Raw genomic sequence first — 57,671 nt, 5'->3', positions numbered from 1 at the left:
TCCAATTACAGCAATTTTCTGAATTTGGGTTTGATCCAGTGGCAATAAGCCATTATTCTTTAAGAGGACCATGGACTTTTGAGCACATACCAATGCATAAGCTTTATGTGTATCACAACTGACTTGATCGTACTCGATGTTGTCAAATTCACAGAACGCATCTAGCATCCCCAATTTAATTCTCGTCTTCATTAACCTAACCGCAGATTGAGCGACCACTTCTCTTGATACTAGCCCTTCTTCAAGTGCCTCCAAAAGGTGCTGATACGTATTGCCACAGTTTAAGTCACATCCTTTGTTTAAAGCAAGTGCTGCCGACTCCGCAGGTGTCTTTGTGATTTTATGATGGGTATGAAAATCTCTTATCGCCCAACAATCCGACACAAAATGACCTTCAAATCCCCATGCTTTAAGTTTTCCCATTAAATAATCGCTTGCGCATGCGGGTTCAAGGTTTACTCTATTGTATGCGCCCATTACACTTTCAACTTTCGCTTCTCTTACAAGTGCTTCAAATGCAGGTAAATAAGTTTCGTTTAAATCTTTATCACTGATTTTCGCATTAAATTGATGTCTAATGCCTTCTGGACCACTGTGGCCCGCATAATGTTTTGCACATGCTGCCACTTTTAGAACGGGTTGATCTCCTTGTAATGCTTTTGCAAAGCTAACGCCTAACCTTGAAGTTAGGTATGGACATTCTCCATAAGTTTCTTGGCCTCTGCCCCAGCGCGGATCTCTGAAAATATTAATATTGGGGGACCACATGGTCAACCCTTTATAAATGCCTCGATCCCCATGCTGACGACTTACATTGTACTTAGCACGCGCTTCTACTGCACAAATATCGCCAACAGTTTTAATGCTATTTTCATCAAAGATTGCGGCAAGTCCAATCGCTTGCGGAAACATCGTCGCCGTTCCTGCTCGCGCTATACCATGAAGCGATTCATTCCACCAATTATAGGCAGGCAAGCCTAACCGTTCAATCTCAAAAGCATCATATCTAAGTTGACTCACCTGCTCTTCAAGGGTCATTTTAGAGACAATATCCTCTGCGCGTTCCTGCACCGTCAACTCAGTATTTTTATACTTCTCCATCTTGATTTGTTCTCCTCTTCGATTATTACAGGACTTGTTCGATGAATCTCATATTTTAGCGTGACTCTATCTTTTGACAAGTGCCACCTACAACAAGTTCAAGTCCAACAGTCGTTTTTGTTTTCGTTATTATTTTGGATTCAATCATTTTAATGCATTTAAGAGCTGCCCCTCTTCCGAGACCTTCCATGTCCTGTTTAATTGTCGTCAATCTCGGATGTATCATTTCTCCAAGTTCGATGCCATCAAATCCAGCCACAGAAATATCTTCTGGCACTCTTATATGCGCTTCTCTTAACGTTTTAATGCCCCATAGTGCACCATAATCATCTTGGTAGATGATGGCTGTTGGCAAATCACCAGAATCAATTAGTATTTTAGTGACCTCTATTGTCGTTTCGCGATCATAATATTTGGAATCTATAATGCGCTCACGTAAATTGGCTTGCTGGATTGCGTTTTTATAGCCATTGATACGCTCATACGTCACCGCTGTTAAATGACCATTCATATAAACAATATCCTTATGACCAAGTTGAATTAAAAAATTAGTTAACATATTTAAACCTCTATAGTTTTCAGATACAATACTGCACACATCAGGTGAAGTATAATCAATTACAACTACGGGAATTTCACTTTTCATAAGCTCTTGAACTTCTTCAGAGTCAAAATTAATACAAGCAATAATCACACCATCTGTCTTTTTCATTCGGCAATGCTCCAAGTAAGTTCTCTTCTGTTTACCCCATATTTTTGAGATAAAAGTCAAATCATAACCACTTTCCTCAGCTTGTTCTTTAACGGCCTCTAAGATTTGGGCAAAGAAATAATGTGTTAAGCCACCATGGCTCTCATCTTGAAATAAAACACCTATTGTCCATGTTTTTTTGGTGCTGAGCGCACGCGCTTGAGTGTTCGGGATAAACCCCATTTCACTTGCCGTTTTCAAAATCCTTTCTTTTGTCTTAGAATTGATGTCGGCATAATTATTAAAAGCCTTTGAAACAGTCCCACTGGAGCAACCACAAGCTTTTGCAATATCATAAATCGTAACCATAGCGAATTCTCCTAATCGTTTTTTTTGAATTTTACCATAATTACACTGAAAAAGAAACAGATCTCTAAATATCACGAAACCGCTTTCGTAATCGCTTAAAAAAAATCATTAAGTTCGCTACCGATCTTAATGGGCTTGTTTATCCCTAATTCGCGAAACCGCTTTCGTTCTTATTATTATACATTTCTGATCTACTGACGTCAATAGTTTGTTTACAATTAATTCATATCTACTGAATGCACTCCTAACGAATTGCACAAGGGTTACGAAGGTAGCATAGAGGGTTTCAACGCTACCATGAAACCCTCCCTGTTTTGACCAATATCCAAAACACCAACATGAAAACGATTAAAAACAAGCCATTGTATTTGTAAAAAAGCACTCTATAAGGCCTTGATGGGTACTGCTTAATATAGAATTTAAACGATATGAGATTTGCCATGGAAGCCACCATTGTCCCCATACCGCCCACACTCACACCCAGCAATATGGCCTCAAAATCCTTCGTAAAACCACTCATCAAAATTGCAGCAGGTACATTGCTTATGACTTGTGACAATGCGCATGAAATCCATAAAATCGACCATTTTGAAGTTATCCCGCTCTGAATAATCTGACTCAATTGCTCAAAATGTGCTAAGTGATCTATCGCAATAAAAAAACATATAAATGTCCCGAGTAAAAAATAATCCACCTTTTTAAAGAGTTCTATCTCAAGTATAATAAAGCTCGCAAAAATAATAACGGTCAAATAAAAAAGGGGAATCCACCTTAAAATCGAAAATATCATTAAGACAAATAAAAAGCCCATCCAAATTGTTTTGTTTTTTGAAGTGATGCTTGGTTCATTTAATTTTAAGCTGAAAGGCGTTTTAGGCGCTCTTAGATTCAAAAGAAAGAGTAACAAGAGTCCAAAGCCTACAAAAAGTGCTGTGATTTTAAAAAAAACCAGCGTGGCAATTGAAAATTTAGAATATAAAAATAGATTTTGAGGATTTCCAAACGGCGTAAGACTACTCCCTACATTTGCCGATATGGTTTCGAGTACGATCCACCTTATGGGATTCACTTTTAATTGCCTACCGATGTTCATCGTAATGGGGACGACTGTAATCAAAGCCACATCATTTGTTATAAACATCGCTAATCCTGCGGTTAAGAATATCAATAAAAAACCAAGTTTTCTATCAGAAGACGCATTCTTGAGCAAAAATAGTGCAATTGCATCTAAAATGCCATATTTTTCAAAAGCTAAAGTCAATAACATCAAATTCATCAAAATAAAAACCACATGCCACTCAATAACTTCCAAATTAATAGGGTCAAAAACAGAAGTTATTAATGCCACCACCAAAACAATCAGAAAGACGATTTCCTCTCTCATTTTATCTTTTATAACCCTTACCATATGCTGTAACTCCTACTGTCTATTTTTCTCAAAAAAAAGCTATGATGTGAACACCATAGCGAGCTGTGTAATACTACATTCTTAAGTCGAGTTCAGAAGCATACGCATCCATCCACTGGACTGAATTGCCGTCCATTGGCTTCTGAATTTGAATGAGAAAGCACGGTTTACCTTTGTCTGTAATTGTGATCATGTCTAGATCACCATTTCTTTCAAGCAATAGTTTCTTAAATGCATCTGAATTCCCGCTAGCAAGGACAACGCATTCCACTAAAGCTTCGAAACTGACAGTTCTTAAACCATTCATAGCTTTGCCTCCCTTATTTAATTTTGTACCCGTTTATATTATATCCTTTTTAATTCTATTTAACCAGTTGCACCTTGTCAAACTTTCCACAAAAAAACAACCACTACATATTTCTATGTTTGTGGTTGCTTAAATGTGATCTTACACATGAATTGAACGAACTACAGTACCCTTTATACGATTATAGCCTTAATTGAATGGGCGTTTCTTGAACTGAATGGCACTGATTCTTTAGACCACAGCCACTACATCCGCCACATTTACTATTTTTCAAATCTTTTCGAGTCCGTTTTAAGGACCAAGTGAATAGCATTGCTACTAAAACACCTACTACTAGAGTCGACATATTATGCCTCCTGACCAATCTCACTCAATTGCGACAATTCACTTCTTTTCACATCAGCACGCTTTACGCCCACATAAACGCCACCAATAACCACTGCAAGAACAACCATTGCAGGTATAAAACCTTTCGCAAACTCACCGTATACAAGCAGCGTTCCAAATTGTGTAATCAGTAACGCTAAGGTGTAGCCTACCCCTAATTGGAATCCAATAGCTCTTCCCAACCACTTTTTTGACCCCAATTCAGAATTCATTGCCCCTATTGCAGCAAAACAAGGCGGTGTGAACAGGTTGAATACAAGAAAGGCATACGCTGTAACGGGTGTGAAGAATTGCGTTAATACGCCCCCTGGGATGTGCAACGCTTCTTCACTTGCAACTGCTAAAATCACCGCAAAAGTAGCCACAACATTTTCTTTTGCAATAAACCCCGTAATAATAGCTGCTGCTAATTGCCATCCAGCAAAGCCAAGTGGAATAAGAAGCGGTGCTATGACTGAACCAACACCTGCTAAAATACTAGCGCTTTGAGAATCTACAGCTTGCAGATTCCAACCATACGCTTGCATAAACCATACGAGCGTATTCATGACCAAAATGATCGTGGACGCTTTATAAATAAATGCTTTTGCCTTATCTAGCATTTGAATAAGTGCGTATTTAATACTCGGAATCTTATATTCTGGCAATTCCATTATGAACTGAGTTGTATTTTCCCAAACGAAAAGTTTTTTAAGTAAAAGGCCACCAATAATAATCATAATAATTGCAATTATATACATGCTTGGTCCAACCCAACTGGATTCAGGAAAAAATGCCACTGAAAAGAGTGCAATAATCGGGAGCTTTGCGCCACACGGTACAAAAGGTGTTAAAATCGTCGTAATTCGCTTTTGATTGATATCCTCTATGGTTCTTGTAGCCATGACCCCCGGAATCGCACAACCAGAGCCTACGATCATTGGTATAATCGACTTACCTGAAAGTCCAATTTTCTTGAGATAGCGATCCATAACCACTGCAACTCTGGCCATATAGCCACTATCTTCAAGGAGTGATAAACAGAAAAACAACACCATAATGAGGGGTAAGAATCCAATGACAGCACCCACGCCACCGATGATTCCATCTACTATAAGCGCTTGCATAAGTGGATGCACACTAATACTTTCAAGAAATTGATTTACCCCTGTAGGTATTGTCTCTCCAAAGAGAACCTCATTGAAATAGCCTGATAAGAAACCGCCTAGCCCTTCAATTGAAAAGGCATAAACTGCCCACATCACTAAGAAAAAAATCGGCAAACCCAAATATTTATGTGCGACAATGCGATCCACTTTATCTGAAAACGTCACTTGGCTTGATGCGACTTTTTTAGAGATAAATTGTTTCACCAGATCATTGATATATTTTTGACGCACTTGATCATCATTAAATGTTTTGATGTTCTTGGATTCGGTTTTTAAGGCTGAATTCACGCTGATTTCAGATGCGGTTTCAATTAATTTTTTCAACCCCTTTTCTGAAGTTGCTGTGGTTTCAATAATCTTGCAATTAAGTGATTTTTGAAGCCCCACGACGTCGATATAATCTCCTTTTTTAGCAATTAAATCCATTTTATTAAGAGCAATGATGACAGGAATGCCGATTTCAATCAATTGAGTCGTGAAAAATAAGCTTCTGCTTAAATTAGTGGCATCAACAATGTTAATGATCACATCTGGAGATGCACTTAAAACAAAATCTCTCGTAATCGCTTCTTCTCCTGTAAATGGTGCTATTGAATAGGCACCAGGCAAATCTACGACTTTAACCGCTTGTCCTTTAATCTGATATTGTGACTTTAAATCCGATTCTTTTTTTTCAACAGTAACACCTGTCCAGTTTCCGACATACTCGTTTTTACCTGTGATGGCATTGAACAACGTGGTTTTCCCTGAATTTGGATTACCCGCTAATGCAATTTTCATAGTTTCCCTCCTATTTGGTTGAATAAGTCTTCTCTTTATTAATTTGAGTTTTTGCGATATTGATAATCATTATCGCTTGATTGGTAAAAAAAAAGTGCTTATTATACTTGAATGACAATTGATCTTGCTAAAGATTCATCTATGGCATATCTGCCGTCTTTAATATTAACGATATAATTGCCTCCTAAGATTGAGATCAGTGTGATCGACTCGCCTTCAAAGCACCCCAAACTAAACAAGAATTTTTGATTTTTCTCTTTGCCTTCTATCTTCACAATATTTACAGTTTGCCCAACTTTGGCTTTTGTTAGAAACATCACGTCACCTCTTTCTTCAATAACTTAACATCAGTACTTTCGAAGGACACCGAAAGTTCTCTACTTGATAAAGATTATCATATTCATTTAAGAGAGTCAATACTTCTTTCTGATTTCATTATACTTTATTGATAATAATTATCAGTAACATGGGTTACAAAAAAATAGAGGCTATACGAACACGAATTAAAAAGTTACTCGCATAGCCTAAATTAAAAAAAATTCACTTCTCAATATTTTTAAAGTATTCGCCTATAGCCCCGAAACCTCGTTTTAAACGCGTATCGTACATTGGGATTTCCCATGATTCAAGAGGTAAAATAACATCAACAGATCGCATTTGATCTTTCATAATCCTCAAACCTATACTTTCGATTTGAGCGGTTTCGATTTGATCCTTTTGGTTGGGGATGAAAATCCTCGAATCCCAAAGTATTGACCTTGATGATGGATCTGAGAATCCCAATAACCCATATGGAATTCTGATTGTAACCTGCTGCCCCTCTATCCATATATTATTCTGAGGCACTTCTAAATCACCTATGTTTAATTGACTTAAATCCACAGTTAAGGCTGGTGTAAAAGTACCGTCTTTATCTGTATTTTCGGGATTGACCAGCTGAGTCAGGTTTTCAAATATATCAAAGCTCTCCACTGAAGATTTATAATGTCCATTAATCCAATTATAGCTTGGAACTACTCGTAATTTTGGAGATTCATCCACTTCTAAAATATATTCAAAACTGTTTTCACTATGGTTATCCTCATCAGATTCAACATTGAGATCAAAGGCAACTTTTAGACCTTGCCTTAAATCAAGTTTGCTCTTAAACTGAAGTTTCAGATAAATATAGGAGGCATTTTGACTCGACGCCACAGAATCAAGATCTAAATAGGGACTATTGCTTTTAAATATCTCTTTGTATTCGGGTATTTTGGCTTCAATTGCAAGCAAGCCATAATTCTGTTCAGGATCAAGCACATTGTGCCAAAGAACTTGTCTCTCATATGGAATCATATAGAATTCTGTAGTCCAAGTCTTCTTTGCCCATTCATCCATCCATTCAAAAATAATAGCACCAGAATAGTTTTCAGCTTTAATCGCTTGAGTCATGCGTATAATGAAACTTGCCTGCTCATCTTCTGATAAGCCACCATGATCTAACCCATCTGGATTATAATGTGCCGTTATTTGACTTGTTGATATACCATATTCTGCAACAATAGCAGGATAACGATGATTTTGATTCATAAACGCTTTAAGGTATCCGCCATATCTAAAGACACCCTCACCATCACGATAGGCTGCATATGCTTGTTCATTATTCATAAAATTGGGGTAGTTGGGGTAAATGTGATACGCCCCCACAAAACCATTGACACGTTCTCTATGAACTCCAATTCGATCAATATCCACTGATACCTTATCATTAAACTGTAAATTCTTGTAACCCGCTTCATTCCACTCACTATCATGATTGAGTGCATCTAATGTTGGCCAATTCACAATTCCTATAATTGGGTTGCCCTGGTAAAAATCTGATTCAATACTTAAAGCGTAATCACAGGATGCCGCTAACCATGATTCCGTAGGAGATGCATTTCGTTCGGCGTAAAAAAATTGTCCCTGAAATTCATAACCTTCATTCAGCTTGTTCGTTTCTATTACTTCTTCTGGTTCCATTTCTCTTCCTACCAAATAACCTAAAAGATAGGGCGAAACATCATATGCATAAAGACCATATGCTCTGTAATCTCTCACAGGAATTTCAATATTTCCATGAATCGCGTGAACGGCATATTCAATTTCTTGTCTATAAATTTGGTTATACTGCTCCCCCAAATAATTCAAATCCTCTGGATTTTCTTCAGGCCAAATTTCTTGTAGGAGATAAAGAGGTTCCCTAGCCTTTTGGTTATATTCATAAAGTGCCTGATAGAAACTTGGCGGTAAAAGCGTATAAACTCTGATGGTGTTAATATGGAGTCCTTCCATCTGATTTAACCAATTAAGATACGTTGCTTTATCTTGTGGAAACTCTGTAAAAAATTTACCAGGAAGTGCTGCACCCAAATTAATGCCCTTTATAAAAAAAGGGTGCAACTCCCCTGCCTCAGATTTCTTGAATATAAATTTGTCTTTAACTGAGAAATTTGAAGTTGTTGATTTGACAATAGCCACATCATTTTCGGCATTTTTCATAATATGTTTAAAAAAAGGGATTGTAAATTGCCAAAAAATCTGTTCTTCAGCGAATTTTTCATAAATTATCTTACGTTGCATCATAGGTACAATAAGATCATATTTTGCCGTTACAAGGGTTGAGTTTTTCGTGAATTGTCCCGCCAAATAATAGCCTTCATAGTAATTTCTTTTAATTTTATAAACTGCTGGGAAACTGTTTTTTATATGATATTGCTCTAGTTTTTCATCACCTTTAGACGTTGTTTTTAAATTAAACGTAGCGAGGCTTGGGGATTCACTTTCTGTTATTTCAAAGACACCATAAAAAGGTATTTTCGTTTCACTTCCAATTTCTAGTGAATTAACAGTTAGTGAACCTCTATAATCTTTGCCTTTAACCAGCACAATAACGTCATCTAGGCTACTGATGACAATTCCTTCCCCATAAAAAGGCCACTTCTCACCATAGTTTTTATGATATATATTCATTATTTGAATAGGAATACTTTCAATATCACTCAAATCCTGATAGGTTTTCCCCACATAGGGGCTGCTTGTTACACCTGTTAAATAATTAAGCTTCTCAGATAAATATTTACTTTCGTTCACTTTTTGATAAAGTGCTTCAAATACAACGATATTACGACTGATTTCATAACTATCCGGCAGCTCCAGAAAATGTGAATCATTAATTAATAAAATTCTGGGGACAATTTGATCATCACTCTCTTCAATTTTAAAATGATCTGATAACCATTTTATTGATTCACTGCCATCATCGTATTGTTTCATCGTGATATTTGAACTCGGTTTGTTGCGGAAAGTTATGTGAGGTATAACAAGCAATAAAATGATCGCGATTGTAATCAGAAATACAAATCCTTTTGCAGCACGTGAAATCCACTTATATTTCATGAATCAATCCCCTTTCTTTTGATTTTCCCCCATCCAGATTGACCAAATATAGTATGAAATTGCCCTTGTATACGCCAAAAACTAAACATTTGGCGAGGTCCAAAATTCTCTATTATTGCGTAGAACAGCAATTTCATAATATCCTTAAACTTATAAATTTGTTCTTCTCGCTCTGCGATCAATAATGCCGTTATAGACACCAAGACCCCTAACAGAACCGTAGCTGAAAATAAGAGTAACGCAATTTTCTCATCGAGGATTCCTAAAATAGCCGCTATAAAAACCATAATGTAACCTTGTATTTCAATCATCGGTCCTATGGCTTCAAAGATGAGATAATAGGGCAAAACAAAAAGACCTGTGCGCCCATAGCGCCTATTGAACATCATCTTTCTATGAAAATATAATATATCAATCAATCCCCTATGCCATCTAAATCTTTGATTTCTCAAACTTTTCAGATCTTCTGGAACTTCCGTCCAGCAATTTGCGTTAAAGGCATACAAAATCTTATATTTCAGATTGCGCTCCCGCATCATTCGACTAATTCTGACGACAATTTCCATATCCTCGCCCACGGTATCCTTTTTATACTTGCCTCTTGTGGTTAAATAACCACCGACTGAGATCACGCGATCCTTCCTGAACAGACCAAATGCCCCAGAGATGATAAGCAAACTGTTCATTTGCTGCCAGCCTAATCTACCTGCCATGAATGCTCTCATATATTCAATCGTCTGAAATCTTGCCAAATGATTTTTAGGTAAGACTACATCTGTAATTAAGCCCTTGTCCACTTTACAACTGTTAATAGGACATACATTCCCTCCGAGTGCAGGTGTTTCTTTACTTTCATCTATTGTTAACGACGCCAGTCTCAAAAGTGCTTCAGGTTCCAATAAAGAATCCGCATCAATGCCACAGAAATATTCTTTATTGGCAACATTTATACCTGCATTTAAAGCATCTGCCTTCCCTCCATTACTCTTATCAATGATGATAAGTTTGGGCAATGAAGGATTTCGATAGATTCCTCTAATCGGTACGGTATCTAAACTCATTTGATATTGATAGTCCACACGTATCAATTTAAACGCTTCAATCAATCTGGAAAGCGTTTCATCCTTGCTCCCATCATTGACCACAATCAACTCATAATCTGGGTATTTTAGATTCAAAAGAGAGCGTACACTTGAAACAATAGACTTTTCTTCATTAAAAGCAGGTGCAATAATGGATATGGACGGGATCATCTTATTTCTAAAAAGCATAGATATATTTTTGAAATTCCAAAGCTTAGCTTGCTTTCTTACATTGATATAAGATAAACACATGAGCATTAAATAAGAAACATTGATTGCTACTGAATAATAAGCAAGTGTATAATTAAAATCAATTACATACCGCTTTAAAATAAATCTTGGTGTCTCAACACCCATTTCATTTTGAAATCTTAAAAAAAATACAACTGGGTAAGTCAGAATTCCAAGTGCAGTAAAAAACAAGACCACTTTAACCAATTTTTTATCCTTCAAGTGGATTTTAGATTCTTTAACCACTTCAAGGGGATCTGTACCCCATTTTGCAATTAATCTATTATCTAAATACCGTCTTAATTCTAGACCAATCGAAGATTCGGGATTTACTTTGGATTTAAGAATTTCTAAAAGTTTGTTTTCAAGATCAAGATTCTTATTTAAGTTCATAAAACCAATGAGCTCGTTAATTTTCCCATTTGATATAATCTCACCTAAAATTTTTGCTTCACGATGTGATTGCTTGCTATTCAGTTTTAAAATATAGTATTCAATTCTATTCGAAAAAATTTGAGACATCCGCTGTTTAATATGATCGTCTGTTTCTGTAAAAAAGGCATCTTCTAATACATATAGAAATCTTGGATTTTTTTCGATCATTTTTGTAATAACCGCTATCAATGTCTTTTCAAAATCATTCTCCTTTAAATGCGCTAATAATATTTTAAAATGATTTGTACTATTTACTTTTGAAAGTGCCCAGAAGGCATTATTTTTTATAATTGGATTCATATGCTCATAATACTGAATGTCCATAAAATCAACAAAGTAAAAATTGGATATCGTTTTACAGGTCAACGTCAGTAACTTGTCAAAGTCCTCATCTAGATAACTGATTTTATATTGAGTTTTATTGGTTTTAAAAAGCCTTAAATAATATGCTCTAAGACTTGCATGTTTCTCTTCATATGCATTGACGAAGTTGAATAAGTACTGTTTTGTCTGCTCATTGAAATTCTCTGCCGCATAATTAAGAATTAACTCAATATATTCAATATCATTCGTTTCAAACAATGCCATCATATGTGGCTGAAATAAAAATCCAAATTCAAGAATATTTGAAATTGCCTTTGTCCGATACCATTTATGAGTCCCAATTAGAGCTTTGATCATCACCTCTAAAGATTTAGGATTCCGAATATCTGTCAGTGCATTTGAAATATATATTTTTACAGCATAATCCTTTTCTCCTAAAAGTGCTTTTTCAAGCGAAAGTCTGGCTTTTTCACTGCCAATGATCCCCAAATAAGTGCAAGCTTCTTTACGTCTGGTTTTATTGAACGATTTTAGTTTTTTTATTTCCACTTTCTCAATTTTGATCAACGCTTTGCTTTGAAGATGATGTTCTAAATCTTCCATAATCAAGTTTTGTTTAATTTCCTTAATTTCGCGCAACGAATCAAAGGTGCCCACGAAGGAGTGATCCACAAGTGATAAAATGGTTGCCAATCTTCTATTGTTTCTTGTATAAATTTCTTCTAAACTTGAAAACTTATTGCCTATGATCCTCATCAGCAATACTACAATCAAATAGAAAATGATGAGCATCAATACAATTAAGCCATTTATATGAATGCTCATTCCCTCAATCCTTTCGATTTCTTATGAACTATTCCGATAAGCTCTGACAGTAGATACGGTTTCTTAATATAATGAATTACACCAAGCTCAAGTGCCCTGTTAACACTTTCCTCATCCTTTTGATGTGATAAATAGATCATATCCATATTTTTAGTTTTTGAACTCTTTTGTAATTCCTCTCTCAATATAAACCCATCCATCTTATCTAAAATGATATCGGAAATAATTAACTTAGGCAGATGGATTTTTGCAAGTTCAAGCCCTATAATACAATCACTTGCAGTGAGCACTTCAATATTGAGCTCACTGATGAAGTTCTTCAATACTTCCAAATTAGTAATATCAGAATCTACCAATAAAATTTTATGTGCTTGAATTACATCACTAGATGCCTCACCACTATGGCAAAAATAATTTTTACCTTTTACCTTTGCGATTCTTAATCGATTCAAAGCACGTTCCATATAATTTTTGACAGTAATTTCATATGAAACAGCATCCAAATCAACTTCTTTTGGAAAAGCGGCACCTATTGAAACCGTTAGTTTACCTAGAAAATGGTCGCTGGATTCCATTTCATTTCTAAAATTTTCTACTAAATTAATTAGGGTTGAAGTATCATAGCCTTTTAAATAAAGCCCGAAATCCGTTTCTTCAAGTTTGAAAATAGACTGTTCTCCAAACTTTTCTTTTAGCATATAGGCCATATTGATAAGCACGGCACTTTCTTCTTCTGCACCATATTTTAATATATATTTTGAAAAATCATCAATACTAATGCAGATAACAGCCCCCACATCTCTCCAATCTTCTACATTTAACTCTTCAAGTAAGAGTGTCACTAAAAAACGCTCGTTAAAAAGACCTGTTATAGGGCACTTCACAAGTTTTTCATTGACGGTTTTAATGGTCTGATCTAAGGACTGATTAATCTCCATCAATTTTCTATTCTGAGCATCTACTTCCGCTAAACTATGAGACATAATCTCTGGCACTTCAAGATCATAAATCGCACATAGATTTCGAACAAAAGGTTCTATTACAGTTAACCACCTCATGCCCCTCATTTCTTGGATGCTTTCAAAAATCAAATTCCATACCAAATTTGGATCGCCACTATATGAAATGATTTCACCGTATTCATTTAAGGCGATCTCGTTTAAACTTTCATAAACCGCCTGAACTTCATTTGGAGGATAAAGCGTAATCAACCGTTGATAAATATCATTAAAAACAATTAAATAACCGCCCGCTTCCATAAGATTTTTTTTAATAGGACTTAGAAGTGTACCGCATTCTAAGGTTCTAAGTGCTACCATGTAACTTCTAACATTCTCTCTTATAATTGAACCATGTTGTGGCAATATCAATTGGATATCATAGAGCATCAATGTATCCATTACAGGCCTAAGTACCGAGTTAGAAGGCATGTAGTGTTCGTGAAAAGTCAACATTTTTCCCATATAATTTTTATCTGCATAAAGGGTCCTATTGTAACTGAAAGCACCAAACAAATCACTTGAAAAAAGTGTTTTATTAACGCGATCATAGCTTGCAAAGGCGCCTGCAAAATGCAAGTAAGGCGTTAGAATAAATTCTACTACCCTGTTATTTCCGAAAGTTAATCGGTTTTCATGTTCTTCTATTAGATAATAAGGTGATTTGATATCATAGTATTGAATAAGCGTCATGGTTCGCCATGAAGTCACCACCTGTGCCTTAAGCCCAACCTCTTCAAGGAGTGGAATCTGAGAACAAAAGTCGGGATCTTGGTGATGTACCACAACATACTTAATTTGGTCCAGCGAAACCAAAGCTGTAATATTCTCTAGAACTTGTTCAAAGTCCAGCTTGGATCCGGGATCAAATAAAACTGCTTCGGCTCCGTCTATTAGCAAGTAGGGATTACAATCCAAACCATTATGCGACTCAATATCCCCGACATGAAAAATATCAGGTTTTAACTTAATATAACTCATAGCTACCCCCTCATAGTACTATTTATCTAGATTGCTCTATCTAAATATACCCATTTTATTAAACGAGTACCATTCTCTTTTTCACTTTATTTTTTTAACAATAAAAACGATCCCCACAACAACCGCAACCACAAAAATCAAAGGTAAGACCATTAGAAAAAACACATAGACATACGTTCTGCTCCATTTGCCTTTTAATTGATCCAGTGCGGTTATTGTCTCAGAGGTATAAACCGTAAAGGTCAAATCTTCTTCTGGTAATTGATCAAAGTTTGCATGGTATGAGATCTGATTTTCACTGCTTTTCCGAGTAAGTGGCAAACTGCTCGAAAGAATGTATTCATAGGGTGCTTTTAAATTAATCGTCAGGTCTAACTGATCAAACGCTTTCCAGTATGAAGCTGGCTTTAGAAAGTACTCAAAGGTATACGTTGGTTCAGAGCTATTGCGTTTATCAAAGGTGCCTTTCATCTGATATGCCACAGTTATTTCGCGTTTCTGTACAGGTTTAAATGCAATATCATAACTTAAAAGTATGATTCTCTCACGGTATAAATACTGCGTTAGGTCATCCAGTATCAGAATAGGCATATCATTCGGTTCATAAAGCTCATGGAGGGCTTCATTCAGCATCTTTTCTTTATCGGTTTTCGTATATATATCGGATTCCTCTGAAAACAATTGGTTCTCTAACAGGGCTTTCATATTTGCGTTTGAGATCGTGGTTTGCTCCACTTTTAAGTTTTCAAAGCCAGTTTTTGAGTCAATGGGATTGTCACTAGATTTCTCTTTAACTGTATATTCAAGTGCCTCTACTTCCCCTTTTGTCAAATAAAGCTTTAGCGTTTCATCTGTCCCAACATTCTTTCCAAACCATCCCCCAATAGAAAACCGATTGCCATCATAGCCATAACTGTTTATATTTTGAACGAAAATCAAGGATTGAGGATCTGACAAACTAAATTTGACTTCAATCTGCATTTCTGCTAGATCCACTTGGGGTATGAATTCATAACAGATCAGATCTGAAGTTAAAAAAGAGTCTTGCTCTGTTGCCTGTTTGAGTACCGTTTCAAAATCCGGTAAATTATTAGGCGTATTCACTTTGTCCAGATAGATTTTTTTAAGTGAAATAGGTTCACCGTCACATTGTATCTCAACGTGATCTTCAAGGCTTTTTATAGTAGACACGAGTGGGAAAACCATATGCACATTTTGAGTTTCATCACTGGTGTTTTCCATTTCATAAGTTGCTTTGACTTTTGCACCTTCTGAATATAAGTCACTCGTCAAATCAAATGTCAGGGTTTCATGATTGACGATAATTGCGTTGGCTTCATCCACGATCATTTCAGAACTTGGATATTCTTCCATAATCGTAGGGCCTGAATTGGCGTAAGTCAAGGCGTGAAGATTGATGAGTAAAGCTAGTGCCATACAAATTCGGATCATTCTTTGAAATTTAAATCTTGATTTTTTCACTTTTTGTGTCCTCCTGTTTTGGTCACACTCTATTTCCCAAGTTTAATTTTCACCTTTTAAGCTCCCGCCCTCTCCAGTATATCTGTTCATGTGAATTCGTGGTACCTCTTGTGCTTCGACTGGTTTGCTGAAATAGAAACCTTGAATAAAATCACATTTGCCAACCTTTAACCGCTTGACCTGATCCAGTGTTTCTATGCCCTCTGCTGTCACGGTCAACCCAAGACTATGAACTAATAAAATCAAGCTGTCCATAATACCGATGTTTTCCATTTCTAAAAATTTGATATTTAACGATCTGTCTAACTTCACCTTATCTACTGGTAAAAAAGTCAAATAATTAAGTGAGGAGTAGCCCGTCCCAAAATCGTCAATGGCAATCTTAACACCCATTTTTTTCAGTTGCTTTAAAAAGACAAGTGATGCTTCTTTGTTTTCTAAAAAAATATTTTCGGTAATTTCAATCTCAATAAAATGTGCACTGATATCATACTGCTCTAGTAATGCGTGAAGGTACTGAGCATAGGTCTTATCCTGCAACTGATTTGCAGAGAAATTGATGGATACCGGTCTAAGGGAAAGTCCACTCTGCTTCCAAAGCGCCATTTGTTTGATCACTTTTTCAGTCACAATTCGGCCTATTTTGACGATAGAACCATTCTCTTCTGCGATTTTGATAAACTCTGCTGGTGAGTACTCTAAAGTTCTCAGTCTCAATAAGGCTTCATAACTCGCTATATAGCCTGAGTTCACTTCTATCTGAGGCTGATATACCATCATAAAACCATCATTTTCGATGGCATCTCTAATGATGAGTTCAATTTTAGATTTTTCAATTTGATGATCCATCATGCTCACACTAAAGTATTTATAGCCATTCTTCCCAATATTTTTCACCGCATACATGGCTAGATCGGCATTCATAATCAATTGATTTACATCTATACTGTCTTTAGGAAACAGTGAAATTCCCATGCTAAAATTAATTTCAATCAAATTATCGTCAATGTCCAGTTTTTCATCGAATAGATGCCTTATGAGTCTGACCTGTTGATCCAGTTCATGAAAATCAGATTCGCATTCAATTAAAATTAGGAATTCATCGCCTCCAAATCTTGAGACGCATATTTTGGGATCCACAAATTTTTCAAGCCTTTTAGCGATGGCTTCTAATACTCGATCTCCAAAAATGTGGCCTAAGGTATCATTGATACCTTTAAAATTATCTAAATCTAACAAAATAATAGCACCACTCTGTTTGGATTGAATGCGTTGGTCTAGGATTTCGACAAATTTTCTCCGATTTGGCAAGTTGGTCAAAGGATCATGAAATGCTAAAAAATTAATGTATTCTCTCTGATGATCAATTTCTTCAAGTTGTGCCATAAGTTCCTCTTCAGAAGAAGTCAACAATTGGTTTTTTTCTAAAATATCCGTATGAGATGCCTTTAGTTTTTCAAGATAAACGTATACTTTATCAAGCAAAGTATTCATCGAAGTGGTTATCCTCATAAATGGATTTTGCTCGGACAGATTAAGTTGTATCTTCGTGTTATTTTCAATATTAACGGTCTTAATCTCATCGTCAATCGTATTGACTTGATTCATAAGCTCAATAAGATTTTCGTGCATTTCAGATAATGCCGTGGCGATAATACCAATTTCGTCTTTTTGTTTTGAATAAGATTCAATATGACTATTATCATAGAAATCAAAATCATAGTCCGCCATACGATTAATAACAGAAGCAATTCCCAATATAGGATCGGTTATACGTCTTGATATTCTATAGATAATGGCAAACATAATGAGTAATGTCATGAGGTAAATGCTGATTAATATATTTGTGATTTCTTTTGCTTTACTCAAAATTTCATCTTTGTCAACGACTGACAACATATGCCAACCGCTTACCGGAGAGGTCACCACATTGATCACCTTATCACTGCCATCGATTACCGCTTCAAAAATGGTGCTGTTATTCATTTCAAAATTTTTAAAAGCATCGATGTTCAGTTCATTCGGTGTTTTTAGAATCCATTCTGGATGTCTTGGGCTCACAATAAACTTCTGATTGGGGTTCATTACTAAAATATAACCCGATTTCCCAATTTGAATCGAATTAACATTCCGTGTGAGTTCTTCCAGATTAACGGTGATGCCCACGACCCCAATTGCCTTACCCTTGTGAATAACACGCTTTGAGAAGCAAATTACCAATTCTTCACTTACATTTGTTTTATAGGGTTCTGATAGGACCACGTCATTTTTATCAATAGTCCCCATATACCAAGGTCTAATTCTCGGATCATAAGGTTTTGAAGGCGAAAATTTGGGGAACTCCATGTAATCCCCATTTTCAGTCCCTAAAAAAATAAAATTTATTATCTCATGGGCATCTTTCAATATTTTAAAATAGGATTCTATCGTCTCTTCTGCTTCAAGTGGCATATATTTAAAGGTTTCAAGATCAAATTTTGTATAATTATTAATCGCATTTTTAGAGGTCTCTATTTGCTCAAGAGAAGCCAATACTGAAACGGCTTTATCAATGTCTTTAATAAGCGCTTTATCAACAAGTTCGTTAACCTGTGTAAGCGTTTGATTTGTGTGCTCGATGCTATTGTTGTAAAGCCATTTCTCAATATAGCTTTTTAAATAAATGCCTCCAAAAAAATAGGGAACCAAACACCCCATAAAAACACCTATAATGAGCTTTTTCCTTATGGCATTTTTAATTTGCATTGGATTCACCGCCTTCTTTTTTTTGTAATTGCCGTAACAGTACTATTTTATAGAAATTTAGGGCGAAATACAATAGAGACACGATATTCTGCTCTTTGCTGGACGAAGACTAATGCTCTAAAAAAGCTTCTCGAAAAAATGAATTTTCAAGAAGCTTATTCTAAATATTTTATGATGGCTTTGTTTCTGCCTTCGTTTTTAGCTTGTAATAGGCATTGATCTGCAATTCTGATCAATTTTTCATAATGTCCTGTATGCCCGTCACAGACAACAACACCAAAGCTGCAAGTCAATTTGATTTCAGGAGAAGTGGGACCAAAGTGAGTCAATTCAATTTGGCCTTTAATATGATGTATAATCTCTTCGACATTATTACGATTTAAATGTTTCATAACAATTAAAAATTCTTCCCCGCCATAACGTGCCACCCAATCACTTGAACTCCTAATCGTACTTTTTAGAAGACTGGAAAAATTAATAAGAACTTGATCCCCTACATCATGCCCATAGAGATCATTTACACTTTTAAATTTATCAATGTCTGCCATAATAACAGCCATAGTACTCTTTTGGTAAAAACTATTCACTAAGTCAAATGATAATTTTTGAGTAATATATCTGCGATTGAACAAACCTGTCATTTCATCTGTAATGATCATTTGATTCATGCCTTCAATCATTGCGGTTATATCGCGATTTTCTTGCGCCTCAGAATTCTCAAAAATACTACTGCCATCAATTTGATCTGTTAATTCCACGACCAAATGCCGATTGCCTTGTCGAATTGGAAAACCATATATGATATAACTTTTTCCTTCCGAAAATTCAAGTCTAGCCAGTTTGCGATTTTCTTGTAAGACTTTAGAGCAAAAACAATTCTCTTTTAGCCTACACAGATGGCTACAAGGCCTCCATTCTAATTTATTTTGGTGGTTTAGTGTATAAGTAACCTTTTCAGCAAAGTCCACAACTCTTATCTGTTCAAATAAAGGTTCGTATCTCTTTTTTAGGTCCATTAACACTGCTTGCATCCCATTTCTCCCCCATAATTCATTTTAACCAATAGAACTTCGACTTTTTAAAATGATTTGAAAACTATTATTATCCACATCAATGACATAATCCACATACTCAATCGGTTGCTGCATTTCTTGACTGAGCTCATCAATAAAATCGGGAATAATGATGTGCCCCACGCGATTGTATAAATCCGTTAATAAGGTTGAGGCGTTCTCTAAGTTTTCGTACACAAATTTCTCAAGCGGTGAAAAGACCAAAGCAAAATTGATCGTAATATGTCTGTCTTCAATCTTCACATAAATATTTTTAGGCCCTCGCCCGCCGACTCTCTTAATATGTCCAACATATTTAGAAAGAATTATTCTTTCATACTCTTTCTTTACGTTCAAATTACCCTCCTTGGATCTGTTAATAATTATTAGAGTCCGTTCTAATAAAAAAATAAAACCAATATAGTTGTATACTATATTGGTTTACATAAAAAGCTGAATTACTCCTCTTTTATAGTCTAACCGAGATATTCAATTGATTTTATGCCTCTTCAACAAACTTAGATATATATGTAAATTATATTCGATTCATCCTTTTATGTCAATTCAACTAATGCGTTCTTTACCTTGTAAATACGACATTTTTTCTGTATATTTTTAAAACGTTTACACAATATCCATAATTCCAGACCCAAGACTATAGTCTCGTTTAAAGAAAAAGAACAGAGACCAGAGGCCTCTGTTCAATAGCCTATTACATTATATCAGTATTAATTGTTTTCGCCAAGTACTCAACCCCATCATTATTTTCTACAAAAGTCTCTTTTCACCATCTAGTGACATGATTTCGTCTATAATTTGACTGACCTCGAGTGTGCCAATGTAGGTCCCCCTCTTATTACGCAATGCAAAGTAACTCCTTTTCAAGTTTTCAATCCTAAATTGTCAACAATTCAACTTATGCTTTATGCATCCAATCCAACTTATAATAAAGTTTAGGAATCATCCTACCTGCTTTTATTAAAGACGCCGTATCTCCGCTATGGACTGCGCCCATTTTTTCATAAAATGCCTTGGCTTCAGGGCTTGTCACTAATGTGACGACTTCAATTTCAAGTAGAGCACATTGCCTGAGCATGTGTTGCCAAAGAGAAGCCCCCATACCTTTACCAATATAATCGGGTCTCACATAGAAGTATTCTAATTCGCAAAATCTGCCCTTCAATATCAAACCATAAAAAGCAATGATTTGATTGTCTCTTAAATAAACAAAAGTTGGATTTTCAGATATAAACGCCGCGTTTATCGCATAAAATGTTCTAAATTCATTCATAAACGATTCATCATAGCCCCAATGTGCTTCCGAAATTGACGCCACTTCATTTAATATTGCAAATTCATCAGGCCTTGCCGGTCTAATATATACATTTATATTTTCCTTGACTGCGGAGAGACGTTTCATAAGTGCTTCTGGCAGAATGCCTTGATGCTTAAGCTCTTCCATTATTGTTGTTTCTTCAATCTTTTTATCCTTAAAATACGTTTCAATCAATTTGACTTTCTCCTCTCGATTCCCCATGAGTGCATAAAGAACAAACCAATCTTCAAGCGGTGTCAAAGGTATCACTATGTGATCTTCTTTCCAAATTGATTTTATACACGCCTCATTGAAATGATACGTAAATTTGCCATCAATTGTATTGATCGTCAATAAGGCCATTACATCGACTTTAATGCCCTCAATCTTATATTCGTAAAAATAGGGCGTACTGTATTGATCTGATTTTTCCCAAGATTGTTTCTCACCTAGACCTTTTAATAGGGCATCTACTTTCTCAATATCATCAATTTGAATGATCAAATCAATGTCATGTGGTGATTCTTCTAAAAGACCATAGTAATCCAGTACGATAGAGGCCCCCACTGCCCAAGTTACTTTGGCTTCGTTCAACTGCTTTGCTATTTTAAGCAAAACTGCTTTTAAATTAGATTCAATTCTCAATTGAATACACCTCACCCTCAACGGTATAATGGTTCGAGTAAAATTCCGAGCACTAACGGATCTTGCTTAAATATTTTTGATTCACCACTCTTCCAAAATAAGCGCCACACATGCCCACAACTAGACATACAACCCCGATAAAAACAATCATCAGGGGGCCAACCACATTGTAAAGTAAATTTCCAGTAATCACATGGGTTACATACAATGAAGTATAAAAACTCATTAAATTATATATACCCAGAGAGAACACCCTTTTAAACCAGTGTTTTACAGGTATAAGCATAAAAAGATCTGAAACAAACCCAGAAATAATTATGGCAAGTGTCATCCATGGCGTCAAAATCAAGAGTATCATTCCAAATATAAAATTTATCATCGAAAGTGTCCCGAAATTTGGAAATCTTTCAAGTGGAATCATTAACACAAATGTCAAAAATGGTCCCATAACTAAAAACTTACTTCCTGGAAGGGGGACTAGATTGGATAATAAATAGGCCAAATACCCTCCAATCACCATTATCACAACAAAATTTGTAAAAACGAGCCATTTTTTTAGCATTTTTACTCCTTATAAAGTCTTTTAAGTTAAATTTCAATCGTTACCTGATCTAAGTTTATTTTCCAAATATAGTGGTCATAGCCTTCACCCCACTGATCTTTAGAGATGATATTGGGTTCACCAAATTTGCCTGTCCATATTTGCTTTGCGATGGTATACCCACTATCTAAGCAAAATGTCTTTATCCCTCTACCCATGAGCGCTAAATACATTGCATTTAGCATCAAAGAGCCAATGCCTTGATTGTGCCGCTCTGGGTGGACGAAAACACTGCCAATTTCACCATAAGCCTTATAGGCACCCTCTGAAAGTTGATCTATTAAATCCCCCGCAGGACCATATGCGATAGTGCCTACGATCTCGCGCTCTTTTTTAGCGATTAAGAAAAAATGTTTATCCCCGTTTGAATACAGATCAGATTGAACAAAGTTCATTTTTTCAACGACTTCTTCATTGACAAAGGCCTCAATGTCTTCAAACCCTTCATTTATCATAACCGTTTGAATACACAATCTAAAAAATTGCTCAAGTGCTATTAAATCGTCTTTTAGCAGTCTCACAAGTGTTATTTTATCTCTAGCCATCACGAACGTCCCTTCTTATAAAGTAAATCATAATCATAAGAAATTTCTTCTAGTCGTTTCTGGAACCAATATTTCGAGTCTGACAGTGCTTTATTATAAGTCACCTTTCCAAGCGTATCTAAGAAAAAGTCAAGAATCATATCCGCTGCGATTGTGCCTAATACTTCATCTCTCTCCACACTAAAATAAGTTTGGATTTCTGCTATAAGGGTCTCTCTTTCTGCTTTCTCAAGTGTAATGGTATCTAGTACGGATCTCTTCTTCATACGACTTTCCTTCCTTAGTAAATTATTAACCTATCTTAGACTGTAAAAAAGCTTCTAGTGCCGATACCGTTTCCACAATCTGGATAGATTCGCATGCTGAAAGTTCCTCGTAGTCGCCATAGCCATAAAGCACGCCCACAGCATCCACCTGATTATCACGCGCACCTATCAAGTCATGTTTACGATCGCCTACCATGAGAATCTCTTCTGCTTTTAAAGTTTCTATAGCCATCAAATACGCTATTACTTCTCGTTTTTGGCTTCTAGTGCCATCTAGTTCACTGCCTACAATTTCTTTAAAATAGGGGGCTAACAAATCCTTTTCTAAAATCTTCCTGGCATAAACTGTAGGTTTTGAAGTTGCAATATAGAGTGGTGTACCTGTCATGTGGAGTTTTTTAAGCATTTCCAAAACACCCTCATAAGGCGCATTATCATAAATTCCGAATTCTGTAAAATAAGTTCTGTAATGAGTCACGGCTTCATTTACTGTATCTGAGTTAAACTCATAATATTGCTCAAAAGATTCTTGAAGAGGTGGACCAACAAATTTTTCAAGAGATTCTAGAGGTTCATTGATATCAAATTGCTTTAAGGCATATTGAACCGCTTTTGTAATGCCACTCTTTGAATCACTTATAGTGCCATCTAAATCAAACAATATCGCTTTGTATTGCATTTTTTCCTCCTTCAACTCTATCTGATTTTATCCATGTACATATTATTATACTAACAAAAATAAAATATGAAGTAAACAAGACCTAAGGTCCAATTCTTATTATTTCTATATTATATTTATGGTTGGGATGTCAAAAGTCAGTTTTGCATTAACACCCTAAGCGTTTATAACTTCGCCTATAAAAAAGAATACCCCTATATCACATCCGTGACACAAGCGTATTTTTTAATGGATTCATTAATCTATATAGGCGTCTATTCCCAACACTCCGATTATACCATTTTCATCGTATACGGTGATGCCAATGGTCTGAATTTGCCTATTGGTTATTGCATCCGTATATGGCTCTGCATAATATATTTCTTCCGCCATTGTGTTTAGATAAGGCGGTCTTTCTCTAAAATCATAGTCTTCTGGGAGTTCCATACTAGGATATATATAAAACGCACCTTCTGCACTTCCGTAGTATGCATATTGAATTTCAAGATCTTCATATAATGTAATTTCAGTTAGAGCTTCTTGGATTTCTGTCTCAGACGTAGCTGCACCTACCCAATCAGCACCCTCTATAGCAAGGTTAAAAAGCAAATCCGATGCTGCGTCTCCAAGATCAGCCTCGGCAGAGATCGTTTCGGAAGCTGTCTCATCGCTTTCCCAAAAGTTTGTCTCTACGGGTTTATCCGCGCTCATGTTAATAGTCATTGCCACTAAAATCGTTAAAATAAGTTTTCCAATCATTTGTTTCTCCTCATAATAAATGATATTTCATAAAGACTGCAATATCTCCCGACCGACCTGATATGCTTGGATAATGAGAAAAATCTACACCATCAATTACAAAATTGTGCTTTTTATAAAATTCAATGGCTGGATAATTCGTATTCTGTGTCTCAAGACCGATCAGTCTAAAGTTTTTTAAAGTCGCTAGATGAATCACATGATCCATTAATGCTTTCCCAATCCCCATACCTCTATGAGCACTTGAAACCCTTATATTTTCAATCCATAGTGAATTATTCCACTTAATTTCATTGCATATGATGATGCCAACTAATTCTTGATCCAGATACGCACCAAAAGACAAGTCTAGTTTAATGACTTCATTAAAAAAATTTAAGGCGCCTTCTGAAACTTGCCATTCTTTCACATAGGTTTTCGCCAATTTTTCAGGTTCTAGGTTTATAATCATGTGCGCCTTATCTACTTGGCGTTCAATTTTCATGATCGTGTTGGTCTTAAATCCATTAAAGCCAAAATGGGCGAGTGAATCGGTTTGAAGGTGTTCCAATTTATTGATTATCAGCATATTTCTACCTCCCATTATTGAATTGCTCCTAAAAACAATTTAACCTCTTCAATATAGCGCTCTGGTTCATCATCAGGGATCATATGTCCTGATTTTGAAAACTCAACTTTTGAAAAATAAGTTAATGCACTTTCATAGAGGTCAATATCCTCTCGTTCAAGATTAGAGGGTATTTTATTGCTTTGATCTGCACCATAAAACACCCTTACAGGTATGTTGATATCACATAATTGATCCGCAAATTCTACCGTTCTGGCTTCTCTAGCCAAACCCTCTACCGCTTCTTGCCTCATATAGTTGAGAAGTGGTACGCCTTGATAAACCATACCCATCCAGTACGGCACTGCATCCGCATGCATAGCCCTATGTATCGGCGGTTGATCCACTATGATTAATCCAGACATTTCATTATGATGTTTCACTGTCCATCCCCATGCATAGGATGCCCCTCTTGAGAATCCAAGGATACAATACTTTTCTAGTTTAAGTGCATCCACAACAGCCTCAATATCTGAAAGATGTTCTTCAAGATCATAACCAAACTCTGGTGTAGAACTTAAGCCTCGTCCTCTAAAACTAAAGCTCACCACATGAGAAGATAATCCTGACAAGACAGGTATTGCACGTTCAGCAGGTTCCCATATACCGCAAACTACAAGTAAAGTAGGTGTATCCACTGAGACACTGCCCTCTTCTAAAACATGAATTTTGACGCCATTATCATCTATAAAATAACTCTTCACAAAAACCTCCATTTTTACTTAACTTCTATATCGCTTCTATACTGTCTATAATACGCGCTTTTCTGCATGACGCTACACCATCCTCTTTGCAATCAGGTGATCTTTATTAAGCTGTAACAAATCCCATTGGTTCCCATACAAATCCTTAAATACAGCCACCATGCCGTAATCTGCCTGTTTAGGTGCACGGACAAATTCGACGTTTTTCTGGATCAAGTCATTATAATCTCGCCAAAAGTCATCCGTGTTTAAAAACAGAAAAACTCTACCACCTGTTTGATTCCCTATGAAAGGGACTTGTTCTTCTTTGGATGCCTTTGCAAGTAAAATCGTCGTTTCTTTTGATCCAGGCGGCGCAACAACTACCCATCTCTTATCCTGCTCCGGTTGATAAGTATCCTCTATGAGCTCGAATTTGAGTATTTGAGTGTAAAACTTAATGGCTTCATCATAATCTTTGACCAGCAGAGCAATGTGTACGATCGCTTGTTTCATAAATTCTGTCTCCTTTAGATGCGCTATATGTAGAAAATAATTATATCAAAATAACGCATTAAATTCTATGCTCTAATTAAAATTAGAAAATGAGCGCTATTCACAGAATTTATCTCCTTATAAACCCATGTGAATTGTGCCCATTTAAATGTCTATCTAAAAATCAAAAGTGTCATCGTTACCAAAATAGCAGGCAATGCTTGTTTAATAAATATAGCTTTTGACGATGATAAGGCTCCAAAGGTTCCCGCCACGATCACACAACCTAAAAAGAAAAAAGCGACATTATAAGACCATATCATATCCGTAATCAAAAGTGACCAAATCAGACCAGCTGATAAAAATCCATTATATAGACCTTGATTTGCAGCCATGCCTTTTGTCATTTCCATAAAACGCCGATCAGCACCTTTTACAATTTTTATGCCTTTAGTCGTCCATGCAAACATTTCAATCCACAATATAAATAAATGCTCTATAGCGATTAGTAAAACCAATCCTTTCAATGCGATTTGCATGCATTCCCTCCTGTCTGTATATCTTAAATTTTGCACTGCCCATCCACACAAATACCCGCTGATGCATCACTTGAAGCATGCGTTTCTTCTAATTTAGATTTTATTTCATCTGTTTTAATTTTATTTAGACGCTGCAAAAAGACATCCGTCGGTTGTGCACCTGATATTGCATAATTACCATTGATTACAAAGTAGGGCACACCACTTATATTGAGTTTTCTCGCATCCGATTCGTCTTTTCGAACTTCATTCTTGTATTGATCTGACCCTAAAACTTTGATCACTTTATAATAATCTAACCCTACTTCTTTTGCCAAAACGGCTAGAACCTCATGGTCAGATAGGTCTTTTCCTTCAGTGAAATAAGCACTTAAAAGCCTTTCTGATAGTTTATCTTGTTTGCCCTCGGCATGTGCATAGTGTGCCAACCTGTGCGCATCAAAAGTGTTTGTTGGCTTCATTGCATCAAAATCATAATTTAAACCCATTCCTTTAGCTTGAGCAACGATTTGTTCGTTACTGGCCTTTGCTTGACGCACTGGAATACCATATTTTTTAGCAATGAGCTCGTGAATATTAGCATCATATGCTTTGGGCGCATTGGGATCAAGTTCAAAACTTTTAAATTCTACTGTGATCTCAGATTTAAAGTCCAATTGATTGAGCGCTTCTTCCATTCTTCTTTTCCCAATGTAACAAAACGGGCATACATAATCTGACCATACTTCTATTTTCATGATTTTTCTCCTTTACTGCCTAAAGCGACTTAATCGTCTGTAGATTTAACAATACTTGCTCTAACTGTTGCGTTAACTTGTCTGTTTCTTTAGCATCCATGTTTTTTAACATTTTTTCCATAAATTCTTTTTCTATTGCTTTAAGCGCCTCTACAATGTACATAGCTTCTGGCTTAAGGTAGACATAAATACTGCGCTTATCGTCCTTACAATATAACTTATCAATCAATCCTAAATTTTCATATTTAGCCAAAATATCCGATAAGGATGATTTCGAAATCCCCCACTGCGTCATAATTTCAGTGAAATACATGGGTTTGCCATCAACCGAGAGGATATAAAATAGCGGCATATGATTTACAAGAATCGGTAAGTTCATTGCTTTAATTTTTTTTTTGATAAAAGAAATGGATATTGAGTTAATTTCATTTATTTTGCTTAACAAACACGGGCTTTCCATAAAACCTCCATTCAGTTCGTTCGGGTACGAACTAATAACAACACAACTTTATAACGATGTCAACTTTGTTATCACTTCATCGATTTGTCAATTCAACCTAACAATGCGTTTTAAAACACAAAAAAATCACAGTGATCTCTCTGTCATTTGAGAGACCCTTGTGATTTTAAATTATTGCCAAGCTTTAAATTTTAAATCGCTCAATTTCAATTTTGAGCTTATTCGCCAATTCTTCAACTTCAACTGCCAATTGAGTAACGGTCTGTAAGGTCATCACTTGTTGCTCTGTGGATGCAGCAACTTCTTCTGAACCTGCAGAATTCATTTCAATTACATTTGAAATATCATTAATTGCACTTCTGATTTCACTAGCTTCTCGGTGTATGCCTTCATTTTTATTTTTAACATCGTCAAATTTAACTTTCATTTCTTGAACAGAGTTGTTTACAGAAGTAAAGATTAAAGCGACTTGTTCGACCGATTTTTCTTGCTCTTTTACTGCGTCTTCTGCAATTTTAGCCTGATCTACAGCAATTTTGGTTCTATTAATGATTTCTTTGATAGATTCATTAATTTTGCCTGTGGATTGAGAAGATTGTTCCGCAAGTTTTCGTATTTCATCAGCAACAACTGCGAAACCTCGTCCTTGTTCACCCGCACGTGCGGCTTCAATAGAAGCATTTAATGCAAGCAAATTGGTTTGAGACGCTATGCCATCGATCACGCTGACAATTTGATCAATCTCTTTAGTTTTAACATCTAACATCTTGATCGCATCATTTACACTATCGGTTGCCTTCGTATTTTCTAGCATACTCTGATTTTGAATCACAATTGCCTTTTCCCCTCGATCAATGAGCTCTGCAATTGATTCAGTGACCTGATAAACATTCTGTATGCTCCCAGATATATTCTCTATCGTATCTGTCATAGAGTTGATTTTATTGACACTCATGTTGACACCATCAGACTGCTGTTCTGCACCCTTAGCGAGATCATATATTGCATGTGATATTTGAACTGCAATTTCTTCTGTTTTTTCAGAAGCTTGACTCATTTTATTGGATACTGAATGTACATCTGTTGATAGGCTTCTTATACCACCCACTAGATTTCTTAAATTGTCCGCCATAAGGTTAAAACTATTTGCCAATTGCCCGATCTCCGTATTATCCTTGATATCAGCTTTCTGTGTCAAATCGCCCTCTGCTAGTAAGTGTGTTGCGCTGTTGAGCTTAACCACCGGATTTGTAATCTTATTTGTAATAATAACAACTGCCATCGTTGCAATCGCAACAAATAGGAACGTTATTACTAAAATTACAACCAACAGACTGTCCAGTTCTTTTGTTAATTCAGCCTTTGGGATTGTAACAACAATCTTCCAAGTTGTGTTAGGGATGGATGCAACTGTTGCAATTTTAGCAGAGCCTTCATATTTATACTCATAAGAACCTGATGCGTTTTGGGTTACATATTCTGTTAATTGTTTGAGATCACCATTAACATCTGTAAAACCATTCTTTGAAATCATTTCGGCAACGGGATGCGCCACAATAATGCCACCATTTGTTATGATAAAAGCATAACCGTCTTCACCCACTTTGACTTGATTGATCTTATCCGAAATCACATCAAGTTGAACATCTGCGGCTAGCACACCTTTGAAATTGCCATTCTTATCCAAAACAGGTGCCCCCACAGAAGTTACCATTTTATTCGTAACCATATCTAGATATGGATCACCATAAGCACTTGCATTGTTTTTTAGAGCATCTGTATACCACGGTCTAATGCGCGGATCATAATCTGCAGATGGAACCCAACCACTACCATCAAGCATTGTGCCATCTGTGAGCCCCATATATATGTCTGTGACTGCTGAATCGATTTTCATCATTTCACTCATAAACTCAATTCTATCACTATTCGTTATGGAGATCTTGTGATCTGTTTTTGAGTTCATATCTATTAAGGTGTAAAATTTGCCCAACCATAGCCCTGTTTCATTCGCTAAAAGGTGGGCTTGGTTTTCATTTTGTTTCATAATATGCTCTTTTACCTTTGTTTTAGAAATTTGATAGACAATCCCTGATGAAGCAAGCAATGATACTATAATGATTGGAACTAGTATTGCCAGAATTTTAGTTCTTAACTTTTGCATAAGCTCATCCCCTTTTTATTTGAATATTAATAACCCCTTATACTACAAACTTATACCCATGACTCCATGCGGTAAACTCATATATTAATATGTGCTTTCAATCGCCTCGATATCGATCGACAATCCTGAAAATTCCCACGTATCACCATAAATTCTGATGTATAAACCCATTGTACCATTGCCATTTTCAAATCTGACAACACATTTTAAGAGGAACCAGTCTGCATCATCTTGCATGCCTAGATATTGATAGTGTGAATATGCTATTTTCAAAATATCGCCATAATATTGAACATCTGAAATGCGCTTTTGGATATCTTGTTCAGTCATAAAAGACTGGGCATAATCTCCTAACAATTCATAAACGCGTTTAGAATCCATTAAATTGATGGTCTTCTGAATATCTTCTAATAGATTATTAATGTCATCGCCAACAATGATTGCGGGAAGCTCTTTTTGCACAACAACTTCTTCTGGTATGGTTGAGGGTTTGCTCCTATCTTTAACACCCAAAAGGATAAGAACCAGTAGCATGAAAAAAATTATATAATTCATCATTTTAATCTTTTTTAAGGTTCTTTTTATGGACTCTAATTCACTTTGGGATCCCATATGACAAGTCTCCTATTATTTTCAACCTTCACTTAGTAAGGCTGATATTGGCGCCTATTTTTTCTGGATGATCATAATTTTAGTATACCCACTCCAGAACAAGTTCAGCTGCAAAATTTTTATTTTATGATATACTCATCAAGATGTAGCACACCTTATTGATTATACTTAAATTCTATGATATATTTTTTGATATAACCCTTGAGGAGATGAACCCCCGCTTCTCAAAGTGGGGGTTCATCTTCCTAATTCAGAAACGCCCACTGAATGCAATCCGATAGGATTGTGCAAGTGTTACGAAGGTAGCGAAGCGGACTGAGTATACGCTTTGATACGCATCGAAGGGAGTGAAACTGTTTTGATCACTCGAAAAGCATCGTATCTCATTTTTTCATATGGCCTATTCTTATCTTGGTTATTGTCCTTTTTATATAACGGCAGTTTATTATCTTTTGTGTTTAAAAATATAAACATTACAGTACTGGCCATGGTATACATTATCGTCCCTGCTATTGCCTGTTATTGTTTTGCGGTTTTACCTTGGAAAAAGCATACAGCCGTCCTCATGATGAAATATGGCTTATCCGTTTCAATGATTGGCACAACGGCGTTGCTTTATTTAAGTGAAACGCATCTACCCATCCTTGTAATCTATATTCTTTCAGGCGTTTTGGGGCTCTTCAGTGTTATATTCATCGCCGGCTGGGGCGTATTGTTTATTCAGGTTATAGAATTTTCAAATATGTTTGTTGTGATGGCAGCTACGATCTGTCTGAGTCGAATTTGCATTTCATTTAATGGCACTTTAAGCATCCTTAGTCATGGTGAACTTGGTCTCTTTTTCGTATTCTTTTGTCTAATATTCGCTTATATTTACACCCTTAAAATAGGACTCGTCAAAATAAATTCTGATGAATCTATCAACACCTCCATTGACCTTAAGTTAGTTTTATTACTTTGTCTGACTGTATTCTTTACCAATGTCGGAGGTGGCCTAAGCCAAACTCTACTCGTGGAGCTCACCGTGAAGACCTTTAGATATATATATATCATCGAAGGTTTACTCTACGGCCTCTTCATCTTACTCATATTCTTTGGAAATCGCTATTTGGACAACCCCTTTTTCACCACACTCTCCATCATTATTATCGGCATGGGATTCCTTATGCTCATTGTTTTTAATAATATACCCACTCTCTCATATCTTATCACCACTTCAGGTTATTTATTCTTAGATATTATTTTATGGACTCTTGTTGCTAAAATAAGTTACTTGTTCAATGAGCCTTTTAAAGTGTTTTTTCCCGTTATGGGATCCAATCTGTTAGCTGTTTTTCTTGGAAATGTATTGGCTATGATTTTTAGAGATAATTGGCAAAGCATATACATCGCTGTAGCGCTCTGTACGATGTGTATTTTTCTTGCACTACCGCTTTATAATGCCCTTCATCAGCAATTATTGTCTTTACTAAAACAATTTCGAAAAAACCAATGGCTCAACGAAGATTATTTCAATGTTTTAACAGAAAGGGAGCGAGAAATTGTTCTCCTCATGCTGGATGGATTGAAAAATAAGGATATTGCTGAAAAAATATTTATTTCAGAAAACACTTTAAAAACACATGCAAAAAACATTTATGCAAAAACAAATGTCAGCAATAAAAAAGAATTAATTGAAAAATACGAAAACAATCTAAAAGTTGAATGAGCTCAAACCTTAAATCACCCCTTAGGGGTGATTTATTTTCTTTCATGAATGTAATAAAATAAAAGGGGGTAATACCATGTCCAACAGTCAAAATCCAAGGGAGGGATGTAATTTTGAATTCATATTTTATGAAAGTAATCACTATGGCTCTACTCTTTATGATGATCTCTACTTCTATCGTCTATGCGAACACTGGCACATTTAATGAAGGTCCACTGAGTTACACCATAAATCCTGATCAAGAAACAGTAACTGTTACAGGATACGATGGCAGTCTGAAAGATATCACAATTCCAAGTCAAATTACTTTCAACGGAAAACAGTATCACGTCAATAGAATTGCAACAAGTCCATTTCATAAAAAGCAAACTCTAAACAGTATTCATTTGGGGGATCAAATTACCACCATTGATGAGATGGCCTTTTATGGGTCAGGACTAAGCAGTATTCATTTTGGAGCTAAGGTGAGTACTATTGGAGACAAAGCTTTCTACAACTGTGACAATTTAAGAAGCCTTATTATTTCAGATGAGATTACAAGCATCGGTGTGGATGCGTTCATGCACTGCAGTAATCTAGAAAGTGTCATATTAGGTCATAACATTTCAAAAATAGGCTCAAGAGCGTTTTATCAATGCGAGCAATTAAAGCATATTTCAATTCCAGATAGTGTTACAGACATGGGAGATTCTGTCTTTAGCATCTGTACGAACCTCGCTGATTTCCAATGGGGAAAAGGGCTTACGATGATCTCTTCTAACGCTTTTTCTGGTTGCAAAAATCTAAAGACCATCGATATTCCAAGCCATGTGACCACCATTAAAAAAGGGGCATTTAACAACTGTGATGGGCTGACGAAAATTGTGATTCCTGGCAATGTGAAAATCATTGAAGATATGGCCTTTCAAGACTGTGATCAATTATCTGAATTACATTTAGGTGAAGGCCTTACACAGATCAATAATTCAGCTTTCTATCAGTGTGATCGTCTGATCGATATATTATTTCCAGAAAGCGTTGAATTAATTGGAATTTCGTCATTTTCAAATTGTTCTAGTTTAAAAAGCGCCACAATTTCAAACAGTAATGCAGTGATTTTTTCCGATAACAAGATTGGTGGCGGCAGCATGGGCGATGCTTTCTACAACTCGCCAGTCACACTATATGGTTATACGACTTCTACTGCAGAAAGTTACGCTCAGTTAAACGGCGTTCCCTTTGTAAGTCTCGGTATTGATAATACTCCAGATCCTCCCCTTATTGCGCCTCCAAACGTACCCTCAGTACCGACACCAGCACCAGCACCAGCACCAGCACCAGCACCAGCACCTACTCCAACACCGACATCTACAACTTATACTCTAAGTGGCTATTCCATGAAACAAATGCCTTATTTTGATGGCGTTATTTCAAATGAGCAAGGTACTTTAACATTAAAGGGTGGCACTTTTACAAATGGGCGCATCGTTGACGGCAGAAGAGATGGCAATGCAGTGCGAACGGTAGATCAGTTTGATCTCAAAAATACAAAAATATACGGAAGCTTTGCAATCTATGGAAATTCTTATGCCAGTTATATGGGGCTTGTCGTTGAAAATCTACCCAGCGGCGAACCTGTAACCACACATCATAGTTGGCTTGGTAGCAAAGTCGTTCCAAGTGGTACCGTGCTTTACAAAGTGATGACACTAACGGATACGACTTATGATGTTAAAATGACGACCGGCAATTACTACGGCAGGGATCAAGCCACTTTAGTTTATGAGCATAACGGCGAATTAACCGATGTGGCAAAACAAGCCATTCAAGAAAAACAGGCCCTATATTTCACCTTTGGAGACAACTACGGAAACGATCAAAATTACATGGAGATTTACGCGCTCTATATAGAACCTTTTGAAACACAAAACAGTCCTAAACCTGAAGAAACAAAATCGCCAGTCACACCAGCGATTCAATCAGCAAGTTCATGGGCAATGGCACTTATCCAAAAATCAATTCAAAGTGGTTTAGAAACGTCTAAAATGACAACTTCAGATTTTAAAGATTACACCACAAGAGAAGAATTTGGTGAATTAGTTGTTGTAATGTATGACAAACTTGGGGGAAAACACTCTGTTCAGAATAACCCCTTTGAAGACACTGAAAATCCAGATGTGGTGAAAGCTTACAACGCAGGCATTATCAGTGGAACAGGACCTACAATGTTTAGTCCTCACAATTCCATCACAAGAGAACAACTTTGCGTCATGATTATCAAAGCATTAAATGCTTCGGGAAGACAATATGATTCAAATGTCAATTTTCAAAAGTCATATGCGGATGTCAATGCGATATCTTCATGGGCAAAAGATAGCGTACGCATTTTAAACAGCTATGGCATCATTAATGGAAACGGCGATATTCTGGATCCACAAGGCAAGGTCACCAAGGAGATGGCCATCATTATGATGTATAATGCTTATGAGCAATTTAAAGATAATCTAGCGACACCCGTTCCACAGGTTAATACTGGCAGTACTCACGTATTACAACTTGACAAGCAAGGTCCGCTCTATTTATCCGTTGGCGAACTTGTTCAGATCACGGCAATCATCCCTGAAGCTAACACTGAGTTTAATGATATCTACCCACGCTGGGGAATAAGCAACACGGCCATTGCCCAAATTTCTGGGACTGTTATATCTGGCTATACCAATACTTCTGCTTCTTTAGGCGTCACAGAAAGGTTTATTGTCACTGCAGATAAATATGTATTTGTTCAAGGGGTAAGCCCAGGTAAAGTCACATTGACTGCCACAATTGGCGCATACGCCACACCAGAAAATCCATCCCCCAAAACCGAATCCGCAGAAATCGTTATTTATGTCGTAGAATAAAAAAAGAACCTATCTTTTATAACACAGAACGATTTACAGTTCTTGTTATCATAGATAGGTTTTTTGTGTTTTTGTTAAATTGGCTTCAATAAATTAGTTTGGCAGCACAAGACTCTGTCCTACTTGAATTAGGTTAGGATTTTTAACGCGATCCATATTGGCTTTAAAAAGAGCTTCAACTGTTGTGCCATATCTCTTGGCAATTTTCCACAGTGCATCTCCTGGCACAACTGTATATGTTGTTTGACTTGTCACAGATGCCTTAGAAATCCCAAATTGATCTACAATATAAGGCTTGCCTTCATTTTTACTTTGATCAATTTCATAGACAACTGCTGTCAATTGATCAGCATCTACCGTTATGCCCACAAAGTTTTGAATTTGACCACGCACTGGTCTACTCGAATCACTTGCATCGGGTCCATATGTCGCTGCATGATTTTCATCTGCCAATGCAAATAAATCGTAATAAGTTGAATCCAACTCTTTGTTTTTATAATAAACTTTAGGTCCCGCCGTTGCTGGAATCATATAGATCGTACCATCAGGTTGATTGTAATAATCGATTGTCTTCCCATTTAAACTTCTTTTGCTCACGGTTGATGTGACAGCCTTGCCATCGGCGATTGGCAATGTTCGCGCATAAATATGATCATGCCCTTGCAACACAAAGTCAACGTCTAATTCTGCAAGAAGTGGTGCAATTAACGTCCTCACACCGTTTTCGTCCATGATGTCATCATCAGAAGCATGGTTTGATGTGGTATATGGTCCTTTGTGCATAATTAAAATAATCCACTTAGCACCAGCTGCTTTCGCCGCTTTAGCGTCCAATTTTAACCAGTCTACTTGTGAGGGGGTCAAATCTGCAAATTCTTTTGAATCTTCATTTGTGTTCAAGATGATGAAATGAGTCCCTGCATAATCTACAGAATAATAAGCACCGGTTTCTGTTGAAGCTCCAATAGGCGATGGGACATTAAAATGTTCAATAAAAGAATTTTTTTGTTCTTCATGGTTTCCTGCCACAGGTAAGATTGTCGTATTCATAAAACTATCTTTTGTATACTTAAAAATATTATCCCACTGCACTTCATTTAATCCAGTATCTACAATGTCACCATTGATCGCAATGAATTTTGCATCTTTAACCGTTTCAAATGCCTTTTTAATCGTTTCGCCAGATAGAATACTCTCATCTTCAGATTTTGCCTGAGTATCCGCAATATCGATAAATGTAAAAGAACCTGTTGATGCAGCGGTCTCAAAAGTGCCAATATCACTCCACAAATTAAGGGATTCGTCGCCAACTCTATAAGCGTAAGTTGTGCTTGCTTTAAGACCCGTTACGTTTGCCTTATGAACAACTTCCAATGGAAAATTAGGCGCATGTGTAGAAACGGTGTAATCCCCTTTGAATTTTAATGCTTTTTGAAAATCTGGCTGTCCACTTGTTTGCTCTACGACTTGCACATCACTATTTGCAGAGGCTAAAGTCGTATACCATGTAAACCCTTTTGCAGATGTTGTATCCCCCAAAAACGTCACCGTAACTTTTTGAACCTCCCCTTTAACAGCATTGGGATCAGGTACAACGATTTCTTTCTCACTTGCAGAAGCACCTGATAAAGCTTTTATTGACATTTCAAACCAAAGATCTGAACTATCACCACCATCTTGATGGACTTCAACCGCTATGGTATTTTTGCCATCTTTTAATGCAGAAACAGGTATTTTTAAAGTTTCTTCCTTGGGTTTAAACTTTGCTTTTGTGCCGTATTCAACAGCTACATTTTCATCTATTCCCTTTCGAAACAGTTCTTTTCCATTTACATAGACCACAGCACCGTCATCTACGTGAATGTAAGTTTCAAGAGCAGAATAACCCGAGATTACACCTACATCTATTGTTTTTCTAAAGTAAGTCGTCATATGCTTATTTTCTGCATCAGTACCATATCCCACTTGCGTTGCAAGAGGTAATGTTGGATCTGTTTCCGAAAAATCATCGCCATAGCCAAAAGGCGATTTCCCTGTTTTCCAAGAAGATTCATCATAGCCTTCCACAGTCCAATCTTTACCTAAATCTTTACCGTTATCTAAGTACAGCCATTCTGCATCTTTCTCTAATATCGTTTTATCAGCCTGAACACCTTTCATAGACATTTCAAACCAGAGGTCTGAACTGTCTCCACCATCTTGATGAACTTCAACTGCAACTGAATTCTGACCTTTTTTAAAAGCAGAAATCGGTATTGTCAAGATTTCTTCTTTAGGCTTAAATTTACCAGTTGTACTGTATACCACTTTTTCAGTTTCATCTATACCACGTCTAAAAGCTTCGATCCCATTCACATAAACCACAGCTGAATCATCTACATGTATATAGACTTCAACAGCAGAATACTTTTCGATCTGATCAATCTCTGCAATCCCTCTAAGGTAAGTGGTCATATACTTTTCTTCTGCTTTATCTCCAAAACTCACTTTTGTTGCAAGAGGTAAGGTCGGATCTGTTTCCGAAAAATCATCGCCATAACCCAGTGGTGCTTTTCCCACTTTCCACGTTGAATCATCAAAATCAACTTCTCGCCATGTCGTTCCTAGATCTATCCCATTATCAAGATATTTCCATTCTTTATCTTTCTCTATAAATATACTACTGTCATCTGTTGCCATCACAATGTCGTTCACCCCAAATGTGCTCAATGCTACCATTAAAACTAAGCACAATACTGCAATCCTTTTCCGTAAATTCATATAGATCTCCTTTGTATACGTTATACAAGGATTATAGATTATTTGAAGTGTTAAAGTATTAGCTCAATGTAAAGACTATGTAAGTTTATTGTTCCGCTTATTTAGGATTAATTAAATAACCTCGCATAATCCTTGAAACATTCAAGATCATACGAGGTTATCACTATGCCCATAAGCCCAATTTAACGCTTTAAAACACACTCAAGCCGCTCATCACGACGCGCACCCAAGCCTTCATTGCGCATTTCTGCAAAGGTTACAGTCTCTGCATTTTCTGAGTTGCCCCAAAGATCCCAGCCTTGTTTATGAATATGAGGTCCCATTTGACACTCTATAAACTTGACCTTTGCAAAAGGCCGCCATGGCCGCCCTAAAAAAACAGAATTTTCTTTGGCTGTACTGATCAAATTGCACTTATAAAAGATAAAGCCCTCAGCCGCATATTCTGGTGTAGAAGCCGCTGTGATATAGCCATTGATCTCCTCACCTCTATCATTTGATATGAGATCGCAATGATAAAAATCTGCCCTGCCACTTCCAAAGATAAAATCAATATCGCCTTGTATTTCACATGCCGTAAATCTAGAATAGGTGGGTTTACGCTCCGAATGCTCTTTAGGACCTGTAAAAGAATTTGGAATCCTAGGAGCCGATGGTAATGGCCCAATGAACAGCGTATCTTGATGCCCTTTGAGACAACAATTATTAAAATACGCCACTTTACAATCCACATACAGCGCTATGGCTTGTCCAACGCGTTCTCCTGGACCAGAGGCATTTTCTATGATCATATTTTCAGCTGAAAAATAATCTGAGCTCACAAAAAAAGTATAACTTCTAAACGTCTTCATCTGTTCCTCATTTTCTATGATTTTAAAAGCATGATCATCAAATGTAATCCGCGTGTTTGCTTTAGATTCACCTATAAGGTTGATATTTTTATCAACGATTTCGATCTTCTCTTTATAGATGCCATTTTTTATAAAAATCGTTATGGGTTCAAGCGCTTCGTCATTTTTAAGCGCATTGGATATAGGGCATATAGAATCAACCGCCCCCATAATCGTGCTATAATCACCAGTTCCATCTTGTGCTACTATAATCATCATTAACCTCTCCCAGTTTCATAATCTTTTGCTCTTATATGATCATAACAAAATTTTAGTTTGAATCAAAGGCCCTAATCGGTATCAAAATTTCAGTTTCATACTTTTCAGGATTGCCTTTCATGAGCATACCTGGACCTTTTAAGTAAATTTCTCTGCTTGGCGTATAACTTTCAAGATGATGCGCTTTTATATAATCTGTGATGATTTTATAACTGTTCGAAATGTGTTCATAAGGACCCACATGGACATACTTTACACACTTGATCGCTGGCAATGTACGCGTTTTGACTTCGCCCTTTTCGACTGCTTTCTTAACTGGAACTGCCACTTCAATATCGGCACCCTCTTCCATGTAATCTTCATCGTAATAAAGTGAAAAAGGGGCACCCTCCGCATGCATTCCCACAGCCTTATACAATTGACTGATGTATATGCCCAAATCCTCATAACGACCCTTATACCTTAAATAAGCTACTTTTACCTCTGCAATATCAACCTGTTCTACTTCATATGATTTTGACATAAATTTAACCGCCTTCATGTAATTCACTTCTTTTATAAGCGCCCTTTGATCCTTTTTGATCATAGCGACTTGAGTTTCAAGTTGTTCATGTTTTTCAAGCAAAAAATCTGCTAAGTCATCCGCGTGATCGATCCTAGGAACCACTTCAAGTAGTTCTTGTATCGAAAAATTAAACCGTCTTAAAGTCTTAATCACCATAGATTTTTGAAAATTTTCATCATCATAATATCGATAACCTGTATCCTCATCAATCTTTGCAGGTATTAATAGACCAATTTCATTATAATATCTTAGCGTTTTCACGGATAAAAATGTGATTTTTGAAAATTCTCCTATCCTATACATCAAAGCCCCCCTTGTCACAAATGAGTTCATACTTTCAACTCCGACAAAATATTTTGCATAACCAGCTCTTCTCTGCTGGCAATTTTTAATATGTCTTCTGACATTTCTTCAAGGATACTGACTTCTCCATGTTCATAAATATGCAGCATTTTTACTGCAATAGCTTCCCACAGAGTTCCAATCTCTATATACGCCTCTCCCTGGTTTTCAAGCTCTGATATTACTTTAGAGGCTTCTATTAAAAAATGCCCATACATAATTCTAAAAGCACCCCCACCAGTTCCCCCATCTTTATCTATCATATAATAATTTGTACATCCTGCAAGTTTAAACTGCTCTAACGAAAATATATGCCATTTTTTTAGTGCCTTTGCAAATTTTCTGATCCCATTTATACCAAGCAATTGAGCAGGTGGATTTAACATTTCATTCAGATTTTTCTTTATAGACGCTTTCAAAATGGCAGGTCCTATTGCCTGTATTTCTGAAAAATCAAATTCGATCCAATTATTGTTTGGCGGAAAAGGTCTAAAATTTGAGCTTCTGGCTTCTTTCATTTCAGCATAGGGCACCAAATGATAGTTTTCTCCGATCTCACCTTTGGGCGTACTAATTTTAAAGTCCTCATTATCCCTGTCAGAAACATAAAAAACACTTTTCTCATCATCATATCCAAATATTATGATTGAATGTCCTCCAAAATGACTGTTTTCATCAAGATTCATATATTTCAAATACACCATATCCACATAGAGCATTACAGGTCTATTATGATCTATATTTTGCTTCACTTTTTCCATAGCGATAGCCACATTTTTAGCGCTTTTTATTTTTATACCAATTCTGAGTGCTTTAGCAATATTTTCTTCAAATTCAAACGGTTTTATCCGACCCGATATCATTGGCGCATTTGCCAAATTTACATATGCAAATCCAAGACCTGAGCCAATCCCAAATATCATTTCTTCAGATAAAGGACAACCATAATAAGTAAAAATTTGTTTTAAGGAATTTGTAATACAGTGATGTCCTCCTAATGTTTTAAAGCGATCAATGATTTTCATTATGTTCCAACCTCCATTTCTCCTGTTCTATTCATTCTTTTTTTATCTCCGCTTATGTATAGTTTATACCCTCCACTGCGCTGGAGAGTCAATCCCTAAATCAAAGTATTTAAGATTATAAAAAAAACATCCTAAAATCAGGGTGTCAGGGTTCTGATCTTAGAATGTTTTCATTTATAATATATAATTTAAGGAGTAAGATGTTTCCATCTCTTTGAAGAGTTTGAATTTCAGTTGTATCTATTTTGAGGTTTTATTATATCAAGTGTATCAAGTTATGAGTTATGAGTTTCAGTTAATTTGAACCGTCTTAAGTCACACTCAGTAAGGATGTCAGGACTTTTCTGAGTATTTCTTGAGAACAGCTTTTGCAATGGCATCCATTTTCACAGAATGATCCATGCTTTTTTTCCTCATGTAGTTATAAGCTTGCTCTTCATTGAGCTGCCATTTTTCCATGAGTATTTTTTTTGCACTTTGAATCACATCTTCTTTTGGCATATCCTTTTTTTCCCGCTCTTGAATAGCCAAAACTTTCTTTTCTTCCCTAATTTGCGATAAGGCAGTCGCGATTACAGTTAAAAAGTGATTTCGATCCAAAGGTTTTTTCATATATCCACCGAGTATGGTTTGAGAAAGTAGGTGTTTAAAATCATCATTTACAGAATCCGTCATGGGTATAACTTTTGATAAATGATCGACCTCGATGATATGAATCATTTGTTTTGTATTAATCCCCCTTAGTGCAACATCTAGCAAAATCAGGTCAGGCAGGACTTGACGTGCTAAACGAAGCACTTTATATGGATCTTTAGCTTCAAAGACCGCATATCCTTCTTGCATCAGCCATGTACAAATTTGAGTCCTCACAGTAGTGTTTTGTTCAGCTACAACGATTTTTGAGCGAATAGCCTTCATGAGGGCTTAAAACTTTCTCAAATAACGATCTAATTCCCACTGTGACACATGCTTTGAGTACTCATTCCATTCATACATTGCGGCTTCTTTAAAACGTTTATAGGCATGCTTGCCTATTGCTTCTTTCATCAATTGACTCTGTGAAAAGGCATCGACAGCCTCACAAAGTGTAGATGGTAATCTTTCCATCTCAAGCAACTCTATATCTTCTTCTGTAATATGATAGAGATTACTTGAAATAGGTTCTGGTGGGCGCGTATTTTTCTTGATCCCATCAAGTCCTGCTTTTAATGTAGCAGCCAGTGCCAAATAAGGATTTGCACTAGGGTCTGGACTTCGAAGTTCCAATCGTGTAGAGTTGCCACGACCTGCAGGAATTCTGATGAGTGGACTCCTGTTAGACAGTGACCACGCTACCAGAATAGGCGCTTCAAAGCCAGGAATCAATCGCTTATAAGAATTCACAGTCGGGTTTGTCAGTGCTGTATATGCTCTCGCATGTTCCAGCAAGCCACCCAGAAACGCGTATGCCTTATCAGAGAGTTCGATTGCATCCTCTGGATCATAAAAGGCATTTTCACCATTTTCTCCAGATAACGAGATGTTGAGATGCATCCCAGAACCACTGATGCCAATGAGAGGCTTCGGCATAAAAGTCGCATGTAAACCATGTCTTTGAGCGATGATTCTCACAACCATTTTAAAGGTCATGATATTATCTGCTGTTTTTAAGGCATCCGCATATTCAAAATCGATTTCGTGCTGACCCGTTGCAACTTCATGATGAGAAGTTTCAATCTTAAAACCCATGGATTTAAGTGTCATAGAAATGTCATTTCGGGCATTTCCACCCATATCCATTGGCGCTAAATCAAAATAGCTTGCTTGATCATGCACTTCCAGAGAAGGATTGCCAAATTCATCTGTATGAAAGAGAAAAAACTCACATTCAGGACCGACGTTCATGGTATATCCCATGCCTTCGGAATCCTTTAACGCCTTTTTGAGGATGTATCTTGGGCAACCTTCAAATGGCGTTCCATCCATTTTATAAACATCACAAATCAAACGTGCCTCTCTTGGGGAAGAAGTCCACGGAAACACCGTGAAAGTGCTAATATCTGGCATTAGATACATATCAGATTCTTCTACTCTGACAAACCCATCGATACTGGAGCCGTCAAAGGTAATGCCACCATCAAGTGCTTTGTCAATTTGGTGTGTCATAATCGATACATTTTTAGTAATGCCTGTAATGTCTGTAAACTGAAGATGAATCAAATCCACTTCAAGTGCTCCAATTAGATCCTTTAGTTCTCTCTTTTCATCGGAAATAAATGACATTTTGCCTCCTGTAATGATAACGACCTTACGATCAGATCGTCGTTTGGTTTACCATTTTTTCTTTTTTGATTTCAAAGTCTGCGTAGCCGACGATGCCATGTTCCTCAAGATCAAGACCAAGAGTTTCCTCTCTAGCACTTACTCTGAGACCCATTGTCATGTCAATTACCTTAAAGAGTACAAATGAGCTGCTTATCGTCCAAAATGCCGTTGCAGAAATACCAATAACTTGTGTTGCTAAAAGGCTAATATCTCCTGTGTAGAGCAATCCGCCCTCAGTTGCAAACACGCCTACCATCAATGTTCCAAATACACCGCAAGCACCATGTACTGCAAATGCACCTACTGGATCATCAATTAGTAATACTTCATCAACAAATTTTGTAACATAAACAACGATTAATCCTGATAAGAAACCGATAACGACTGCCGCTTCAAGGCTTACAGCATCTGTTCCAGCTGTAATACCCACAAGTCCAGCAAGTGCGCCGTTTAAAGTCATCCCTACATCAGGTTTTTTATGTTTAATCCAAGTGATCGCCATTGCGCCAACAGCTCCTGCAGCTGCAGAGAGATTTGTCGTCATGAAGATATGTCCTACGAGCGTAGGGTTCCCCATTGACAAAGTCGATCCTGGATTGAAACCAAACCATCCAAACCATAGTATAAAGACACCAAGTGCTCCAAGTGTAATGCTATGACCTGGTATTGCATTAGATCTTCCTTTTTCATATTTTCCAAGTCGAGGACCAAGAACTTTGGCACCAACAAGTGCTGCCCAGCCGCCAACAGAATGGACTACTGTTGAACCCGCAAAATCATGAAACCCTCTAGCTGCTAACCAGCCGCCGCCCCAGATCCAATGACCTACGACGGGATATATAACTGCACTGATTACAAAACTAAAAACTAAATATGAGGCAAATTTTGTCCTTTCAGCCATGGCACCAGATACGATTGTAGCTGCTGTGGCACAAAAGACTGTTTGGAAAATGATAAAAGCTTCAATTGGGATCGAAAGTCCCAAATGTTCATAAGTCCCATTTGAAAATAAATTAATCTTGCCAACAAATCCTAAAATATCTGTATTGAACATCAACCCAAATCCAAATAGCCAAAAGATTAAAGACCCAACTGAAAAATCCATAAAGTTTTTCATGATGATATTGCCTGAATTCTTTGCTCTCGTAAATCCCGTTTCTACCATTGCAAACCCAGCTTGCATAAAAAATACCAAACAGGTTGCAACCAATACCCACATCGTGTCAATTGATTTTAATGTATCCATGCGAATCCCCCACTTTCTAATTTGTCGATTCAAAACATGGACAGCTGTCCTAACCATTCATAAAATCACATATTTCGGCTCATAGCTCCTATATTATATAAAAAGGCGTCATCAATGAAAGAGAACTTTTTCTCTTTTTTTTGAAGACGCCATTGCCTTAATGTTTAATTTTATGAATAATTATACTGTATACAGGTTTAATATTTACTGATTATAATACAGACTTTTCTCTTTTGCAAGCCCTTTTTTAAAAATAAATCATTTATTTTGTATTTTTTTAGTTCAAACCCAATTGGGATCTCCGTAAGTGTGTTTTTCATTGTACAATTGGGAGCTTTATATTAAAAGTAACCCCTTTACCATATGCGTTATCTACATCAATACTGCCCTTATGCTTATTGACAACAATATCGTATGCGATACTCAATCCTAACCCGGTCCCAACACCTACAGGTTTAGTTGTATAAAAAGGCATAAAAATACGACTTTCTTCGTCTATGCTTATGCCTCCACCATTATCTTGAATTTTACAATAGACATATTCTTGATCTGATCTGGTTTCAATATAAAGATTTCCAATCTCCTCCTGTAATCTAGTCTTAATCGCATAAGTACTATTGAGTATCATATTGAGTAAAACCTGATTAATTTGACTTCCAATACAAGTTATTAGGGGGATATTTGCAAAGTTTGTCTCAACTTGAACCGATGGTTTGAGCTCGTTGTTTACCATCATAAGCGTATTTTCAATGCCTTCATTGAGATCATATTGAGAAAAGTGATCTCCTTGATCTACTCTGGAAAAAGTTCTCAACCCATTTACTATTTTGGAAACACGTTGCAAGCCTTCGTTTATATCACTCAAAAGTTCTTCCAAATCATCTATGACATCTTCAATATAATATTTTTTACGAAGCGCTTCTATATTGCTTATAGACTCTGTAACATCAATATTACTCATCGTGCATTTTTTTAGATTCTCATAAGTTTGATATACTTCTCCCAATACGCCAACATTTTGTTTAAGGGTATCGACATTGCTCAAAATATAGCCCAAGGGATTGTTAATTTCATGTGCGATACCTGCAGCTAGGTGACCGACACCCACAAGTCGCTCTTGCTGTATAATCTGTGATTGCGCTTTTTGAAGAAGTTCAAGGGTAATCTCTAGTTCAGTATTATAATTTAGGAGCTCTTCTTCTGCAAGCCGTCTTTCAAAAGCATGGCTGAAAATCTCCGACGTCAGTTTTAAAAGTGTCACATCCTCTGGATTCCAATTGCCGATGCTATCCAATTTATCGAATCCTATAAAACCTCTAAGTTCTTGCTTAATTAAAATCGGTAATACCAATACAGACTTTATGTCTTGCTGATCCAATATTGTTTTCTCAGCACTGGCTTCCAACGGTAATAATTTGACATCTTTTATGTCTATGATCTCTCTCTTTTCAAGTTTTGCCATCCACCATGGAAAAATGTCAACAGGCAATCCTTTTAACTCTAATATTTGGGGATTCACACCTGCCTGACACCACTCAAAAGTATTGTCCATATGCGTTTTATCAGCGCTGAATTCAAAAATATAAGCTCTACTTGAGTTGCTAAACCGTCCCATTTCTTCCAAAGACGAATCAATGGCTTGTTCTATATCGCTTATTGTAATGAACCTTGAAGATAAAGAGGCAATGAGCTGTTCAAAATTTAACTGATGACGCATTTTGAGCTCCGTTTGCTTTCGAGTTTCAATAGACCTAAACATCAATGATGCTCCAATCAATAAGTCTTCTTCCACAATAGGCATAAAAGACAATTCAAACCATTGGGTATCACCGTGTCCAGTTAGATCTATATTGAGCTCAAAAATATTTGCATGCCCTTTTAAAACACCTTCAATTTCAGATTTCAAAAGTGATTCTCTAGAATCCATTAAGTAATCCATTATAAAACGACCGAGTTCTAATTTTAAGGGGGAAATCCTATTGATTAACTTTTCTGCTGGATCATTAAAATGTACAATACAACCTTCAGCATTGAGAATCACAACAGATTGACTAAGTGCATTCAAAACACTTGATAATTTAGGTTGATGTTCCATGTCTATTCTATTCATAAATTCACGTCCTCATTATTGTGTGCGCCTTATGCCTTATACTGATATTATCTTTTGGATCGACGTCAGTTTTATACCCATTTTATTAAAATTCAATAAAAAAAAAGACGCTAGATCATGATGCTGAATATCATTGACCTAGCGTCTTTTATAGAGGAGATTACCCATTGTTTAAATAATACACTGATTTCAGTTAGACTGTCGAAATCGCGTTTTCATGAACACACTAACGATTAAGCAACTTTATTTTTTTTAGCGGCTTGTTCTTCAACTTGTCTTTGAGCTGTCGCTTCATTTTTCTTAAGATTTTCCATCCATAAATCCGCATTTTTTATGCCCAATTTTTCTGGGTTGAAAACTGGATTTAAGCCGAGTTTCTTTTGAGCTTCAAAATCTTTAAGCGTTGCAACGCCTACTTTAGTTAAAAGCAAGATCGCAATGATATTTAACCAAGCCATCAAACCTACGCCAACATCCCCAAGAGCCCATGCAGAACCTTCTGAATTAATAGCGCCAACAAATGTCATAACGAGTAACGCAACTCTAGCAAAGTTAAAAATCAATTTATGATTTTTAGAATTTTTAAAGATATAAGCCACATTGGATTCTGCATAATAGTAATATGCCATCAAAGTTGTAAAAGCAAAGAAGAACAATGCGATTGCAACAAAAGCTTTACCAAAACCGGGTACAAAAGAGTCCAGTGCCATTTGTGTAAATGCAGGACCTGGTGTTACGCCTGGAATGTTTTCTACGAGCACAGTACCTGCTGTATCATAGATATTGTACATGCCTGTAATTAAGATCATAAATGCAGTTGCAGAACATACGAATAGTGTGTCTACATATACAGAAAATGCTTGAACCAAACCTTGTTTAGCTGGATGTGTAACCTCAGCTGCAGCCGCAGCCATAGGACCTGTTCCTTGTCCAGCTTCATTTGAATAAATACCACGTTTAACGCCCCACATAATCGCTTGTCCGATCACTGCACCTGTAGCGGCTTTCGCACTAAATGCATGTGAGAAGATTAATGCAAATATTGAAGGAATTTGACCTATATTTAATACGATTATAACCAATGCTACCAGAATATAAGCGATTGCCATAAAAGGCACGATAACTTCTGCAGCTTTACCAATTCTTTTAACACCACCAAAAATGATTAAGCCAAGTAATGCTGCAACAATTCCCCCAGTCACTGGTGCAGGAATATTAAAGGCAGTGTTCATAGCTGTTGCAATACTGTTTGCTTGTACCCCTGGCAAGAAAAACCCACATGAAATAATTGCTGAAATTGCAAACAAAATTGCATACCATTTTTGGCCAAGGCCTTTTTCAATATAAAATGAAGGTCCACCACGGAACTCGCCGTCCATCTTAACTTTATAAACTTGAGCAAGTGCAGCTTCGATATATGCTGAGCCTGCACCAAGAAATGCAATTGCCCACATCCAGAATACAGCACCTGGACCACCAAAACCAATTGCTGTTGCAACACCGGCAATATTACCCGTTCCCACACGGCCACCAAGTGCCATTGCAAAACTTTGAAAAGAAGAAACACCACTTTCTGAACTGTTGTCCGTAAAAAGTTGTTTTACCATGTCCTTAACAAGTCTCACTTGTGGAAAAAACATGATCAGTGAAAAGAAAACCCCTGTGCCAAGGCACAACCACACTAAATAATTAGACCAAATTAAATTGTTCAACACGTTGACGATTTCGTTGAATGACATTTTTTTACCCCCTACTTATTATTCTTGAATGCCGTCTACAGATCACCATGAATTTTCATAGCAACCTGCACACTATATAAGAGCAATTGTCATGCCAACTCCATTTATTACGGTTTTTCAACATTTGTGTAATATTCTTGTCATATAAAAACGAGAAATAAATTTCTCAATATGAAATTTATTTCTCGTTTTTTGTTTTAAAGCGTTCAATATCAATCTCTAGTTCTTGAATCTTATTAAAAAGTTGACGTCTTGTTATGTCCAAATGCTCTGCTGCTTGAGTTAAATGGCCTTCGGTATGCTTTAGAATACGTTCTATATAGTGCTTTTCCGATTGATTTCTAAAAGTTTTTAAAGTCTGAATCTGAAATTGAGTTTTATTCTTTTGATCCAGATAGAGATCTTCTTTTCTGAGAATCCCATCAACTGACAACACGATCAGTCTTTCAATCATATTCTTCAATTCTCGTATATTGCCTGGGTAATCGTATTGTAAAAGATAATCCATTAAATCATCATTGACCGATTTAATGGTCTTTTTCATGTCGCTTGCAAGTCTTGACATGAAAAAATGTACCATCTGCGGAATGTCTTCTCTGCGTTCCCTAAGCGGCGGAATTTCAAGTGCAAAAGTACTGATTCGATAGTAGAAATCCTCTCGGAATAGGCCCGTTTGAATCATCTCTGTAATATTGCGGTTCGTTGCACACACAAGTCTAAAATCCACATCAATCAGTCGGTTAGAGCCGATGCGCTCAATGCGTTTTGTGTCTAAAACGCGAAGCATTTTGACTTGCATATCCGGTGTCGCATCCCCAATTTCATCTAGAAAAAGTGTCCCGCCTTCAGCGGATTCAAACTTCCCTATACGCGTCTCTGTAGCACCAGTATAAGCACCCTTTTCATGCCCAAAGAGCTCTGATTCTAGCAAAGTCTTGGAATACGCGTGGCAGTTAACAGGTACAAAGTTCTTGTCTTTTCGATATGATTTTTCATGTATATAGGCTGCAAAAGCTTCCTTCCCTACACCTGACTCACCCAATAATAAAATATTGGCATTGCTATCCGCCACTTTATCGATCATATCTATAATTTTTTTCATTTTTGGATTTTTGGACATCATCAGATATTGACCCTTAACTGCGGGTTGACTCATCTTAAGAGATAATTCTGCTATTTTTTTGACCTTTTTGACTTCAAATAAAAGTTCCTCTGGATCATGTGACTTAATATAGTAAGAAAAAGCCCCCTTTTTAATCGCATCAATGGCATTTTTAATGCTTCCGTATCCAGTGATAATAACGACTTCAGTATCCACATGATCTGTCTTAATTTTTTTAAGCAGTTCAAAGCCATCAAGGTCCTGCATAAAAAAGTCGCTAATCACGAGATCATAACTCTCCTGTTCAAGCATTTCAAGTGCCTCTAATGAACTGGTCGTCGTTTTAACTTGATATTGCTCACCTTCAAGAATAAGCTTTAAAACATCACAGTAATGTTGTTCATCATCTACAATTAGTATTCTAAATCCACTGTTTTGCATGCCTACGCCTCATTATCTTTCTTTAGCTGAATTTTAAATATAGTACCCGTACCCCATTTCGATTTAACTTCTATTTTGCCACCTACTTTATGCAATTCATTATAGACAATGTAAAGGCCAAGTCCCGTACCTTCCCCCACCTCTTTTGTGGTGAAAAACGGATCGAATAATTTTTCTCTTGTACTGTCTTCTATGCCGATGCCATTATCAATAATATGAATAGAGGGACCAATCGCATTGTTTTTTAGCCAAATTGTGAGTTGCCCCCCACGTGGCATGGCATCTAAAGCGTTATTGATCAAGTTGATCAATATATGCTTAAGAGATTCTTCTTGAATATTGATCTCAATGTCTTCAAGAATGAGCTGACACTTCAAATGACTTTTATTCATAAGTTTTTCATTCAGCTGAATCACATTTTCTATAACGGGCTTTAAGTACACTTTTCGTGCAGTATCATCCGATAACCTTGAAAAATTAAGCAGATTATCTATGATCGTGGAGGCCTTATCTACGGATTCTTCTATCACTGAAAGCGATTGATCTAAGAGATTTTCATCCTTGTGATTGCGCTTCAATAAAAAGGCATAATTTCTTATAAGTCCAAGTGGATTTCTGATTTCATGCGCCACACCCGTGGCAAGTTGCCCAATAGCAGCCATTTTATTATCATGCAAAAGATGTGCTTCATTTACTTTTTTATCCGTTACATCCTCAAACATCAGTAATGTCGTCTCTTCAATTTGATCTTCATACTGAATATGATAGGGCATAACCCAAAAAGTTCTACCTTTAATGATTTGTTCATTGCCTTCTCTTAGCACAAGCCATTGTTCTTTAGCTTTTGAATTGATTCCAGGAATAAGGGTCCTAAGCTCAATTTGCGCCCCTGTTTCAGTGATGCCAAACAACTCGTAGAAAAGTGCATTCGCAGATAAAACTTTCAAATCATCTGAAACCACCACGATGAGATGACTCAATCCATCTAAAATTGTTTGAAGATTATTTTTACTGATCTTCAGTGCATTCGTTTGCTCATCTACTGCTTTTTTGAGTTCAAAGTTCCATATTAATATCAAAATGACGATCATCAACGCAATTATTGCAACACCAATGACGACAATCGTGAATTGTCTAACGCTATTATCATTATCTATCGGGGTGGAAATTCCAAACCATTTTTGTTGTATTTTATTAATTGTTTTTTTTTGATTAAGTGCATAAATACCCTTATTAATAATCATTTGAAGTCTTTTTTGATCAAGTGGCAAACTCAATACCATTGGGAGCTCATACAGAGGTTCATCCACAATTCTAAAATGCTCCGATAAATCATATAAACCCATAAAGTAACTAATGACGGGCTCATCCCCTACGAGAGCATCTACCTCACCATTCAACAGAGGTTCTAAATTGGTTTCGTAATCGGTTCCCAAAAAATACTGGATATTTTTGAAATTGTTTTTTAAATATTCATGCACATAATCGCCCTTTTGCACAGCAACGTGTTTGCCTTCAAGGTCTTTTACACTTTGAATGCTTTGGTCTGTTTTGGGCACCAGAATGACCCCTCTCTGATAATAGATGGGATCTGAAAAAAGATAGACTTCCGAACGTGCTTTTGATGGATACATGTCACAAATATCCGCTTTGCCTTCTTTCAGCGCCTGTAGCGCATCTTCCCAAATCATAGGTTGAAACTGTATTTCGGTTTCAAGCTCAATCGATAAAGCTCTCAAGTAATCAATACCAATCCCCTTATACTGCCCCGTCTCCTTATCAAAATATCTAAGCGGAGGCGAATTGTTGTCTGAAGCATAAATAATCGGACCATGTTCTTGTAAAAAAACTTTATCATCAACTGTTAGTTGATGCGTTCCCAAAAAGTACTGAAAAACATTCATATGATAAGTAGACATCGTGTATTGATCTAATAATATCAAGAATATAATAACTAATATAGTGCCCATTAAAATAACTTTATGTCTCATGCAACCTCCAATTTATAACTTTAAAGGTTATTAACTTTCTTTATTGCCTTCGTGCTCATATTGATGGTGTAAAATATTTTGAATGAGCTGTAATATTAGTATATTATTTTATGCTATGACTTACAACAAAAGATAAATCTTAGATTCTAAGCACATCAAAAGTCATATAATAGATTCAAATAAATTTTAGGAGGCTTCTATGAAATATGAACTTATTTTATTTCATAGACCTTAATTTTATTGTAAAGCTGCCTCACACTAATTTCTAATTGCATCGCTACTTTTTCAATATTATAATCATTTGATTCTAAAATGTGAATGATATGTGCTTTCTCAGCGGCTTGTCTCACAGATTTGAGAGATTTGCGCTCATTCATTCTCATTTGAGATGAGAATATGTCATACGGGCTCACCTCTTCAAGTTTTATGATCTGACCTTCTGATAATACGACCAATCTCTCCATGATATTCTTGAGTTCTCTGACATTCCCTGGGTAGTTGTAATTCATTAGAACCTAGGTTCCCTAAATGTATAACGATAAAACACGAATAAAATCTAGTAAAATAAATGGTTTAAGCCATTTTTGTCTTGATATTTACCTCGTTATATATTATAATATATAACGAGGGCGGTGATTACGTTATGGGGATTATATATCAAACAAACAAGAAAACTGGCATAACATATGCCTATCAAAATGAATCGTATTGGGACAAGGAAAAACAACAGTCAAGAGCAAACAGAAAGCTTTTAGGCAAGGTAGATTCTGCATCTGGTACAATCATTCCTACTCGTGCCTACAAAAAGATGAGTCAATCAGTTGAATCGTCATCTGTTAAACCTGGGCCTGTTGCAATGACAAAGTATCAACGCTCTTTTTTTGGCGCTACTTATCTGTTTGACCAGATTGGAAAATCTCTCGGGATTACAACCGATCTCAAAAGTTGCTTTCCTAATGATTATAAAAAGATTCAATCCATTGCTTATTATCTTATACTAGAAGAAAATAACTCCATGAGTCGTTTTTCTCATTGGCAAAAACTCCACATACATCCATATGGTGAGGATATAGTTTCTCAGCGCAGCAGCGAATTATTTCAATCTATCAATGAAGAAAATAGAATGCGTTTTTTCGAGAAGCAAGGAAAACGACGTATTGAAAAGGAATACTGGGCTTTTGACACTACTTCAATATCTAGCTATTCTGAAACGCTCAGTCAAGTGAAGAAAGGACGAAACAAGGAACATGATCGATTGCCCCAAATCAATCTTGCGCTATTGTTTGGTGAAGAATCTGGCTTGCCATTTTACTACCGAAAGCTGGCTGGTAACATCACAGATGTTAAAACTATCAAGCAATTGATGAGCGAATTTGATGTCATGGGATACAAAAAAGTTCGCATCGTTTTAGATAGAGGTTTCTATAGCAAGAAAAATGTTGACTTGCTCTACAAAAACCATCAAAAATTTCTTGTTGGTGTTAAACTTGGACTGAATTATATAAAAAGCGTTCTTGAAGAAGAACGTGCAAATTTGAGGCTTTGGTCAAATCTTAAAACCCAATTTGGTACTTATGGCATATGTCGTCAAATCGACTGGGACTATGAACAAGAACGTCCTTATAAGGGAGATACCATTAAGGATACCCGTCGTGCTTATCTATTGCTTTTCTATAATCCAGAAAAGGCAGCAAAAGATCAGTCTGATATGAATGATTATCTCACTCGTCTCTATAACGATCTGACGGATGGAACGCGCAAGGATTATTGCGGCAGTGATTATGACAAGTATTTCACCGTAACAGAAACGCCAAAACGAGGACGAAAGGTTGTTCCAAAAGAAGAAGCCATGAGAGAAGCCGCTAACAACTATGGTTACTTTGCATTACTCTCCAATGAAGTCAATGACCCGTTTGAAGCACTATCCATTTACCGAAGCAAAGATATCGTAGAGAAAGGGTTTGGCAACCTGAAAGAAAGACTAAATTTTAGAAGAATGCAGGTTTCATCCGAATTATCTTTAAATGGCAAGCTTTTTGTTGGATTTATAGCCCTTATTTATCTTTCCTATGTAAAAAAGAAAATGCAGGATGCAGGACTTTTTGATAAGTGGACACTTCAAGGCTTATTAGATGAACTCGATGTAATTGAACTGTTTGAGGCACCCACGCATGGTAGAGTATTAGGTGAAGTTACTGAAAAACAGACGGAACTCTATCATGCATTAGGAGTTGAACCACCCTCGTTATAAATTTCGGGAATGTAGGCTATATAACTCCCATGAATTTTAAACATTCTCTTATCGTTACAGTATGAACAATATCCTACGAATGGTTCATATGGTTCATTTGGTTCATTTGGTTCATTTGGTTCATTTGGTTCATTTGCTTGATTTGTCATTATTTTCGTCCTCCTTTAGTGAGCGTGTTTTGTCTAACGTTCCCGCGATTACCGAAGGCACTCCTTTTCCCTTAGGAAAAGTGGCGCTGGCCTTGCCCCGCAAGGACTGTGTCATCAGAACGATTTCCGGTAAGTGACGTGTTATCTGATGGCTTTAATCTTTTTTTAATCGTTTATTAGAATTCCATTTCTGAAATTGCATTATCGTTCATATTTCTTCCATTTGCTCATTAATTTCTTTATAAACTGCTTCAATCGATGCATAATTGTCACTAAAGTAGTGTCCATTAATTCCATAAAATTTGATTCCAGTTCTTTTTGACAAATCTTCATCACATTTAGAATCACCAATCAATATAGACTTATCTAGTTCAATCTCAGGGTATTTCAATATTGCACTTTTTATCATTCCTTCATTTGGTTTTCTACAATTACATTTTTCTGTTTCCGAATGAGGACAATAAAAAATGTCAATTCCTACCACTCCACACTGCTTCAGCCTATTATTTAGGTTGTTAGTGAATATTTGATATTCAGCCAAACTAATAATATTATCATTAATAATATGTTGATTTGTGATAATGATTATTTTAAATCCCAAATTCATTAAACCTTTTAGTCCTTCTATAGCACCTTGTAAAATTTCAGGTTCAATTCTATTTTTCCAATTTTTATCGGGATAATCTCTATTGATAGTGCCATCCCTATCTAAAAAAGCTATTTTCATATATACACCTTTTTTCTTTGTGCGGTTTCGTGATAACGTTCCCGCGATTACCGAAGTCACTCCTTTTGACCCTTAGGGCAAAAGTGGCGCTGTCCTTGCCTCGCAAGGGCTGTGTCATCAGAGTGATTTAGGTAATCGGCGTGTTAGCAGATCGTTCAAAACGTTTATACGCTTTGAATAAGTTTCAATAGCTTTTTATTGATAAAAATCTTCTCTTTTCCTCTTTGCTCAACTGATAGTATGCCTATGTTTACCAACTCATTCAAATAATTAGATGCTGTTTTTCTTGTAACACCTAATTCAGATTCTATGCTTCCAATCCTTGTATAAAATTCTGTGAAGATTATATTTACCAATTCTTTTGAATATATTTTTGGATTAACATTTTTGATATGATCTCCAGTTTCGTCAACAAGCATATTTATATGCTTTAATAATTCTAATGAGCTTTCTGATGTTTCTTGAATACCTCTCATCACATACAATATCCAGTTTTCCCAACTCCCATTTTGATGAATATCATCCAATAATTTATAGTATTCATTTTTTGTTGACAAAATGTACTTACTTAAATAGAGAATTGGAGAATCTAATAAGCCTTTCATAACAAGATATAATTCATTTATGATTCTTCCTGTCCGACCGTTTCCATCATAGAATGGGTGAATACTCTCAAACTGATAATGAATAATCGCCATTTTGATTAAGGGATCAATCTCATCATCTTCATTAATATATTGCTCCAAGTTCCATAATAATTCTCGAATTTCAGTTTCTGAAGATGGCGGTGTGTATATGACTTCACCTGTTCTATCATTTACCAATTTTGTTCCTGACTGTTTTCTAATACCAGCATTATTCTTTTCAATGATTCCCTGAATATCAACGATCATATTTGTTGTCAATATTTCATTTTCTTTTATTAACTCAATCCCTTTCCATAGGGCTTCTTTATAATTTAAGACCTCTTTAGCAGGTCCAATTAAATGCTCTTTTTTCATCATTGCTGTGAATAGTTCATCATGTGTTGTCACAATATTTTCTATTTCTGAACTCTCTTTAGATTCATTTAAGGTTATCGCATTTATCAATATATTTTTATTGGGTACAATCTCAGAATATCCTTTCAATTCAGCTATTCTTCGATTGGCTTTTGATACTTCTCTCAGAATTTTTTTCGTTTCAATATCAACAAGTTTGCCTTGATGTTGAGGTGGTAATTTTTCTAATGTATTGGTCATTTTAAACTCCATTCTATTCACGGGTAATTTTTATTCCTTTTTACTTATATATTAAATATATGGGTAATCATTACCTATGTCAATGATATACGAGTATTTTTTTAATTTTACTACCCATGTTTTGAATGTCTGCTAACGTCTCGGGGATTCTCGAAGTGCCTTGGTCTCGGCGTTCGCTTGGCGACGTTTTTGATCCAAGTTCACAAAAACGGTGACAAGCGATTAGCTGAGAATTGGCGTGACTCTTGCCTCAGGCTCGCATGAGGCATGCCAATAAAGGCATTTTGAGAATCCTCTGTTATACGATGCCGCATGCACTTAGTCTTTAAAATACATCGCGCTTTAACGGTGGGGCACCTTAGGGTCTCGCCGTTATCTTTCCTCTGATCACATTTACCCAATACTTCTTTTTTCTTTTATAATCGTGATGATTCTTAGACAATTATAAAATATGCCTTAGTATCATCTACTTGCTCATATTAAATTTTCAACTTTCTTTGTGCGGTTTCGTGATAACGTCTCGGGGATTCTCGAAGTGCCTTGGTCTCGGCGTTCGCTTGGCGACGTTTTTGATCCAAGTTCACAAAAACGGTGACAAGCGATTAGCTGAGAATTGGCGTGACTCTTGCCTCAGGCTCGCATGAGGCATGCCAATAAAGGCATTTTGAGAATCCTCTGTTGGACGAAACCGCTACCGCGGTGACTTTTTAAATCTTTTTGCCCTAGACATATAGTGCTTTCTTTAGATATTCTTATTCTGAATCTAAAAGAAAAGGAGCTATTTTTTATGTCTAAATTATTATCTAAAATGCAAATGGATATGGAACTCAGAGGTTTCAGTCCAAAGACTGTCACTGTCTATCTCAAAGGGGTTAAGAAGATTTCGAAATTTCACAACTTGCCACCTGAGAATCTCACCTATGATCATGTTCGCGAATTTTTACATGATGCAATTACCAGTAGAAAGCTCAGTCGATCTTATGTAAATTCAAACTACAGTGCCATTAAATTCTTCTTCGAAACTACTCTTGGTCGTGAATGGAATATGGTCGATATTCCTAGGGTAAAACAACYGTCTAAGCTTCCAATTGCTTTAACACCCACACAGATTCACGCACTTTTTGACTCTGTCA

General features: G+C 36.5%; 47 protein-coding genes (1 of these 47 running past the window's edge). 4 read left to right on the top strand and 43 right to left on the bottom strand.

Going from position 1 to position 57,671, the window contains the following annotated elements:
* From F3D3_RS18415 to F3D3_RS18285, 28 genes are all read right to left on the bottom strand, one after another.
* Positions 1 to 1,101 carry the 5' portion of a glycoside hydrolase family 3 C-terminal domain-containing protein gene (locus tag F3D3_RS18415; RefSeq protein WP_069875927.1) on the bottom strand. The gene continues 990 nt to the left of window position 1, outside the view, so only the first 1,101 of its 2,091 coding nucleotides appear in the window; the start codon lies at positions 1,099 to 1,101; the stop codon falls past the left edge of the window.
* A 55-nt stretch (positions 1,102 to 1,156) separates the two neighbouring features.
* A complete protein-coding gene (locus F3D3_RS18410) occupies positions 1,157 to 2,161 on the bottom strand; it encodes a LacI family DNA-binding transcriptional regulator (RefSeq protein ID WP_069875926.1) in 1,005 nt (334 codons plus the stop codon).
* A 292-nt stretch (positions 2,162 to 2,453) separates the two neighbouring features.
* Positions 2,454 to 3,569: an SLC13 family permease gene (locus tag F3D3_RS18405; RefSeq protein WP_069875925.1), complete on the bottom strand. Its 1,116-nt coding sequence runs from the start codon at positions 3,567 to 3,569 to the stop codon at positions 2,454 to 2,456.
* Positions 3,570 to 3,642: 73 nt separating this feature from the next.
* On the bottom strand, positions 3,643 to 3,876 hold the full coding sequence (locus F3D3_RS18400; protein ID WP_069875924.1) for a hypothetical protein: 234 nt from the start codon (positions 3,874 to 3,876) through the stop codon (positions 3,643 to 3,645).
* 181 nt (positions 3,877 to 4,057) lie between these two features.
* On the bottom strand, positions 4,058 to 4,222 hold the full coding sequence (locus F3D3_RS23510) for a FeoB-associated Cys-rich membrane protein (protein ID WP_084389160.1): 165 nt from the start codon (positions 4,220 to 4,222) through the stop codon (positions 4,058 to 4,060).
* Between the two features lies 1 nt (position 4,223).
* Entirely contained in the window at positions 4,224 to 6,191 is a 1,968-nt protein-coding gene (gene feoB / locus F3D3_RS18395; RefSeq protein ID WP_069875923.1) for a ferrous iron transport protein B, read from the bottom strand.
* A 101-nt stretch (positions 6,192 to 6,292) separates the two neighbouring features.
* The gene (locus F3D3_RS18390; RefSeq protein ID WP_084389159.1) at positions 6,293 to 6,508 is read right to left on the bottom strand and encodes a FeoA family protein; all 216 of its coding nucleotides are present in this window, start codon (positions 6,506 to 6,508) and stop codon (positions 6,293 to 6,295) included.
* A 223-nt stretch (positions 6,509 to 6,731) separates the two neighbouring features.
* Entirely contained in the window at positions 6,732 to 9,608 is a 2,877-nt protein-coding gene (locus F3D3_RS18385; RefSeq protein ID WP_069875921.1) for a hypothetical protein, read from the bottom strand.
* On the bottom strand, positions 9,605 to 12,505 hold the full coding sequence (locus tag F3D3_RS23505; protein WP_084389158.1) for a glycosyltransferase: 2,901 nt from the start codon (positions 12,503 to 12,505) through the stop codon (positions 9,605 to 9,607). Before F3D3_RS23505 ends, F3D3_RS18385 begins: the two co-directional genes overlap by 4 nt.
* Entirely contained in the window at positions 12,502 to 14,484 is a 1,983-nt protein-coding gene (locus F3D3_RS18375) for a response regulator (RefSeq protein WP_069875920.1), read from the bottom strand. Before F3D3_RS18375 ends, F3D3_RS23505 begins: the two co-directional genes overlap by 4 nt.
* An 81-nt stretch (positions 14,485 to 14,565) precedes the next feature.
* Positions 14,566 to 15,966 carry a hypothetical protein gene (locus F3D3_RS18370; protein WP_069875919.1) on the bottom strand — a complete coding sequence of 467 codons (1,401 nt, stop codon included), beginning with the start codon at positions 15,964 to 15,966 and terminating at the stop codon, positions 14,566 to 14,568.
* Positions 15,967 to 16,008: 42 nt separating this feature from the next.
* Positions 16,009 to 18,711 carry an EAL domain-containing protein gene (locus F3D3_RS18365; RefSeq protein ID WP_069875918.1) on the bottom strand — a complete coding sequence of 901 codons (2,703 nt, stop codon included), beginning with the start codon at positions 18,709 to 18,711 and terminating at the stop codon, positions 16,009 to 16,011.
* 155 nt (positions 18,712 to 18,866) lie between these two features.
* Positions 18,867 to 19,742, bottom strand: coding sequence for a GGDEF domain-containing protein (locus tag F3D3_RS18360; protein WP_069875917.1), 876 nt, complete (start codon positions 19,740 to 19,742; stop codon positions 18,867 to 18,869).
* A gap of 24 nt (positions 19,743 to 19,766) precedes the next feature.
* Positions 19,767 to 20,120 carry a Na-translocating system protein MpsC family protein gene (locus F3D3_RS18355; RefSeq protein WP_069875916.1) on the bottom strand — a complete coding sequence of 118 codons (354 nt, stop codon included), beginning with the start codon at positions 20,118 to 20,120 and terminating at the stop codon, positions 19,767 to 19,769.
* Between the two features lie 559 nt (positions 20,121 to 20,679).
* Positions 20,680 to 21,723 carry a GNAT family N-acetyltransferase gene (locus F3D3_RS23500; RefSeq protein WP_084389157.1) on the bottom strand — a complete coding sequence of 348 codons (1,044 nt, stop codon included), beginning with the start codon at positions 21,721 to 21,723 and terminating at the stop codon, positions 20,680 to 20,682.
* Between the two features lie 52 nt (positions 21,724 to 21,775).
* Positions 21,776 to 22,285: a hypothetical protein gene (locus F3D3_RS18345; protein WP_069875915.1), complete on the bottom strand. Its 510-nt coding sequence runs from the start codon at positions 22,283 to 22,285 to the stop codon at positions 21,776 to 21,778.
* 26 nt (positions 22,286 to 22,311) lie between these two features.
* A complete protein-coding gene (locus F3D3_RS18340; RefSeq protein ID WP_069875914.1) occupies positions 22,312 to 22,869 on the bottom strand; it encodes a GNAT family N-acetyltransferase in 558 nt (185 codons plus the stop codon).
* Positions 22,869 to 23,135 carry a DUF2164 domain-containing protein gene (locus F3D3_RS18335; RefSeq protein ID WP_069875913.1) on the bottom strand — a complete coding sequence of 89 codons (267 nt, stop codon included), beginning with the start codon at positions 23,133 to 23,135 and terminating at the stop codon, positions 22,869 to 22,871. The genes F3D3_RS18340 and F3D3_RS18335 overlap by 1 nt, the downstream gene beginning before the upstream one ends.
* A gap of 25 nt (positions 23,136 to 23,160) precedes the next feature.
* A complete protein-coding gene (locus F3D3_RS18330) occupies positions 23,161 to 23,814 on the bottom strand; it encodes an HAD-IA family hydrolase (protein ID WP_069875912.1) in 654 nt (217 codons plus the stop codon).
* 237 nt (positions 23,815 to 24,051) lie between these two features.
* Positions 24,052 to 24,552: a PDC sensor domain-containing protein gene (locus F3D3_RS18325; protein WP_069875911.1), complete on the bottom strand. Its 501-nt coding sequence runs from the start codon at positions 24,550 to 24,552 to the stop codon at positions 24,052 to 24,054.
* 10 nt (positions 24,553 to 24,562) lie between these two features.
* The gene (locus F3D3_RS18320) at positions 24,563 to 25,120 is read right to left on the bottom strand and encodes an N-acetyltransferase (RefSeq protein WP_069875910.1); all 558 of its coding nucleotides are present in this window, start codon (positions 25,118 to 25,120) and stop codon (positions 24,563 to 24,565) included.
* 14 nt (positions 25,121 to 25,134) lie between these two features.
* Positions 25,135 to 25,863: an alpha/beta fold hydrolase gene (locus F3D3_RS18315; RefSeq protein WP_069875909.1), complete on the bottom strand. Its 729-nt coding sequence runs from the start codon at positions 25,861 to 25,863 to the stop codon at positions 25,135 to 25,137.
* 72 nt (positions 25,864 to 25,935) lie between these two features.
* A complete protein-coding gene (locus F3D3_RS18310) occupies positions 25,936 to 26,358 on the bottom strand; it encodes a VOC family protein (protein WP_069875908.1) in 423 nt (140 codons plus the stop codon).
* Between the two features lie 152 nt (positions 26,359 to 26,510).
* On the bottom strand, positions 26,511 to 26,876 hold the full coding sequence (locus tag F3D3_RS18305; protein WP_069875907.1) for a DUF1304 domain-containing protein: 366 nt from the start codon (positions 26,874 to 26,876) through the stop codon (positions 26,511 to 26,513).
* A 23-nt stretch (positions 26,877 to 26,899) separates the two neighbouring features.
* A complete protein-coding gene (locus F3D3_RS18300; RefSeq protein ID WP_069875906.1) occupies positions 26,900 to 27,613 on the bottom strand; it encodes a DsbA family oxidoreductase in 714 nt (237 codons plus the stop codon).
* Between the two features lie 19 nt (positions 27,614 to 27,632).
* Positions 27,633 to 28,073, bottom strand: coding sequence for a MarR family winged helix-turn-helix transcriptional regulator (locus tag F3D3_RS18295; RefSeq protein ID WP_069875905.1), 441 nt, complete (start codon positions 28,071 to 28,073; stop codon positions 27,633 to 27,635).
* A 184-nt stretch (positions 28,074 to 28,257) separates the two neighbouring features.
* The gene (locus tag F3D3_RS18290; protein ID WP_069875904.1) at positions 28,258 to 30,237 is read right to left on the bottom strand and encodes a methyl-accepting chemotaxis protein; all 1,980 of its coding nucleotides are present in this window, start codon (positions 30,235 to 30,237) and stop codon (positions 28,258 to 28,260) included.
* An 84-nt stretch (positions 30,238 to 30,321) separates the two neighbouring features.
* A complete protein-coding gene (locus F3D3_RS18285) occupies positions 30,322 to 30,849 on the bottom strand; it encodes a hypothetical protein (RefSeq protein ID WP_069875903.1) in 528 nt (175 codons plus the stop codon).
* A gap of 328 nt (positions 30,850 to 31,177) precedes the next feature.
* Here F3D3_RS18285 and F3D3_RS18280 point away from each other — a divergent pair, with 328 nt between their 5' ends.
* Together F3D3_RS18280 and F3D3_RS18275 are read left to right on the top strand one after the other, a co-directional pair.
* Entirely contained in the window at positions 31,178 to 32,557 is a 1,380-nt protein-coding gene (locus F3D3_RS18280; RefSeq protein ID WP_139132144.1) for a response regulator transcription factor, read from the top strand.
* A gap of 128 nt (positions 32,558 to 32,685) precedes the next feature.
* On the top strand, positions 32,686 to 35,436 hold the full coding sequence (locus tag F3D3_RS18275) for a leucine-rich repeat protein (RefSeq protein ID WP_175438425.1): 2,751 nt from the start codon (positions 32,686 to 32,688) through the stop codon (positions 35,434 to 35,436).
* 93 nt (positions 35,437 to 35,529) lie between these two features.
* Here F3D3_RS18275 and F3D3_RS24465 read toward each other — a convergent pair whose 3' ends face one another.
* From F3D3_RS24465 to F3D3_RS18215, 12 genes are all read right to left on the bottom strand, one after another.
* Positions 35,530 to 38,196: a metallophosphoesterase gene (locus F3D3_RS24465; RefSeq protein ID WP_069875900.1), complete on the bottom strand. Its 2,667-nt coding sequence runs from the start codon at positions 38,194 to 38,196 to the stop codon at positions 35,530 to 35,532.
* Positions 38,197 to 38,378: 182 nt separating this feature from the next.
* The gene (locus F3D3_RS18265; RefSeq protein ID WP_069875899.1) at positions 38,379 to 39,305 is read right to left on the bottom strand and encodes a pectinesterase family protein; all 927 of its coding nucleotides are present in this window, start codon (positions 39,303 to 39,305) and stop codon (positions 38,379 to 38,381) included.
* Between the two features lie 52 nt (positions 39,306 to 39,357).
* Positions 39,358 to 40,173, bottom strand: a complete 816-nt coding sequence (locus tag F3D3_RS18260; protein ID WP_069875898.1) for a GyrI-like domain-containing protein — start codon at positions 40,171 to 40,173, stop codon at positions 39,358 to 39,360.
* 26 nt (positions 40,174 to 40,199) lie between these two features.
* A complete protein-coding gene (locus F3D3_RS18255) occupies positions 40,200 to 41,237 on the bottom strand; it encodes a BtrH N-terminal domain-containing protein (RefSeq protein WP_069875897.1) in 1,038 nt (345 codons plus the stop codon).
* A gap of 333 nt (positions 41,238 to 41,570) precedes the next feature.
* Entirely contained in the window at positions 41,571 to 42,155 is a 585-nt protein-coding gene (locus F3D3_RS18250) for an ANTAR domain-containing response regulator (protein ID WP_084389153.1), read from the bottom strand.
* A gap of 6 nt (positions 42,156 to 42,161) precedes the next feature.
* Complete coding sequence (gene glnA / locus F3D3_RS18245; protein WP_069875895.1) at positions 42,162 to 43,499, bottom strand: type I glutamate--ammonia ligase; 1,338 nt, start codon at positions 43,497 to 43,499, stop codon at positions 42,162 to 42,164.
* 31 nt (positions 43,500 to 43,530) lie between these two features.
* The gene (locus F3D3_RS18240; RefSeq protein WP_069875894.1) at positions 43,531 to 44,787 is read right to left on the bottom strand and encodes an ammonium transporter; all 1,257 of its coding nucleotides are present in this window, start codon (positions 44,785 to 44,787) and stop codon (positions 43,531 to 43,533) included.
* 316 nt (positions 44,788 to 45,103) lie between these two features.
* Positions 45,104 to 46,897 (bottom strand): ATP-binding protein, encoded by a 1,794-nt coding sequence (locus F3D3_RS18235; protein ID WP_069875893.1) that lies wholly within the window; start codon positions 46,895 to 46,897, stop codon positions 45,104 to 45,106.
* Positions 46,898 to 47,130: 233 nt separating this feature from the next.
* The gene (locus tag F3D3_RS18230; protein ID WP_069875892.1) at positions 47,131 to 48,636 is read right to left on the bottom strand and encodes a sodium:alanine symporter family protein; all 1,506 of its coding nucleotides are present in this window, start codon (positions 48,634 to 48,636) and stop codon (positions 47,131 to 47,133) included.
* Positions 48,637 to 48,814: 178 nt separating this feature from the next.
* Positions 48,815 to 50,179 (bottom strand): sigma-54 dependent transcriptional regulator, encoded by a 1,365-nt coding sequence (locus F3D3_RS18225; protein WP_069875891.1) that lies wholly within the window; start codon positions 50,177 to 50,179, stop codon positions 48,815 to 48,817.
* A gap of 2 nt (positions 50,180 to 50,181) precedes the next feature.
* Entirely contained in the window at positions 50,182 to 52,170 is a 1,989-nt protein-coding gene (locus F3D3_RS18220; RefSeq protein WP_069875890.1) for a transporter substrate-binding domain-containing protein, read from the bottom strand.
* Between the two features lie 212 nt (positions 52,171 to 52,382).
* Positions 52,383 to 52,679, bottom strand: coding sequence for a helix-turn-helix domain-containing protein (locus tag F3D3_RS18215; protein ID WP_069875889.1), 297 nt, complete (start codon positions 52,677 to 52,679; stop codon positions 52,383 to 52,385).
* Positions 52,680 to 52,813: 134 nt separating this feature from the next.
* Between F3D3_RS18215 and F3D3_RS18210 the strand changes: the two genes are divergently transcribed.
* On the top strand, positions 52,814 to 54,421 hold the full coding sequence (locus tag F3D3_RS18210; RefSeq protein WP_069875888.1) for an IS1634 family transposase: 1,608 nt from the start codon (positions 52,814 to 52,816) through the stop codon (positions 54,419 to 54,421).
* Here the strand turns inward: F3D3_RS18210 and F3D3_RS18205 are convergent.
* The 3 genes from F3D3_RS18205 to F3D3_RS18195 all read right to left on the bottom strand — a co-directional run bounded on the left by F3D3_RS18205 (position 54,388) and on the right by F3D3_RS18195 (position 56,538).
* The gene (locus F3D3_RS18205; RefSeq protein WP_069875887.1) at positions 54,388 to 54,570 is read right to left on the bottom strand and encodes a hypothetical protein; all 183 of its coding nucleotides are present in this window, start codon (positions 54,568 to 54,570) and stop codon (positions 54,388 to 54,390) included. The two genes, F3D3_RS18210 and F3D3_RS18205, sit on opposite strands and share 34 nt — an antisense overlap.
* Before the next feature lie 208 nt (positions 54,571 to 54,778).
* Positions 54,779 to 55,297 (bottom strand): HAD-IIIA family hydrolase, encoded by a 519-nt coding sequence (locus tag F3D3_RS18200; RefSeq protein WP_069875886.1) that lies wholly within the window; start codon positions 55,295 to 55,297, stop codon positions 54,779 to 54,781.
* 164 nt (positions 55,298 to 55,461) lie between these two features.
* Positions 55,462 to 56,538, bottom strand: a complete 1,077-nt coding sequence (locus tag F3D3_RS18195) for a Fic family protein (RefSeq protein WP_069875885.1) — start codon at positions 56,536 to 56,538, stop codon at positions 55,462 to 55,464.
* 787 nt (positions 56,539 to 57,325) lie between these two features.
* Between F3D3_RS18195 and F3D3_RS18190 the strand changes: the two genes are divergently transcribed.
* Positions 57,326 to 57,671: site-specific integrase (locus F3D3_RS18190; RefSeq protein ID WP_175438424.1), on the top strand; the 346-nt coding region annotated here is incomplete at its 3' end.

Origin of the sequence: Fusibacter sp. 3D3, from assembly GCF_001748365.1 — a bacterium.
In the GTDB taxonomy this organism is placed as follows: Bacteria; Bacillota; Clostridia; order Peptostreptococcales; family Acidaminobacteraceae; genus Fusibacter_A.
This window is presented reverse-complemented; position numbering and strand designations above follow the sequence as displayed.

Coding starts and splice junctions, on each gene's coding strand:
- F3D3_RS18410 (WP_069875926.1), bottom strand. CDS start 2,161: ATGGTTACGATTTATGATATTGCAAAAGCTTGTGGTTGCTCCAGTGGG.
- F3D3_RS18405 (WP_069875925.1), bottom strand. CDS start 3,569: ATGGTAAGGGTTATAAAAGATAAAATGAGAGAGGAAATCGTCTTTCTG.
- F3D3_RS18400 (WP_069875924.1), bottom strand. CDS start 3,876: ATGAATGGTTTAAGAACTGTCAGTTTCGAAGCTTTAGTGGAATGCGTT.
- F3D3_RS23510 (WP_084389160.1), bottom strand. CDS start 4,222: ATGTCGACTCTAGTAGTAGGTGTTTTAGTAGCAATGCTATTCACTTGG.
- feoB (WP_069875923.1), bottom strand. CDS start 6,191: ATGAAAATTGCATTAGCGGGTAATCCAAATTCAGGGAAAACCACGTTG.
- F3D3_RS18390 (WP_084389159.1), bottom strand. CDS start 6,508: ATGTTTCTAACAAAAGCCAAAGTTGGGCAAACTGTAAATATTGTGAAG.
- F3D3_RS18385 (WP_069875921.1), bottom strand. CDS start 9,608: ATGAAATATAAGTGGATTTCACGTGCTGCAAAAGGATTTGTATTTCTG.
- F3D3_RS23505 (WP_084389158.1), bottom strand. CDS start 12,505: ATGAGCATTCATATAAATGGCTTAATTGTATTGATGCTCATCATTTTC.
- F3D3_RS18375 (WP_069875920.1), bottom strand. CDS start 14,484: ATGAGTTATATTAAGTTAAAACCTGATATTTTTCATGTCGGGGATATT.
- F3D3_RS18365 (WP_069875918.1), bottom strand. CDS start 18,711: ATGCAAATTAAAAATGCCATAAGGAAAAAGCTCATTATAGGTGTTTTT.
- F3D3_RS18360 (WP_069875917.1), bottom strand. CDS start 19,742: ATGCAAGCAGTGTTAATGGACCTAAAAAAGAGATACGAACCTTTATTT.
- F3D3_RS18345 (WP_069875915.1), bottom strand. CDS start 22,285: ATGCTAAAAAAATGGCTCGTTTTTACAAATTTTGTTGTGATAATGGTG.
- F3D3_RS18340 (WP_069875914.1), bottom strand. CDS start 22,869: ATGGCTAGAGATAAAATAACACTTGTGAGACTGCTAAAAGACGATTTA.
- F3D3_RS18335 (WP_069875913.1), bottom strand. CDS start 23,135: ATGAAGAAGAGATCCGTACTAGATACCATTACACTTGAGAAAGCAGAA.
- F3D3_RS18330 (WP_069875912.1), bottom strand. CDS start 23,814: ATGCAATACAAAGCGATATTGTTTGATTTAGATGGCACTATAAGTGAT.
- F3D3_RS18325 (WP_069875911.1), bottom strand. CDS start 24,552: ATGATTGGAAAACTTATTTTAACGATTTTAGTGGCAATGACTATTAAC.
- F3D3_RS18320 (WP_069875910.1), bottom strand. CDS start 25,120: ATGCTGATAATCAATAAATTGGAACACCTTCAAACCGATTCACTCGCC.
- F3D3_RS18310 (WP_069875908.1), bottom strand. CDS start 26,358: ATGAAACAAGCGATCGTACACATTGCTCTGCTGGTCAAAGATTATGAT.
- F3D3_RS18305 (WP_069875907.1), bottom strand. CDS start 26,876: ATGCAAATCGCATTGAAAGGATTGGTTTTACTAATCGCTATAGAGCAT.
- F3D3_RS18300 (WP_069875906.1), bottom strand. CDS start 27,613: ATGAAAATAGAAGTATGGTCAGATTATGTATGCCCGTTTTGTTACATT.
- F3D3_RS18295 (WP_069875905.1), bottom strand. CDS start 28,073: ATGGAAAGCCCGTGTTTGTTAAGCAAAATAAATGAAATTAACTCAATA.
- F3D3_RS18290 (WP_069875904.1), bottom strand. CDS start 30,237: ATGCAAAAGTTAAGAACTAAAATTCTGGCAATACTAGTTCCAATCATT.
- F3D3_RS18285 (WP_069875903.1), bottom strand. CDS start 30,849: ATGGGATCCCAAAGTGAATTAGAGTCCATAAAAAGAACCTTAAAAAAG.
- F3D3_RS18275 (WP_175438425.1), top strand. CDS start 32,686: ATGAAAGTAATCACTATGGCTCTACTCTTTATGATGATCTCTACTTCT.
- F3D3_RS24465 (WP_069875900.1), bottom strand. CDS start 38,196: ATGAATTTACGGAAAAGGATTGCAGTATTGTGCTTAGTTTTAATGGTA.
- F3D3_RS18265 (WP_069875899.1), bottom strand. CDS start 39,305: ATGATGATTATAGTAGCACAAGATGGAACTGGTGATTATAGCACGATT.
- F3D3_RS18260 (WP_069875898.1), bottom strand. CDS start 40,173: ATGTATAGGATAGGAGAATTTTCAAAAATCACATTTTTATCCGTGAAA.
- F3D3_RS18255 (WP_069875897.1), bottom strand. CDS start 41,237: ATGAAAATCATTGATCGCTTTAAAACATTAGGAGGACATCACTGTATT.
- F3D3_RS18250 (WP_084389153.1), bottom strand. CDS start 42,155: ATGAAGGCTATTCGCTCAAAAATCGTTGTAGCTGAACAAAACACTACT.
- glnA (WP_069875895.1), bottom strand. CDS start 43,499: ATGTCATTTATTTCCGATGAAAAGAGAGAACTAAAGGATCTAATTGGA.
- F3D3_RS18240 (WP_069875894.1), bottom strand. CDS start 44,787: ATGGATACATTAAAATCAATTGACACGATGTGGGTATTGGTTGCAACC.
- F3D3_RS18235 (WP_069875893.1), bottom strand. CDS start 46,897: ATGAATAGAATAGACATGGAACATCAACCTAAATTATCAAGTGTTTTG.
- F3D3_RS18230 (WP_069875892.1), bottom strand. CDS start 48,636: ATGTCATTCAACGAAATCGTCAACGTGTTGAACAATTTAATTTGGTCT.
- F3D3_RS18225 (WP_069875891.1), bottom strand. CDS start 50,179: ATGCAAAACAGTGGATTTAGAATACTAATTGTAGATGATGAACAACAT.
- F3D3_RS18220 (WP_069875890.1), bottom strand. CDS start 52,170: ATGAGACATAAAGTTATTTTAATGGGCACTATATTAGTTATTATATTC.
- F3D3_RS18215 (WP_069875889.1), bottom strand. CDS start 52,679: ATGAATTACAACTACCCAGGGAATGTCAGAGAACTCAAGAATATCATG.
- F3D3_RS18210 (WP_069875888.1), top strand. CDS start 52,814: ATGGGGATTATATATCAAACAAACAAGAAAACTGGCATAACATATGCC.
- F3D3_RS18205 (WP_069875887.1), bottom strand. CDS start 54,570: ATGACAAATCAAGCAAATGAACCAAATGAACCAAATGAACCAAATGAA.
- F3D3_RS18200 (WP_069875886.1), bottom strand. CDS start 55,297: ATGAAAATAGCTTTTTTAGATAGGGATGGCACTATCAATAGAGATTAT.
- F3D3_RS18195 (WP_069875885.1), bottom strand. CDS start 56,538: ATGACCAATACATTAGAAAAATTACCACCTCAACATCAAGGCAAACTT.